Here is a 56931-nt window from a genome sequence, read left to right on the forward strand (position 1 = left end):
ACCCTGCGTGAACTGGTGCCGCAGATGCTCGCCACCCAGCGCCAGAAAGTCCTCGACCGCTTTGCCGACATGAAAGCTGAGCTCGACCCGCAACGTCTGGAACAGGAAATGGTCATCCTCGCGCAAAAAAGCGACGTGGCCGAAGAACTGGATCGCCTGAGCACACACATCATCGAAGTTCGCCGGGTGCTCAAATCCGGTGGTGCCGCCGGGCGGCGTCTGGACTTCCTGATGCAGGAGCTCAACCGCGAGGCCAACACACTGGGCTCCAAAGCCTTCGACCCGCGCAGCACCCAGGCCGCCGTCAACCTCAAGGTGTTGATCGAGCAGATGCGCGAACAAGTGCAGAATATTGAGTAAGGCTACCCCGACATGACCCAACACACCGGCACCCTGTACATCATTTCCGCGCCATCGGGCGCGGGCAAGAGCAGTCTGGTCAAGGCGTTGACCGACGCCGATCCGGAGATCCGCGTTTCGGTCTCGCACACCACCCGCGCCATGCGTCCGGGTGAAGTGGATGGCGTGAACTACCACTTCGTGACCCGCGAAGAGTTCGTGAAGATGGGCGAGCACGGCGACTTCCTTGAACGCGCCGAAGTCTTCGGCAACTTCTACGGCACCTCGCAAAGCCGTTTGCAACAGACGCTGGACGAAGGTCACGACCTGATTCTGGAAATCGACTGGCAAGGCGCCGAGCAAGTGCGCAAGCTGATGCCGCAAGCGCGCTCGATCTTCATCCTGCCGCCATCGCTGCAAGCCCTGCACCAGCGCCTGACCAACCGCGGCCAGGACAGCGACGAGATCATTGACGGCCGCATGCGTGAAGCGGTCAGCGAGATGAGCCACTATGTCGATTACGACTACCTGATCATCAATGACGATTTTGCCCACGCGCTGAACGATCTGAAGGCGATTTTCCGCGCCAATCAGCTGCAACAGAAACGCCAGCAAGTGCGTTTCGGCAAATTGCTGGCCGAACTGCTCGGTTAAAACAGCACTTCCCAAAATGCCTGCAAGCGCTTTACATTGGTGCTTGCAGCGCGTTGAAGGGTCTGGTCAAAAAATCAGCGCTTCCCTAATCGCTGGTGATTTTTTAAACTGCTCAGTCCGCTCGCCCAACCGGGCAGCGCGCATATTGCATTCGCTCCGAGGAATACCATGGCCCGCGTAACCGTTGAAGACTGCCTAGAACACGTGGAAAACCGCTTTGAGCTGGTCATGCTCTCTACCAAGCGTGCCCGTCAACTGGCCACCGGCGGCAAAGAGCCATTGGTGCAGTGGGAAAACGACAAGCCGACCGTTGTCGCGCTGCGTGAAATTGCTGAAGGCCTGATGAGCTACGAGTTCATCGCCGAGCAGGAAATCGTCCAGGATGAACCGCTGTTCGCAGCGTTCGAGGACGAGTCGAACGAGGCCGTCTAAGCCTATGCCTGGTCGACGTAGCACGGCGCGGGGTCACAGCTTTCGGCAGGAATCATCATGCCGAGCATAGACGCCCTCGCCGATCGCTTATCGACCTACCTCGGCAACGACCAGGTCAACCTGGTTCGCCGAGCGTATTTCTACGCCGAACAAGCCCATGACGGTCAACGCCGTCGCAGCGGCGAGGCGTACGTCACGCATCCTCTTGCCGTGGCGAATATTCTTGCCGACATGCACATGGACCATCAGAGCCTGATGGCCGCCATGCTGCATGACGTGATCGAAGACACCGGGATCGCCAAGGAAGCGCTGCAGGCGCAGTTCGGTGAAACCGTGGCGGAACTGGTCGACGGGGTCAGCAAACTGACCCAGATGAACTTCGAGACCAAGGCCGAAGCCCAGGCGGAAAACTTCCAGAAGATGGCCATGGCCATGGCGCGCGACATCCGGGTGATCCTGGTCAAGCTCGCCGACCGCCTGCACAACATGCGCACGCTGGAAGTGCTGTCCGGCGAAAAACGTCGGCGCATCGCCAAGGAAACCCTCGAGATCTATGCACCCATCGCCAACCGGCTGGGCATGCACGCGATCCGCATCGAGTTCGAAGACCTCGGCTTCAAGGCCATGCACCCGATGCGTTCCGCGCGAATCTACCAGGCGGTCAAACGCGCCCGGGGCAACCGCAAGGAAATCGTCAACAAGATCGAAGAGTCCCTTGGCCACTGCCTCGCCATCGACGGCATCCAGGGCGAAGTCAGCGGTCGTCAGAAACACCTCTACGGCATCTACAAGAAAATGCGCGGCAAGCGTCGGGCCTTCAACGAGATCATGGACGTCTACGCGTTCCGGATCATCGTCGACAAGGTCGATACCTGCTACCGCGTGCTGGGTGCTGTGCATAATTTGTACAAGCCGCTGCCGGGGCGCTTCAAGGATTACATCGCGATCCCCAAGGCCAACGGCTATCAGTCGCTGCACACCACGCTGTTCGGCATGCACGGCGTACCGATCGAGATCCAGATCCGTACCCGCGAAATGGAAGAGATGGCCAACAACGGCATCGCCGCCCATTGGCTGTACAAATCCAGCGGTGACGAACAGCCCAAAGGCACCCATGCCCGCGCCCGCCAGTGGGTCAAAGGCGTGCTGGAAATGCAGCAACGCGCTGGCAACTCGCTGGAGTTCATCGAAAGCGTGAAGATCGACCTGTTCCCGGACGAGGTCTACGTGTTCACGCCCAAAGGCCGGATCATGGAGCTGCCGAAAGGCTCGACAGCGGTCGACTTCGCCTACGCAGTGCACACCGACGTCGGCAACAGCTGCATCGCCTGCCGGATCAACCGTCGCCTCGCACCGCTGTCCGAACCGCTGCAAAGCGGTTCCACGGTCGAGATCGTCAGCGCCCCCGGCGCACGGCCGAACCCGGCGTGGCTCAACTTCGTGGTCACCGGCAAGGCGCGTACGCACATCCGCCATGCGCTGAAGCTGCAACGCCGCTCCGAGTCCATCAGCCTCGGCGAGCGCCTGCTGAATAAGGTGCTCAACGGTTTCGACAGCTCCCTGGAAAAAATTCCGGCCGAGCGCGTGAAGGCGATGCTCACCGAGTACCGCCTCGAGCTGATCGAAGACCTGCTCGAAGACATTGGCCTGGGCAACCGCATGGCCTACGTGGTCGCCCGCCGGCTGTTGGGCGAAGGCGAACAGTTGCCAAGTCCGGAAGGTCCGCTGGCGATTCGCGGTACCGAAGGTCTCGTGCTCAGCTACGCCAAGTGCTGCACGCCGATCCCGGGCGACCCGATCGTCGGCCACCTGTCGGCGGGCAAAGGCATGGTCGTGCACCTGGACAACTGCCGCAACATCAGCGAAATACGCCACAACCCGGAAAAATGCATCCAGCTCTCGTGGGCCAAGGATGTCACCGGCGAATTCAACGTCGAGCTGCGCGTCGAACTGGAACACCAGCGCGGCCTGATCGCCCTGCTGGCCAGCAGCGTCAACGCGGCCGACGGCAATATCGAGAAAATCAGCATGGACGAACGCGATGGTCGCATCAGCGTCGTGCAGTTGGTGGTCAGCGTCCACGACCGTGTGCACCTGGCCCGCGTGATCAAGAAACTGCGCGCCTTGACCGGGGTGATCCGCATCACCCGCATGCGCGCATAACCTGCCTATTACAAGGAGTCCTACATGACCAGAACCGTCATCACCAGCGACAAGGCCCCGGCCGCCATCGGTACTTACTCCCAGGCGATCAAGGCAGGCAATACCGTTTACATGTCGGGCCAGATCCCCCTGGACCCGAAAACCATGGAACTGGTCGAAGGCTTCGAGGCCCAGACCGTCCAGGTCTTCGAGAACCTCAAGGCCGTAGCCGAAGCCGCCGGCGGTTCGTTCAAGGACATCGTCAAACTGAACATTTTCCTCACCGACCTGAGCCACTTCGCCAAGGTCAACGAGATCATGGGCAAGTACTTCGACCAGCCCTACCCTGCCCGCGCCGCCATCGGCGTGGCCGCGCTGCCGAAGGGCGCGCAGGTTGAAATGGATGCCATTCTGGTCATCGAGTGATGCGCACGGCGCGGCCTTCAACGCCGCGCCGACTGCCGCAAGAAAAGGTTTTGAAAGGATTCCACCATGCGCAAAGCGCTAGCTCTCTCGCTGCTCGCCCTGTTCCTCGGCGGCTGCGCCAGCGACCCTGCCGACCGCGACATCAGCGGCACCTGGATCAACCAGGTGGCGATCGATGCCGCCGCCAAGGGCGGCCCTCTGCGCGAAGCGCTGCAGGCCTACGGCCCGAATCTGGAATGGGACGTCAACACCAAGGCCGGTCAGGCTCGCTACACCAACGGTTTTGAGAATGTCGAAGGACGGTTGCTGGGCCAAGAGTCCGGCGCCTGGAAAGTCGACTTCTATGGCAGCTCCGCCAGCGAACTGAAACGCGACGGCGGACGCCTGCAGCAAGCCGCCAGCGACAACGAACCCGAACAACTCTTCGATCGCGCACAGATCCCGGTGCCCGAAGGCGCCCCAATCGGTGCGAGCTTCGAACGCGCGCTGTACTCGGCGTACCTGGGCGGCAACTGGACCATCACCAGCGGTCAGGGGGAAGGCGGCACCGTGCAGTTCCAGGCTGACGGTCAGGTGACCGGCCTTCCGGGCGTTGACCGTTATGCCTTGTGCCTGGCCGGCGATTGCGCATCGATGAGCAATGGCAACGACAGCATGTGGCTGCAACTCAATGGCCAGGGCAACAACTGGATCTTTGTGCGCAAGGGCAAGGAACTGGAGATTCTGCAGGCAGTGAATGCTGCGCTGGCGGATGAGCAACCGCAGTTTGCCGCGGGCGAGCGCAAGTGGTTGCTGGAGAAGCAGTAACCCGCTTCTGAATTCACATAGAACCCATGTAGGAGTGAGCCTGCTCGCGATAGCGGTATGTCAGACACATTGATGTCGACTGACACAACGCTATCGCGAGCAGGCTCACTCCTACAGTTGTTTTGTGGAGGCAGAAAGTCAGCACTTACCTTCCAGGATCGCTGCATAGCCTTCGCGGTAACTCGGATACTTCGGTACCCAACCCAACGCTTTCGCCCGCGCATTGCTGCAACGCTTGCTGCCGGTGCGGCGCACGCTGGCGTCTTCCGCCCATTCAGTTACACCCAGATATTCGCGCAACCAGCCCACCACCTCCGCCAATGGCGCTGGCGCGTCATCCACACCGATATAGAGCTCGTCCAGCTTCACGCCCTCGCGGTCTTTTTCCAGCAGAAACGCCAGCAACCCGGCCGCATCATCGGCATGAATCCGATTGCCATACAGCGGCGGCTCGACTGCCACGCGATAGCCGCGACGCACTTGAGTCAGCAGCCATTCGCGGCCCGGGCCGTAAATGCCGGTCAGGCGCAGCACGCTAGCGGGGATGCCGCCATTGAGCGCGACCTGCTCGGCTTCAAGCATCAAGCGCCCTGAGTAACCGGCAGCGACAGTCTCGGACGTCTCATCCACCCAGGCTCCGTCCTGCTGGCCGTACACGCTGCTGCTGGACACGAAGATCAGTCGCTCGGGCACTTGCCCGTAGTCGCCCAGCCAGCTCAACACGTTCTGCAAACCCTGCACATAGGCCTTGCGATAACCCTCTTCATCATGGTCGGTGGCCGCAGCGCAATACACCAGATAATCCACAGCGCCCACTGGCCAGGTCGCCGGGCATTCTTCGTTGAACAGATCGCCGGCGACGCCAATGACCCCCTCCGGTAACTTGGAAACGTCCCGGCGCAAGCCATGAACCTGCCAGCCAGCCGCCAGCAATTGCGTGGCGAGACGACTGCCGACATCACCACAACCGGCAATCAAAACAGAAGGCGCGGACATCAGAAAACTCCCATCGGAAAGGCACAGACTAGCTCTGGCATAGGACGAACGGCTAGCAATGGTGGAAAAAAAGTTACTCTATTACTTTTGTTAACAAGAATTACTTGCAATAATGCACGCCACTTTTGTTCTCGGCCTCACGAGGCCTGGAAGAGCAATAACGTTTTTCTACCTCAGGTCCGGCCAGCATGACACGTAATCAAACTCCCGCTTCGCCAACCACTCGACCTCGCGCCTGGAGCGCTGTCGCGGCTCTGTTGCTCAGCCTGATGCTGGCCCCGACCGCGGCCTTCGCCGACGCTCAAGCGCCAGCCACCCCAGCCGCCACCGAACAGAGCGCGCCCGCTGCCGCTCCGGCTGCACCCGCCGCCACCGATCCGGTGCAGGCTGTCGATGCGGCCGACGCACCTGAAGTCCTCGAAGCCGACAACACCTTGGGCATGGCCCACGACCTGTCGCCGTGGGGCATGTACCAGAACGCCGACATCATCGTGAAAATCGTGATGATCGGTCTGGCTATCGCTTCGATCATCACCTGGACCATCTGGATCGCCAAAGGCTTCGAGCTGATGGGCGCGAAGCGTCGTCTGCGAGGCGAAATCGCCGCACTGAAAAAAGCCACCACCCTCAAAGAAGCCAGCGCCACGGCCGGCAAGGAAGGCACCCTCGCCAACCTGCTGGTCCACGACGCTCTCGAAGAGATGCGCCTGTCGGTCAACAGCCGCGAGAAGGAAGGCATCAAGGAACGCGTCAGCTTCCGCCTCGAGCGCCTCGTCGCTGCCTGTGGCCGCAATATGAGCAGCGGCACCGGCGTTCTCGCCACTATCGGTTCCACCGCGCCGTTCGTCGGCCTGTTCGGTACCGTGTGGGGCATCATGAACTCCTTCATCGGCATCGCCAAAACCCAGACCACCAACCTCGCCGTTGTCGCACCTGGTATCGCTGAAGCGCTGCTGGCCACCGCACTGGGTCTGGTTGCGGCGATTCCTGCAGTGGTGATCTACAACGTCTTCGCCCGTTCCATCGCCGGTTACAAGGCGCAGGTCTCCGATGCCTCGGCAGAAGTCCTGCTGCTGGTCAGCCGCGATCTCGACCACCAGCCTGAGCGCAGCTCGCAGCCGCACATGGTTAAAGTGGGGTAATCGGCCATGGGCCTGCATTTGAAAGAAGGCGCAGACGACGATCTGGCCGAGAACCACGAAATCAACGTCACGCCGTTCATCGACGTGATGCTGGTGCTGTTGATCATCTTCATGGTGGCCGCTCCATTGGCCACTGTGGACATCAAAGTCGATCTGCCCGCCTCGACCGCCAAACCGGCGCCGCGGCCAGAGAAACCGGTGTTTCTCAGTGTGAAAGCGGACCAGCGCCTGTTCCTCGGCGACGACGAAGTGAAGGCCGAAACCCTCGGCGCCACCCTCGACGCCAAGACCCAGGGCAAGAAAGACACCACCATCTTTTTCCAGGCCGATAAAGGCGTGGATTACGGTGACCTGATGAGCGTGATGGACAGCCTGCGCGCCGCCGGCTACCTGAAGGTCGGTCTGGTCGGTCTTGAGACGGCAGCCAAGAAATGATCACGACGCGCCATAAGCTGACGCGTTACAGCGGTAGTCTGGCCGTGGTGCTGGGCGTGCACGCGCTGGCCATCGCGCTGGCGCTGAACTGGACCGCCCGCCCGCCCATCGAATTGCCGCCGCAGGCAATGATGGTCGAGCTGGCTCCGTTGCCCGCCCCGCCACCGCCGGCTCCGCCGAAAGTCGTCACACCGCCGCAGCCACCGGCTCCGGTTGAAGAGTTGCCGATTCCGAAATTGGCCGAAGCACCGAAAGCGGAAATCGCGGTACCGAAACCCAAGCCGAAGCCCAAGCCAAAACCGCCGAAGCCGGTCGAGAAGAAGCTGCCCGAGCCGCCGAAGGAGAAACCTTCCGAGGAGAAGCCGGCCGACACTCAACCGACCCAGGCACCAACGGAGAAATCCGCCCAGCCCGCACCCGGCCCATCGCCTGCTCAATTGGCAGCCAAGGCCAGTTGGCAAGGCACCCTGCTCGCGCATTTGCAGAAGTACAAGAAGTACCCGCAAAGTGCACAGTCGCGTGGCAAGGAAGGTTTGAATCGTCTGCGCTTCGTGGTCGATGGCGAAGGTAATGTGCTGTCGTTCGAACTGGTAGGCCGCTCCGGCAACGCTGATCTGGACCGGGCCACCCTGGACATGATCCGCCGCGCTCAACCGCTGCCCAAGCCGCCAGCCGACATGCTCAACAATGGCTCGATCGAAATCGTTGCGCCGTTTGTTTATTCGCTCGAACGTCGCCGCTAAGGCAACGCAAAACCCTGTAGGAGTGAGCCTGCTCCCGATAGCGGTGTATCAGACGATGAATGATTGACTGACACGACGCCATCGCGAGCAGGCTCACTCCTGCAAAGGTTCTCCGCCAGCCGAGAGAACAATGTCAAAAGGCACCGAAAGGTGCCTTTTGCATATCTGCCAGCGGCAAACCGACCTCGACCGGTGTCGCACTCAGCCCGCAGTCTGATAACGTGCGTCTATCGATTGCAGCCGGTATGCTTGGCGCGCATCTTCATGGACGCTTGCTATGACCCTCACAGAATTACGCTACATCGTTACCCTCGCCCAAGAGCAGCACTTCGGCCATGCCGCCGAGCGTTGCCACGTCAGTCAGCCGACGCTGTCGGTGGGCGTGAAAAAACTTGAAGACGAACTCGGTGTGCTGATTTTCGAGCGCAGCAAAAGCGCCGTGCGCCTGACCCCGGTCGGCGAAGGCATCGTCGCCCAGGCGCAGAAAGTGCTGGAGCAGGCCCAGGGCATCCGTGAACTGGCCCAGGCCGGCAAGAATCAGCTGACCGCACCGCTGAAAGTCGGCGCGATCTACACCGTCGGCCCGTACCTGTTCCCGCATCTGATTCCACAACTGCACCGGGTCGCCCCGCAGATGCCGTTGTACATCGAAGAAAACTTCACCCACGTGCTGCGCGACAAACTGCGCAACGGCGAACTCGACGCGATCATCATCGCCCTGCCGTTCAACGAAGCCGATGTGCTGACCCTGCCGCTGTACGACGAGCCGTTCTATGTGCTCATGCCGGCCCAGCACCCGTGGACCAAGAAAGAATCCATCGATGCCGGCCTGCTCAACGACAAGAGCCTGCTGCTGCTCGGCGAAGGCCATTGCTTCCGCGATCAGGTGCTCGAGGCCTGCCCGACCCTGACCAAGGGCAACGACGGCGCCAAGCACACCACGGTCGAATCAAGCTCGCTGGAAACCATTCGCCACATGGTCGCGTCCGGCCTGGGCATCTCGATCCTGCCGCTGTCGGCAGTGGACAGCCATCACTACGCTCCCGGCGTGATCGAAGTGCGTCCGCTGACCGCGCCGGTGCCGTTCCGCACCGTGGCGATTGCCTGGCGCGCGAGCTTCCCACGGCCGAAAGCCATCGAGATCCTCGCCGACTCCATTCGCTTGTGCTCGGTGGCCAAGCCTGCCGCGCCGGTTACGGCCGGTTAAGCGAGCGTCATGACGGAGCTGTCGCAAGTGTCGGTGACGGCACTCAAGGGTGTCGGCGAGGCCATGGCCGAGAAACTGGCCAAGGTCGGCCTCGAGAATCTGCAGGACGTGCTGTTCCACCTGCCGCTGCGCTATCAGGATCGCACCCGCGTGGTGCCGATCGGCGCTTTGCGGCCGGGTCAGGACGCTGTGGTTGAAGGCACCGTCAGCGGCGCCGATGTGGTCATGGGCCGCCGCCGCAGTCTGGTCGTGCGCTTGCAGGACGGCACCGGCGGCCTGAGTCTGCGCTTCTACCATTTCAGCAACGCGCAGAAAGAAGGCCTCAAACGTGGCACGCGGGTTCGCTGCTACGGCGAAGCCCGGCCCGGCGCCTCGGGCCTGGAAATCTATCACCCGGAATACCGCGCGATCACCGGCGACGAACCGCCGCCAGTGGATGAAACCCTGACCCCGGTCTACCCGCTCACCGAAGGCCTGACCCAGCAGCGCCTGCGCCAGTTGTGCATGCAGACCCTGACGCTGCTCAAGCCAAGCACCCTGCCCGACTGGCTGCCGACCGAGCTCGCCCGCGACTATCAACTGGCGCCGCTGGCCGATGCGATCCGCTACCTGCACAACCCGCCCGCCGATGCCGACGTCGATGAACTCGCCCTCGGTCATCACTGGGCCCAGCATCGCCTGGCCTTTGAAGAATTACTGACGCATCAACTGTCGCAGCAGCGTCTGCGCGAAAGCATGCGTTCATTGCGCGCGCCGGCAATGCCGAAAGCCACGAAACTGCCACCGAAATACCTGAAAAACCTCGGCTTCAACCCGACCGGTGCGCAACAGCGAGTCGGCAACGAAATCGCCTACGACCTCAGCCAGCACGAACCGATGCTGCGGCTGATTCAGGGTGACGTGGGCGCGGGTAAAACCGTGGTCGCCGCCCTCGCTGCGCTGCAGGCGCTGGAGGCCGGTTATCAGGTCGCGCTGATGGCGCCGACCGAGATTCTCGCCGAACAGCACTTCATCACCTTCAAGCGCTGGCTCGAACCGCTGGGCATTGAAGTCGCGTGGCTGGCCGGCAAGCTCAAAGGCAAGAACCGCGTCGCCGCGCTGGAACAGATCGCCAGCGGCACGCCAATGGTGGTCGGCACCCACGCGCTGTTTCAGGACGAAGTACAGTTCAAGAACCTCGCGCTGGTGATCATCGACGAACAGCACCGCTTCGGCGTGCAACAGCGTCTGGCGCTGCGGCAGAAAGGCGTCGGCGGGCGCATGTGCCCGCACCAACTGATCATGACCGCCACGCCGATTCCACGGACGCTGGCGATGAGCGCCTACGCTGACCTCGACACCTCGATCCTCGACGAATTGCCGCCCGGCCGAACCCCGGTCAACACCGTGCTGGTCACTGACACCCGCCGCGTCGAAGTCATCGAACGAGTGCGCAGCGCCTGCGCCGAGGGGCGTCAGGCCTATTGGGTATGCACGCTGATCGAAGAGTCCGAAGAGCTGACCTGCCAAGCCGCCGAAACCACCTTCGAAGATCTCACCGCCGCCCTTGGCGAATTGAAAGTCGGGCTGATCCACGGGCGCATGAAGCCGGTCGAAAAGGCTGCGGTGATGGCCGAGTTCAAGGCCGGCAACCTGCAACTGCTGGTCGCGACCACGGTGATCGAAGTCGGCGTCGACGTGCCCAACGCCAGCCTGATGATCATCGAAAACCCTGAACGCCTCGGCCTCGCGCAGCTGCACCAGTTGCGCGGTCGCGTCGGCCGGGGCAGCGCCGCCAGCCATTGCGTGCTGCTCTACCATCCGCCGCTGTCGCAGATCGGCCGCCAGCGCCTGGGCATCATGCGCGAGACCAACGACGGTTTCGTCATCGCCGAAAAGGACCTCGAACTGCGCGGCCCCGGGGAAATGCTCGGCACCCGCCAGACCGGCCTGCTGCAATTCAAGGTCGCCGACCTGATGCGCGACGCCGATTTGTTGCCCGCCGTGCGCGATGCCGCCCAGGCTTTGCTGGAACGCTGGCCGACCCACGTCAGCCCGTTGCTTGACCGTTGGCTGCGGCATGGGCAGCAATACGGCCAAGTGTGAGCACCGTCGCAGTTTGTGAAGGATCGTTCCTACAGAGCTGGTTATACTCCTGCCATTGTTTCAAAAACGGATACAGACCATGACTGACGCAGCTCTCGCCCCCGAACTCCCGCACGCGCCGTCTGTAATTCGGCTGCTGCTTGGCAAGCTGGGTATCGCCTACGAAGAAGTGCTCGATCACCACGGCCTCAATGCCTCGCGCAAGGTACAAGCTGTGTTGCTGGACGACGCCGTTGGCGCGCTTATGGTGCTGTTTCCACAGAGCCAGTTGCTCGACCTCAATCGCCTCGCCGAACTCACTGGTCGCCGCCTCACCGCCGTGTCCACCGAGCGTCTGGAAAAGATGCTCGGCAAACACAACCTGAGTCTGCTGCCGGGCCTGCCGGCGCTCACCAGTTCGCCGTGCCTCTACGAGGAAAGCCTGCTGCGCGAGCCGAAGCTGCTGATCAACTCCGGCGAGCCGGGCCTGCTGCTGGAAATCACCAGCGAAGCCTTCAAGAGCATGCTGACCAAAGCCAGCGCCGCCAACTTCGGCGAAGCCCTGAGCAGCATCCGCCCCAACCTCGACCGCCCGGACGATGACCGCGAGGAGATCACCCAGGCCGTGCAGGCGTTCACTGCGCGGCGTATCCAGCAGCGTCTGGAAGCGACCATCGAGATTCCACCGCTGGCCGAAACCGCGCAAAAAATCATCAAGCTGCGCGTTGATCCGAATGCCACCATCGACGACATCACCGGCGTAGTTGAAACCGATCCGGCGCTGGCCGCGCAAGTGGTGAGCTGGGCGGCATCGCCGTACTACGCCTCGCCGGGCAAGATTCGTTCGGTGGAAGACGCGATCGTCCGCGTGCTGGGCTTCGATCTGGTGATCAACCTCGCGCTGGGCCTGGCCCTCGGCAAGACCCTGAGCCTGCCGAAAGACCATCCGCAACACACCACGCCGTACTGGCAGCAGTCGATCTACACCGCCGCGGTCATCGAAGGCCTGACCCGCGCCATGCCGCGCGCCCAGCGCCCGGAAGCCGGCCTGACCTACCTCGCCGGTCTGCTGCACAACTTCGGTTACCTGCTGCTGGCCCACGTGTTCCCGCCGCATTTCTCGCTGATCTGCCGCCACCTGGAGGTCAACCCGCACCTGTGCCACAGCTACATCGAGCAACACCTGCTCGGTATCAGCCGCGAACAGATCGGCTCGTGGCTGATGCGCTACTGGGACATGCCGGACGAACTGGCCACCGCCCTGCGTTTCCAGCACGACCCAAGCTACGACGGCGCCTACGCCGAATACCCGAACCTCGTCTGCCTGGCCGTGCGCTTGCTGCGCAGCCGCGGAATTGGCTCTGGCCCGGATGAAGATATTCCGGATGCGCTGCTCGAACGCGTCGGCCTGACCCGCGACAAGGCCAATGATGTCGTCAGCAAAGTCCTCGAAGCCGAAGTGCTGCTGCGCGAACTGGCCTCGCAGTTCAGCCAGGCCTAAAACGAAACAAGCCCGCTCCCCCAAGGATCACCAAAATCCCTGTGGGAGCGAGCCTGCTCGCGAAGAATCCACCCCAATCCAACGAACTCAGCGAAACCCCTGTGGCGAGGGAGCTTGCTCCCGCTCGACTGCGCAGCAGTCGCAAAACCAGCCGGCAGGGTGTGTCAGGCAAAACTCGGCTTTCAGGATTTGGGGCCGCTCCGCAGCCCGGCGGGAGCAAGCTCCCTCGCCACAAAAGCTCTTCTCATCAAGACTCGGCTCAAGCCTTAGGCTTAGCCTTCCTCGGCTTCAAATACTTCATCAACCCTTGAAACCACATCACTAGCGCAGGGTTGCCCTTAAGCTGGATCGACTTGTCCTGAATCCCCTGCATAAACGCCAACTGCTTGTTCTTCGCCTGCATCGTGGCAAAGCCATACGCGGCGTCTTTAAACGCAATCGCAAACGCCGGCTCCGCCACCACCCCAGACTTGCTGGTGATGCGCTGATCCTTGACCACGAAATGCCGCGCCACTTTCCCATCCAGCGTCTGCAACTGAAACACCAAGTCCTTGTCACCCAACTGCTGCTGAAACGCAGGATTTGTCCGGCTGGCCTTACCCATCAACAAACCCATCATCCACAGAAGAAAACGAAATTTCATGCGCACAGCCTCAAAAGGAAAATGAACGGCCGGGGCAGTGTAAGGGATTCGAACGATAACGCCAGTATCTGACGCTGTTGGAAGAGGATGCAGACCATTTCCCGCATGATGACTGCCAAGTCACGATTCAATGCCCACCCTCTGATCGTTCCCATGCTCCGCGTGGGAATGCATCCCTAGACGCTCCGCGTCTCACCATTCACCTTTCCTACACCTGAAGAAACACATCCGTGTAGGAGCCGGCGAAGCCTGCGATCTTTTGATCTTCCGGCCCGCGGATGTATGGGAAATTTCCTGCGAAGTGCGGGGCGGTCCATGAACTAGGCGAGCTTGAAGATCACCGATAGGCTTCCTGCGTCATCGGGGTATTCGGTGACCGGATGTGCAAGTCCGAATTCGGGAGCAATTTCTTCTTACTCCAAGGGATTTACACCGATGACCAATTCAACTACCAGCACCGAGGACACCTCCCCCTACGAATCCTTCGATTCGAGAAAACTACACGAAGCCGCCGAACGCGCCCTCGATCACCACTTCTGCAAATCCGACCTCCCTCAGGCCCCACGCCGTGAAGGCCTGTTCAGCCTGAACCCGGACATCGATGCCGAAGCCCTCCTGGCCAATGCCTCGGAAGATCTGCTGTCCATCAGCATCATCGCTGCGGATCTTGCGGACGACATAGACGGCTCACGCCGCTCGGTTGCACTGGCATTGAGCAGAATGGCGGACGGAGTGAGATTGATGGTGGAAGGGACGCTTGATCACATTGAAGTGCGAAGCGTGGCGGCGAAGCCTTAGCGAGATTAGCGGATGAAAAAAGGGGACGTTGAGTCCCCTTTCTCGATGATCCCTGGCTCACCACCGACAGCCTGTCTCTGGAGATGCATCCATGGTGATGTCTTGATCAAATGAATACTTCTTTCCGGATTTGTAGTTCGTGTAAGTCATCCCGTAAATTCGAGCACCCTGGCTGACCATTTCGTATTCGCCTGTCAGCGAGTCTTCGGACACTTCCACCCAAGTTGTCGTGAACTGAGAAGGCCGCCCCTCTGCCATGACTTCCTCTTCAGCACTTCGATAGACAAGGGGAATGACCTTTCGGGACTTCGTGTACTTAACCCCTGCTCCGCTCCACCGTGAGACGGTGTCGTAATACGATCGAAACTCGAAATTGATGTTCTTGCCTTCCAACGAACGGAAGCAGGAAACCTCGGTGGTAACCTCACCTATGGCAGTCAGCGGTATTAGAAGAAGCGCAGAAATAAACGCAGAGGAAGATTTCAAACCGATCATTTCCTTAGCGGTTCATGGGTAATTGAAAGCGCATCCTCACCGCGCAGTTGCCGACGTCTTCACGCAACAGACGGCCAGCCATCTCACAATGCCCATCTGCGTACTTCTTCCAAAGCGGATCATCGAACTGATCCCCTCCCAGCCGCTCAATCGTGGCCGCTAAATCTCTCTCACGATCCTTCCCTGCCATCGCGGATGCCGCTTTGTAAAAACCGTCCAGCGGTAAGCCCGTCTGTAGAGCAATCAATTCACCCAAACGGGCGTTGGTCGTTTGCACCAGACACCCAAGCCTCTCGATTGGCGCCTCAGCGCCCGGCAACGCGGCTTGATAAAGCTGTTCGCAAAACGACTCTTTGAAGCGCACCCAGTTCTTTTGCACATATCTCAGATGGCTTTGCTCCGCAGGAGCCAGCGTCGACAGCGCTTTTTTGTATTGCTCGTTTAAGACACCATCGACTTTCTCGAAATTCTGCTGACCGCAAATGATCAAGTCCGGATTGGAAAAGCTGTCTGGGTTGCACGTTTCTCCAGCAGATAATGCGGATGAAGCAGCAGAGATCAAGCAAACGAGAAGAAACGAAAATACTTTCACGCCGTTACTCCCTCCCTAGACGGTCATGTCTGTACAGCCAAAACAGCGGCGGCAACAACACCAACAGCGCAAAACCATCAAGCCACACGTGCGACCAGACCTGTTGTTGCGCCGAGAGCCACATGTCCTGCGGCGCCCATAACAGGATGCCGGCGATCAACCATCCCCAGACTGCCGGCACTTTGAGGCGATTGCCCAGATGCACCAATGCGAGCATGTACAGCGAATAACTCTGCAGCGTCGCGCCGAACAGCGCGAGCCACCAGACTTGTTGTTCGTGGCCGGCGGTGGGAACCGCATCGGCACCCCAAAACGACAGTTCGAGGACTTGCAGGTAGCCATCGAGCAAGCCGGAGTCACCGGCCCAGGTCAGGGTGAGACCGGCGAGGATATGCGTGATCGCAGCGGCATATAGCCAAAGCACCAACGCTGGGCGAAGCGAGGAAGAAGGGGCTGGCATTCCGTGTCCTAAGCGCGTTCCTTGGGGGTGGGGAGTTTAAAGGAAAATCGGGGTCGTCAGATGCTCAAGCGTTAAACGTTTTAGCGTAGGGGATTCAGACAAAACTTGTGCAAAACCGCCTCAAACAGCCCCTCGAAATTCAAATGCAGTGGCTGACTTTGATCGGCGCCGTGGCTGACGATCCCAATCGCCCCACGTTGAAGACGCCCAACTGGTCACCTTTGTCAGCCGCCATTTGATAACAGGCTAACGCCCGCGATATATCCTTCGTTCCTAACTCCCCACCCTCAAAGGTAGAGGCCAGGTAATTCATCGCGTCCGTGGAGCCCATGGTAATCGCCCGGATAACCTGCTCTTCTGCCTGCTTGGGATGAAGGCAAGGGCCGTTATAGTCAGTGGAGTTTCCTGAACAAAGAAACGTCGCATAAGCCATCGCACCCTTTGGTATTTTCGAAGCCGCTTTGAACAAAGCCTCAACCTTAGGGGTTTCCAACTGAGATGCCATTTGCGAAAGACTCAGGCTCGCCGCCGACAGGCTCGCCTGTGCATCACCCGACTCTGCGGCACATACATAATTTTCCAGAGACGCCTCAATCAATTCCGCTGTCAGCGGATATTGCTCAAGAAATCCCAGCCCTCCTAAAGCTTCAGCACGTTGTTCACAGAGATTTTCAGCGCGGCTCATTCCGGGGTTACGTGTTGCGACCAAATCCTTCTCACTGATCGACCAGTCCTCTATACCCTCTAGCACCCAGCACGCCTGACGAGAGAAGTTGAAGATTTTCACATTGCTGTTGCCCGCTCGCTTATCCACGACGTTGACGTGACTGTCGTCGACCTCTTGGATTTCAACTCCAGGTGTTTTGCCGGGTGTGATTGCAGCCATCAGCGGATAGGTGAAAGTTGTTCCACTGACACCCGAGGTCGAAGGCTCAAAAGTACTTCGCTCTTTTCCTGCTACCGGTTTCAATACCAGCGACTTAACTGTCATCGCAGTTAGACGGCGTTGTGATTCGCTGTCGGCGGAAAACGCTTTCAGGAAAGGTGCAAACTCCTCCGAGGGGCAAGCGTCATTGATCGGTGCCGTCGAAGCGCTCTTGTCGGATGCAAGCGCAGGGACAATCTTGTCCAGATACGCTGAGCGCTCGCGACTCATTCTGGCGATGCACGAGTTAACGGCGACCACATGCGCCGGCATTCCCGTCTCGATCTCGAACGCCTCCAACGGGCAGTTCGCATCGCGCAATTTCAGCCACGCACGCTGCGACTCCTTGACCTTCGCCACGTACTCCGCGCCCAACGCCGGATCTGCTCGATAGTCAGACTCAAGCCGCGACATCAACTGCTTGTAGCTGACATTCAACTGCGCATCGGCAGCCTTCTTCGCCGCCTCCGAGCAGGGCACCATTTCCAGGCTTGAGGTGACATTGCTGCAGTCGTCCTGCGCATAGGCCGCTGAAACTGGCAGCAGCAGCGCGGCTAGCAAGGTTAAAACAAAACGGTTCACTGTGTTCATCCTTGAGTCATTCAGGCTTTGCGTTTGGTGAATCGGGTGATGCATTGCTCGGGAATGTTCATTTCCCAGTAAGTGCTGAGCAACGCTTTGCGTTTTTTGTCGACGCGCAGGTTAACGAAGTCGTCGCCGCAGTCCGGCTGTAACTCTTCGAAGGTGCCGGTTTTGGCTTGGTAAACGAATACCCGGTAGTAGTCGTACGTGCCCATGCCGTCATCCAGCTGCCAGATCGCGAAATCCTGGTCGCCGTCGAAATTGAAATCGTCGAACTGCATGTGGAGTTCGTTTTCGGCTTCAAAATCGATGGTTCGCAACTCGCTGTGCGTTTCGCTTTTAACCGCGATGTTCAGTTTGGAGCCTTCGAGAACCCGCGTCGCGTCGACGCCTTTGGTTGGACTGAACGTGGTGGTTTGGGCTAACGCAGGGATCGTCCACATCAGGCCGAGCAGTGATACGGCTAGCGTTTTGAATTGCATGTATTCGCTCTACTCCCACTTGCATCCGGACTCCAGGGAGGAGTCGATGCTGGTATTGATTCCGGAGCTGTACACCTTGCCGCTGGACTGCTTTGTGTAAGACATCGAGACGATCTGCGAGCCTTGAGTGATCAACTCATAGCTACCCGTGACCTTGCCGTTGACGATTTCGGACCAAGTTCTGGTGTGCTGCCAAGGCGCGTCCGGATCGAGGATTTCGTTCTGGGAATCCGTCAACACAATGGAAATGGGTTCGCTGGATTTGGCGTACTTCACGAAACCACCGGACAATTTGCTGGCTTCGTCGTATAGGTACGGAGTTCGAACTTAACCGGGCTCGATGGGGATAATTCGAAGGGAAAAAAAGGGGACAGACCACGTTTTTCGGAAAATCGTGGTCTCCGTGGTCTGTCCCCATTTCCGCCATTTCCGCGATCCACCACCTCGATCACGCAGAGTTATAAATAGCGTTAAAGAATCATTTAACAACCTCAGAACAACTAAGTTCTTTTATAAGCGCACCGACCACTGGCACAACACAGTGCCTACGCTGCTCTCCGGTAGGCTGAAGAGGCGTAACGCTAAGTATCATATGAATGCCATCTTCCTGCACAGTAATATCTTCGAAACCAGCATCGGCGAAGTCCGAGCCAAATTTTTTACCTTCAAACTTACAGAAATTTGCGAAAGATAATACTTCCCAGTTTTTATCTGGGCTGATCACCTGAACCTCGAGACATGAATCATTAAATGTTTTTATATACCTCGCAACATTATCACCAATACGTCCCACTCCGACTTCAGAGACTGGCCCAATATCGGGAACTGCTGCTGCGGCACCACCTAGAAAAAATACACAAAATACGGGAGCCAACTTGAACAAATTCATATAAATATTACCTCAAATAATCAACGCGCTTATTAAACCGATCATCGGGCACATTACCCCACTTGGAACGATCACCAATCACCGCAGAAAATGCAGACAGATCATTATTTGTCATATGCCTCTGAATGAGTGCTCTAGCATCTCCAGTATAGTCACCTCGGTAGATTAAATCGATTGCCATATCTTGAATTTTTGGATTCGTCGAATCCCAATTCAAATGACCATAAAGATGAACCACATCAGCCTTATCCGAGATCCTTATAACTTCACTTTTCATGAATTCATAAACCGGAACAAACAACTGATATTGCTGCTTCCTAGTTATAAAGCTTTTTCGAATTTCTGGGCTTGCACTATTCAAATAATTTCTCGCAGCGACGCCGCTTAAACCTTTTGAACCTAACAGCCAACTCAACAACGGCTCCTTGATTCCCACAGCAGCAAGATCAGTCTCCGGAGTAGGCCTTTGGCCTAGGTCATAACCTCTACCAATAGTTATCCCAGACACACCCCCAGGCCAATGCACTTTTCGGCTGAAATACATATGCAATGGATTTGCCGGGTCTTCTAGGTCATTCCCTTCTACATCAAAAGTAAGTTGCCCCCTCTCAACCTTTAGCCACTTCAGGTCATTATCATCCTCCATCGCGAGGAAGTTTGAAACGAAACCTATAGGGTGAAAATGATAACTCAACCCCGTTCCTGCCGGGGTCTTATCAGCCAACTTATCCCAAAAAACGTATGAATCTATTCTTTCTTTTTCATGTTTTAGTAATTTTTCAGAACCATCTAGAAGAGTGTCTAATCTCTTCCATTTCTCTGTTTTTGTATCATCCTTCCACTCCGTAGGATGGTGTGCCACTAATTTTGACCAGTGCTGCCTTGTCTCCGTACTTTTCAATGCGTCAGCGAGTTCAGATGGTTCAACCTTTCCGTCATGGTTTTTGTCTATTTTCTTCAAGAGGTCTTTAAAAAACTGGGGCATATCATCAGGATCGAGGAAACCGTCGGAGGCTGAGTTGCTTTCCTCTACAAGCTGAAAACCCATTTTCGTCCAATCGTGTGGAGTGATAACTTTTGCATCAGATTTTTTTACCAATCCAGAGACCGGCTGATCTTCATCATTTACGGATATCTCATACCAATCCTCATTGCCTTCCTTGACAACCGGCACCTTACCTAGGTCAATAGCGTGTTCTTCTTTTAAAGGTTCACTTGTTCCAGTAGCAGGCATTTTTTTCTTAAGTTGAGCACCTTTCGGCAGATGCAAATACTGACGCCCGACTTTTAATGCAGCTACATTATCTAGAAAATCTTTCACCTCAGCCTGAGTTGTAAATATCTCGATATGAACTTGAAATTTACTATCGGTAAGGCCCTCTTCATTTACTAGATTTTCAGTTTTACCCAAATAGCCAATAGGGTCACCAGCCTTGATTCCGACACTGGTCGTCACAACATCAAAATTTGTAGGAGTGAGTGATTCCCATTGCGTGTACTGACTATCTTTCTCACTTTCGATAATCGCCCAAAAATTACTTGGGGCAGCTCCATTATCGTTCCAGATGCTGGCAACTACTGGAACGCAGGGCGCCATACGCCGCAGCTTGTTACCAACCACCAAATTCAGTACATCTTTGCTATCGAACTCAATGACACTACCTACTGTAATCTCTCGATTATTTTCGATTCGTGCACCTGCAGGTTGTCCGTTAGCAAGGTTCGTTGGCGCGCCGTACATAGCTAAACGCTGGGTAGTTTTAGCCTTTACCTTGCCTTGCCAGTATTTTGGCCTAGCACGCTCGGGTATCGCATCTGCAACCCAAATAGCCTTGTGGCTGGAGTTTTGATATGGCTCATCATTCTTTAAATATGCAAACCAAACTTCTTGCCCTACGTCGCGGACTTTAGTTGACCCATGTTTTACGCTACCGAAAAGGATTTTCCCCTTAGCATAAGTAACATCCTCAACTGATCTTTTTTCCAGAATTTCAAGCTTGGTGTGCTTCGCCAATTTTCCTGGATATGGAAAGTTATTCGACGCAGGAAAATCATCATACGCCTTGAAATCTTTTACAGTCATCGTCACTATCGGGTTCGGCTTTTCATTCTCCGCTAACGGATAGCGCTTATAAGGCAAAAGATGCATATATAGGCTATAAAAAATCAGACCGTTCTGCTTTCCTTTATTAGGTCCATCTTCTGGGTTTGGCGCCGATTTGTATTCATGTCGCACCAAACAGAAGGAACTAGAATAATCCAGGTTTTTCGCCGTTTCTCCTGTGCCAAACGTCGACTTTAGATAATCCTCGTTGAGGCGGTAGGCCACCACCTCGCCATCGGCCATGCAGCGAATCGGTTCATTCAAAATGCATTGGGGAGCACTAGCATTGCTGATGTGTATACCACCGTGCCAGAACTTGTTTCTGCCGAGCAGGTAATGGCCAGCAGTTTCGGCCTCAAGCGCATTGTAAACCTCCTCCGCATCAGCGAACTGTTTGCCGTCAGCTTTTCGGAAAGGATATTGAAAGTTCATCAATGGGGCGGGGCCTGCCGGTACAGGAGCAGGTGCCGGAGCCGGAGCCGGAGCTGGATTAGCGCCTGTCCGATACTCCTCCTTAGCCCTTAGAAACTTTGTTGGAACAGGCCAGTAGTATGCAGGCGGGTTCCGGCCAAAGAACGCTTCCGAAGGTCCGTTAGTGGTCTGAGCACCAAAAATTTTTCCCTGGCCCGTCGCTGCGTTGAATTCCATGACAATGCCGGTATGAAACAGGCGACGATTGCCTCCCGTTAGAGGGAGGATGTCAATCCAAAGAGCAATGTCCCCTTTCTTGACCTCTGTTGGTGGCACCACGGTGTAAAAGCGAGAGGAGGCATTCATCGCTCTCGTCTCCTCATACTCAATCTGGTAGCCCGCGCCAGTGAGCAGAAGATTCACCATATGGGAGCAATCGATCAGCTTTTTCCCCGCAGCATTGGTTTGGGTGCCATTGCCTCCCATCAGGTAGACGTAATCACCGCCGGTGTACTGATTTCTTAAATCGAGTGGTTCGGTCATTTGTGCATCCTGCAAATTAATAGCAATAGCTGGTCTTGATAGAAGCAGCGTTTTGCGCGTTTAAACGTTTCAAATTTCCGGCAGCGGTGTGGTTACCCTTGTCAGCGGCGAGGCGATAGCAGGCAAGCGCTCTGGACATGTCTTTAGTAACGAGCTGCCCTTCTTCAAACGAGTAACCCAAGTAATTCATCGCATCGACCGAACCCATTGAGGCGGCGCGAATAAGCTCCTTTTCGGCTTGTTCTGGATGTTGGCAACGTCCGTCAGGTACAGGGTTGTTCCCATAGCAATAGAAAGTCGAAAGCGAGGCTGCACCGTCGGCAAGCGTTGTTGCTGCAGCCTTGAAAAGCGCCTCGACTTTTTCCGTTTCCAACTGTGGTGCCATGCCGGAAAGACTCAGGCCCGCAGCACTCAAACTTGCTTGTGGGTCGCCAGAAGCAGCAGCACACACATAGTTTTCCAGCGCAGCCACAAACAGCTCGCCGGTCAGCCGATACTGCTCCAGCCCACCTAGCCCAGCGAAGGCTTGCGCCCGCTGATAACAAAAATTCTCGGCCGTATTCATGGTCGGGGTACTTACCACAACGAGGTTTTTCTCGCTAATCGACCAGTCCTCAACTCCCTCTAGAACCCAACACGCCTGGCGAGAAAAGTTGAAGATTTTGATATTGCTGTTACCTGCACGCTTATCAACAACGTTGAAATGGCTGTCGTCAACAGCTTCGACTTCAACACCTTCGGTCTTTCCTGTGGCTACGGGTGCCATCAGTGGGAATGCCAAAGTCGAGCTCTCAACCCCCGTCGTTTGCGGATCAAAATTTCCGCTCTCCCCGGTAGGTTTCAAAACCAGCGACTTCACCGTCATCGCAGTCCACCGCTGCTGAGTTTCGGCATTCGCAGAAAACGCCGGCAGAAACTGGGAAAAGTCCTCGGACGGACACTCCTCCGCATAAGCGCTGCCATGAAACAGGCTCAACAGCGACGCGGTGAAAACCGCTATCGCGATGCCATTGCTGTTCTTCAAAACACCATTCATGTCGATCACTCGGAAAACACAAAAAAAGCCTTCGGTTTAACTTTCTCAGGCGGTGCATTCCCCAACGCCTGATCCATCAAACTCCCCGCCTTATCCTTATCTGCCGCCCCCGGCAGCACCGGCGGTTTAATCCCGATCCCGGTACCCGACCCAGCCGAGCCCCCCGCATTGATCTTGATCACCGGCCCAACCACCGTCACACCACCGCCATCGAGCTTGATAAAGCTCCCACCCCCAAGAATGGTCAGCTCTGTCCCCGCCTCAATAACGATCTTGTCCCCAGCCTTGAGGTGTATCTCTTTCCCCACACTGGTCAGTTGCGCAGTCCCGAGCTTCACATGCTGGTTCTGCCCAACCGTCAAATGATCATCCAGCTTCGCTTCAATCTTGCGATCGGAAATCGTGGTGCGGTGTTCTTCTGCTTTCAGTTCGGTGTAGGTGTTCTTCACCACCGTGTCGTGACGTTCATTGCCGACCCGAATCTTCTGATCGTGCTCAACATTTTCATCCCAATCGCGCTGGGCGTGGATGTAGATCTGCTCCGCACCTTTCTTGTCTTCAATGCGCAGTTCGTTATACCCACCGCCACCCGGAGAGCTAAGCGTTTTGAACACACTGCGCGTCTTGTTCGCCGGCAGTGCGTACGGCACCGGGTTTTCTTTGTGGTACAGGCAACCGGTCACCAGCGGCTGATCGGGGTCGCCTTCGAGGAAGGTGACGAGGACTTCCATGCCGATGCGCGGGATGGAGATGGCGCCGTAGCGGTCGCCGGCCCAGGAGCTGGAGACGCGCAGCCAGCAGCTGGTTTTGTCGTCGGCCTGGCCTTCGCGGTCCCAGTGGAATTGCACCTTGATGCGGCCGTATTGGTCGCAGTGGATTTCTTCGCCTTTGGGGCCGGTGACCATGGCGGTCTGGCTGCCGAGGACGCGCGGTTTCGGGTGTTCGAGGGCCGGGCGGTAGAACACGTCCCACGGGGTGGCGAGGAAGGTGTTGCGGTAGCCTTGGTGGAAATCGTCTTTTTCGTCGGTGGTGTCGCTGGTCACGCCTTCTTCGAGGACTTGCGGCTGTTTGCCTTCGTGGACGATTTCGGTGAGCAGCCACAGGTCGTTCCACTCGCTGCGCGGGTGGTCGGACATTTCCATGAAGTGGCCGCTGACCAGTCTGGTCTGGTCGCCGCGACCTTCGGCCTGGCGGTAGTCGGCGCGGTGGCGTTCGAGGGCGCGCTGGCTGAGGAACTTGCCACGCGCGCGGTCGATGAAGCGGCCGGGGTAGTCGTAGTCTTCGAGATCCGGTTCAGTGCTGTCGCTGTCTGGTCTGCTCTCTGGTTTAAACGCAGCCTCCATTCGCAGGCGCGGTTTTTCGAAGTCGTAGTCACGGCGAGTGGTGCGCGTGGTGCGGGTTTCCAGGCGCAGTTTGAAGGCTTTGATTACCGGCTCGTCCGCGACCATGCCGCTGCCCTGCACGTAGGCGGTTGGCTGCCCAAGGTTCTGGAACACGGTCTGGTCGTCACCGAACACCAGCAGGTGAGCTTTTTCGCTGTGCTGGAAGTGGTAGTGGATGCCTTCCTCTTCGCACAGGCGCTGGACAAAGTGCAGGTCGGTTTCGTCGTACTGCACGCAGTAGTCGCGATCCGGGCACGGCTGGCTGAGCTGGAAGCTGTAGGCGTTGCTCTTGATGCCGTGTTCTTCGAGGATCAGCGCGATGATTTTCGGTGCCGACATCTGCTGGTAGATGCGCTGGTTGGTGCGGTGATGCAGGTATTGCAGTTGCGGCACGATCGAGACTTTGTAGCGGGTCAGGCGCTTGCCGGCATCGCCCTGGGCGACGCGGTAGATCTGCCCGTGAATCCCCGAGCCCTGTGGATCGAATGCGAGAAACGCCTGCTTGTGCAGCAATTGCTCGAGATCCAGATCGGGGTTTTCGCTGACCAGTTCGAGGTCGAAGCGATACGCCTGGCTGATGCCTTCGGTGCCGGTGAACGACAGCACTTGCAGGTCGCCGACGTAGTCTTCGACCTTGAGGCTGAAGTGGGTTTCGTTAGCTGAGTTGAACATCGTGTGCTCCCTGTTCGAATGTCATCCGTTACGCCCGAAGTCGCAGACGTTGCAGCCAGGACGAAGTGGCGCCCAAGGCGTCACGCAATTGTGCGGCAGTGATGTTGCGCTCTGCCGGGTTGAAGCTCAGCGCGGTCTGCAGCGCTGTCCAGCCGTGTTTCGCTAGGTTTTTCGGTGCGTGCAGTTCGCGCTCCAGGTGCTCGTCGCGAGCCTGGGTCGAGGGCAAGCGGCGGAACGGGTGTTTGCCGCTCGCCAGTTCGTAGATCACGCAGGCCACGCCGTACACGTCCGCGCTGGCCGACAACGGTTGGCCCTCAAGCAGTTCGGGGGCGGCGTAGCCTGGGGTCCAGGCGTTGAAACGCTCGCGGCTCAGGTGCGGCAGACCGGGCAAGGTGCCCTCCTCTGCCTGTCCCAGACCGAAGTCGAACAGGCGCAGGCCGTCTTCGCTGAGCATCACGTTGCTCGGTTTCAGGTCACCGTGCAGCACGCCGCGACGGTGTGCGTAGGCCAACGTGTCGAGCAGCGGCAGGACGATGTCGCGCAGTTCCTTCCACGGCAGGCCCATCGGCCGCTCGCATAGCAATTTGTCCAGGGTCAGGCCACGCATGTATTCCATGGTGATGAAGGCCCGCTGGCAGTCGGTGTCGACTTCAAAGGTGTGCGCACGCACGACGTTGTCGTGGCGCAGGCGCCGGGTCAGGGCGAACTCGCTGTAGAGCAAGACACTGGCGTCCGGCGATTCGGCAAATTCTTCGCTGAGGATTTTCAGCGCAATGTAAGGGTCGGGATCGCCGAACTGTTCATGCAGCAGATCCCGCGCCCGGTAAACGGCGCCCATGCCACCGGCCCCGAGCAGACGCTCGAGGTGGTAGCGACCGGCGAGTACATCCGGCAGCGCACCGATGCTGGCCTTGGTCGGCGCCAGCAACGGTTCGGCCTTGTTGCCCTTGGCGAAAGCGAAGTAGGTCAGGTTGTTGGCCTGCTCTTCGCTGATCAGCAAGTCATCGATGGGCGATTCGAGTTCACTCATTGGCGGATCACCACGGCAGTCAGGTTGTCCCGCGCAGCGCCTCGCAGGGCGCCGTCGAACAAGCGTTCCAGCGCCACGTGCGGCGCGCTGAGGCTGAGGGCGTTGCCGAGGGCATCGCTGCTCAGGCCCTGATACAAACCATCGCTGCAGAGCAAAAACACATCGCCCGGATAGACCTCGAGTTCGAGCACATCCAGGGTCAGCGTTTCAGCGGCACCGACGGCTCGGGTCAAAGCCTGAGCCGCCGGGTGCGCTGCCGCCTGTTCGACGCTCATTTGCTGCTCGTCGATCAACTGCTGTTGCAGCGAATGGTCCTTGGACAGCTGATACAAACGCTGCCCACGCCACATATAGCAACGGCTATCACCGGCCCAGATGCAGGCCGCGCGGTTGCCTTCCACCAGCAGCGCGACGACGGTGCTGCCCATGATGCTGTCGTGACGCCCGGCAGTGACGGTCAACTCTTGCCCCAGTCGCCGGTTCAGCCAGTGCAGGCACTGGCGGATGGCTTTGAGGCGTTCGTCGAAGTCTTCGTGTTGCGGCAATTCAGCCAGGCTGGCGACGATCAACTGGCTGGCGATGTCGCCACCCTGATGACCGCCCATGCCGTCCGCGACCACCCACAGCCCATGCTGCGGGGAATCGAGGAAGGCATCTTCGTTGCGCGCCCGCACCTTGCCCGGGTCGGTACGCGCCGCGCTGCGCCAGGGACTGGCCACCAGCATCAGAGCTGCACCGGCATACGGAAGGTGCGCAGCACGCCCATGTCGAACGGGTTCGGCGTGCGCTGGCTGGTCAGCAGGTAGTTGGCGCGCAGGCCGCCCACGTCCGCTTTCAGCACCAGCACGTCGCGCCCGTTCAGGTACTCGGTCTGCATCAGGTCGAACAGACGGAACAGCGACCATGGGCCGGAGTTCTTCTCGATACCGATCGGACGCCCGGCCATCTTGTCCATGACCAGGCTGGTGCGACCGTCTTCAGCATCGGTCGGCCACTTGAAGGTCATTGGCAGGATCGGGCCGTGACGGTATTCCATGGTCTTGTCGCCGAACTTGAATTCGGAACGGCTGACCGCCGGATCAAGGGTGTACGGCTCGAGCTTGAACTGCACGGTCGGCTCAGCCGGGTTGATCGAGAAGAAGCTCTGGCGAATGGTCTGCGCCGCCGCCATCTGATCAAGGTAAACCTTCGATACCGGCAGGCTGTGACCGTCGACACTGCGCATGCGGTAGTTGCCCGGATCGCCGCTGACGAACGGACGCATGTAGCTGTCGAAGAAGCGGTCGACGGTGCCTTGAGCGCGGAAGAACTCGCGGAAGTCGCTGATCGCCACATCGCTGGTGCTGCTGGCGCTGAACGGATAGCGCTTGCTGATGGTTTTGCCATACACGCTGTACAGCTCGTTCTGATAACGGCCGTTCAGGTATTGATAGGCATCGTTGAGCACCAGGCGCCACGAGTCTTCGGCCAGCACGTTGAACCACACGCTCAGCGGACGCGGCAGACGACCGGAGGCATTGCGCAGGTTGGTCAGCGCATCACGCTGGCCGCTCATGCGCGTCTTGGCCATCTCGAACGCCGCTTGCTCCGGCGTGCTGGAACGGGCCAGACCGGCCAATTGCAGTTGCAGGTCGTTGAGCGCGCTGAACGCTGGCGTCAGGTCAGCGCCCGGGCCGTTGTTGTCGTCGAGCAAACGATGCAGCGGCTCGAAGCGGCGTTGCAGGGATTTCTTCGCAGTGTCCGGGAGGTTTTTCGCCACGTTCAGCGCCGAAGCCTTGTCGGCGGCAGCCGCGGCGAGTTTGCCGACCTTGCCCAGTTTGCCTTTCTGCCCGGCCAGCGCATCGGCAGCTTCGCCGGCTTCATCGACCGGATCAGCAGCGGCTTCGAAGCGAGTGTTTTCGCGCACTTCGGTGAGCAACGCGAGTACCGGCGAGTTGGCCGAAGTCAGGCCCGCCAGTTGCTCGGCGCCTTCGCCGGCGTCGCTGATCGGTGGCAGCGCGACCTGGCCAACGGCTTCGCTCCAGTAGTTGGCGTAGTCGCGGAAGTACAGCTGCTCGAGCTCGACCATCAGGCGACGCAAGTCCATGTCGCTGATGCCCGCGCCTTCGCCCAGCACCCAGTTGTCACGCAGGATATCGGTGACCAGCGCCGCGCCCTGCACCGAGAAATACTGCTGATAACCCTGTTGGGTGTAGAAACCCGGGATCACGTATTCGGTGCCGATGAACAGCGAGCCCTGCGGGCCGAGGTGCTGGCTGAAGCGGTAGTCCGGCAGATTGCGCGCCTGCTCGCGGAGCATGCGGTAAACCACGTTGGCCAACGACTCACTGCGCAGGACCTGACGCGCCTGCGTCACCAACTGATCGTTCAGCGGGTAGATGAACGGCTGCTTGAGCAAACGCTCAAGGTGGGTATTCAGACCGTTCTGCACAGCGGTGTTGCCGGTGTAGCGCTGCGACCAGTCAGTGGCGACCCAGTCCTTGAGCCACGCCGCGTCGCGACGATCCTTCATGTTCAACATCAGGTACGCGCGCAGGCTGTTGAGCAGGCGATCGCGGTCCTTCATATTGGCGCGGATCTGCCCTTCCAGCATGCTCGCCACCCGGGGCAGCAACTGCGCTTCAAGTTCACGCTCGTAGGCGGTTTTCACCACCGGGTTGATCTCTTCGCCCTGATACAGGCCGCCACGTTCGTGGTACGACACGTCGCCCTTGCTCGGGAACACCTGGGTCGCGGCGTAGCTGGTGTCGAGGACTTTCAGCACGCCCATGGCGTCATCGCGCGGCGTTACGGCCGAGCGTTGCTGGGTCCAGTTCTGCGCCAGCGTGCGCAGGTTTTCCAGACGCTCGTAGTTGGCCGAAAAACCACCGGCCCAGAGCATGCCGAATAGTGCCAGCGCCGCCAGTGCGCCGACGTACAGCGCACGCTGGCCCCAATGAATGCGGCTGCGCTCGCGCTTGTCCAGACCGGCCAGATCGGCTTCGGGGAAAATCACCTGGCTGAGCAAGTGGTGGATGAAACGCGAACGGCCACTGCGCAGGGTCGGCAGCACACCGGCGTTCATGCCCAGGCTGGCGCCGATGCCGGCGGTGGTCGAATCCATTTCCTGGGTCAGGTGCGGCGCGCTGGTCAGGTAGAAACCGCGCAGTTGCGTGGCACGCTGATAACGGTTGCCGGTGAATGCCATGTCGACGAACAGGCACAGGCGCTCGCCGATCTGCCCCAACTGATGCGGGAAATCGAGGATGCGCCCACGGCGCTGAGTATCGCGCTCGGAGTGCATGCGCATGATCACTTGGCTGTTCAAGCGGCGCAGCAACTCTTCGAACTCGTTGCGCAGAACCGCGACGTCGGTGCCGACCTGATCCTTGCGGAAACTGGTGCCGAGCACTTGATCGCTTTCTTCGCGGGTCAGTTGATCGAAGAATTCGTCAAAGCCGAGCAGCTTGTCAGCCTTGCTCAGGACCAGATACACCGGCACGTCGACGTGCAGTTTCTGATGCACATCCTGCAAACGACTGCGCACCTGGCGCGCGAGGGTGTCGATGTCCTGCTCGCTGCCGCCGGTGAGGGTTTCCACCGGAATGGTCACCAGCACGCCGTTCAACGGACGGCCACGACGACGCTTGCGCAGCAGCTCCAGCAGCGTGGTCCAGGCGTTGCCGTCAACTTCCACGTCCGGCTGAGTCGTGTAGCGCCCGGCGGTGTCGATCAGCACACCGTGGTCGGCAAAATACCAGTCGCAATGACGGGTGCCGAGGGTGTCGCGAGTGAGCTTGCGGTCAATCTTGTTGATCGGGAATTCCAGACCGGAAAAGTCCAGCAGGCTGGTCTTGCCCGAGGCCTGCGGACCGATCAGCAGGTACCACGGCAAGTCACTGCGCCAGCGCTCGCTGCGACCGCGATACAGGCTCGACGTCTTCAGGGTTTTCAGCGCGTCCTTGAACCGCGCCTTCAACTCTTTCTGTTCTTCGTCGATCAGCTCTTCGCGGCGAATGCGGTCCTGACCGTCCTCGCTTTCTTCCTCGGCTTTCTTGCGGATACCCGCGCGCCAGCTGACGAAGACCATGGTCAGGCCCCAGATCAGGAACAGCACGCTGATGGTCAGCAGGCGCGAGGTCGCGCTTTCCCAGAACTTGTAATCATCGACCGCCAACAACGGGCCGACGAACCACACCAGCAGCGCCACGAACAGCACCAGCAGCAGAGTCCAGACCCAGGTCTGGCGCAGGAAGGCGCCGACTTTCTTGAAAAACTTTTTCATCACACGTCCCTGTTTTACGGCTGCGCCTGCGGTTGCACCGCGGCTGGATCAAGCGGCTGATAAGGATGCAGAACGGTGTCGCGTTGTTCGCTCAGGACCCAGGCGAAGCCTGAATACATCACCACCAGGCAGACCAGAGTAAAGAGCACCACCATCCACGCCGGCACGATGCGCACCAGGTTGCGGCGCTGATCGTTGAGACCTTCCCAGTGCGGCGACAACTCGCGCGGCACGTCGCCGCGCAACTGACGGATCTGCCGGTACAAGGCGTCGCGGATGCCTTCAAGCTCAAGCATGCCGCGTGCCTGTACGCGGTACTTGCCCTCGAAACCTAGGGACAGGCACAGGTACATCAGTTCGAGCATCGGCAGGTGCTTGACCGGGTTTTTCGACAGCCGATCGAGCAGCTGGAAAAACTTCTCGCCGCCGAAGGTTTCGTTGTGGAAGCTGCTCAGCAGGCTCATCTGCGACCACTCGCTTTCGTTGCCCCACGGCGTGGTCACGACAGCCTCGTCAACCACGGTGCAGAGCACGTAACGCGCGGCCATCACCTGGCTGCTTTCAGCGCCGTTGTGCAGGGCGCGTACTTCGAACAACTTGAGCCCGGCGGTCAGCCGCTCATTGAGCGCGTACAGATCTTCGCGGGTCTCGCTGTGCTTGAGGCGCACCACTTCCGAAAGCAGGTCGGAGGAGGCCGCGACCAGCGAGTTGAGGCTGATGTTGAACGCCTCCGCCGGACGCAGGCGCGCGGCGTAGATCATGCGTTCTTCCAGTTGCTCGAAACGCGGCGGCGCAGCGAAGTCGGTCAGCGGACTCGATGCCGGTCCGTGGCCCTGACGGTCGAGCAGGACGGTTTTGTCGTCCTGGTTGTAATCCGTTTCCTTGATCATTTCGGTCAGTTCCTGATGGCCCAGAATTTCAGTTCAAGCTCGGCGAATTCGCCGGACACGTGGAACGCGAAACCGCCGGAGCGCTCGAGTTGTGCCAGGTCTTCGGAACTGAGTTCGAGGATGAAATAGGTTTTGTTCGAGTGGAACGCGATCTGCCGTGGGGCCACCGGCAACGGTTTGACCTTGATCCCCGGCAAGTGCAGGTTGACCAGTTGGCGGATGCGCTCCACCGGGCCGACCTTGAGGTGCTGCGGCAAACGCTGACGCAGTTCTTCGGAGTCGCAGTTGGCACTGGCTGCGAGCACGAACGAGGCCGAGCCGAGCAGTTTGTGGTCGTGCAACGGCGAGACGATGATGCCGTACTGACGCGCCTGCAGGATCAGTTCGATGGCGTGCTGTTCGAGCACCATCGACAGCACCTGACGGATCGCTTCCATCAGTTTGCGGAAGCTTGCGCCCTGATCGGCGTGGGAATAGCGGCTGTCCAGACGCGGGCGTTTGCTCTCGCCGGAGAAGGTCGCCAGATCGCCGAGCATGGTCAGCAGCGTGCGGTACAACTCTTCCGGGTGCACCTGCTCAAGACCGAGGTAATGGCGCAGCAGCAGTTCGGTACGGTTGATCAGTTGCAGCATCATGAAGTCGCCGACTTCGGCGCCGCCGACCTTGCCGTTGGAGCGAATCCGCTCGGCAATGGTGTCGCCGCGGTGGCTGAGCATGCTGATGACTTCTTTCAGGCACGACAGCAGGTAGCTGGAGGCGTGCGCCTGAATGTAGGTCGGGACGAAATCCGGGTCGAGGCTGATGACGCCGTCGGGCGTGGTGTCGAGCACGTCGCAGATCTTCAGCTTCACGTAGGCCTGATCGCTCTGCTGCTCGCCGAGCAGCAGTTTGAAGTCCGGACGCCCGCAGCTGACCTGGCTGGCGGAGTCATCACCGGCGTTGGAGTCGGCGACTTCGGCGTCATACGCGGTGTAGCGCGCGAGCACGTCGGATTGCTCCGGGCGACGGGCCTCGATGTGGTTGCCGGTGACCAGCGGCAGCGCCAGATAGATCGGCGTGTTGCCGGTGTTCGGCGGCACGTCCAGCGCCAGCGGCTCGGTGTTGCCACCGAGTTCGAACAGGCTGCCGTCCGGCAGAATCCCCGAGGCTTCACTGATCACCAGTTTGCCCATGTTGAGGAACTGCAAGTCGATTTCCAGATTGAGAAAACCCCAGGTGTAGCCACCGAGCAATTGCGTGCGGGTTTTCATCTGGTGATCGTAGTAACGATCGTTGTGCTGGAAGTGCTGCGGGCGCAGCAGCATGCCTTCCTGCCAAATGACTTTATGGGTGTTCATGATCAGTCATCCGCCTTGGCGAGCACTTGTTGGGTGTTGCGGATACCGGCCTGATCGAGGGTCAGATCCGCCTCGGTGAGTTCCAGCGGAGTGATCTGCACGGTGTGGCGCCATTGCGTATCCGGTAGGTCGCGATAGGCCGCGAGGATGCCCACGTAACGGCTGCCCTCCTCCACGCTGAGTTTCAGCTCCACGGTTTCACCCGGGCGCAGTTCGAGTTCTTCGCTGGCCACCAGATCCGGGTTGAGGGATTCCTTGGCGCGCTCGTAGAGGCTGAAGAAATCAGCGTTCTCGAAGGTCACCGGGTGCTTGAGTTCGAACAGGCGCACGACGATCGGCGACGGCCGCCCGTTGAGGTCCGGGTTGAGCTGGTCGCTGCCGGTCAGCTTGAGGTTGATCTTGGTCACTTTCGAGTACGGCGACAGCGACGAGCAACCGGCGAGCAGCACCAGCACGGTGAGCGCAGTCAGCGTCTTGAAAAAAGCGGTCGAGCGGCGAGACATGCGCATCATCCTTGGTGGTCGGTGTGGAGGGTGGAGATCAGGCGGATCTGTTCTTCGTAAGCCTGAGCGAAGTCGCGGGCCAGCAGACGCTCGCTCCAGTCATCGTCCTGACGCAGTGCCTGGTGATAGCGGCCGAACGCTCTCCAGCGCCCGCCCGAAGTGGCGATCAATGGCTTGTTGTCACGCTCGAAACGCAAGGTCAGTTGCTCTGGCGAGAAGTGCTCCAGCGTGCCACGCACGGCGGCGCGGCTGGCCGTCAGCAGCGCCACTTGATGCGCCTGCAAATCGCGGAATGCGCGGGAGATCGCTTGCTCGGCCGGCAGATGTCCGGGCTTGCTTGGCTGCAACAGAATCTGCAGCGCCTCGCTCGGATCGACGGCGAATTTCAGCGGGTTCTTGTTGGTGCCTTGCACGGTGGTCTGGGCCAGACGCAGCTCGTTTTTCAGCTCCGAGCGGGTACGCAGGCTCTGCTGCAAACCGCCGATGCTCTGGCGCAGCAGGCGCGCTGCGTTCAGCGCCAGCGCTTCACGTTCGTCGTGGCTGAGGGCTTTGACGTCGACGCCCAGCGCCGCGCCGAAGTGCTCCCAGAAACCTTCGCTCTGACGCTCGACGGCTTTCGGCGCAGGCGCCGGCTCAGGCTCGACCGGGGCGGCAATCAGCTCCGGGACCATCAGGCTTTCCATGTCGATGCGCGCGTAGTCGGCACGCTGACGGGAATCTTCCGGCTTGGCGGTGGGCGACAGCAGCTCGTCGATTTCCGAGTAGACGCGCTCTTGCTGTTCGAGGGCATTGAGCGGGTCGAGATCAAGGAACGCGTCGTCCGGAATGATGCTGCCAGCGGCGCGCGGACGGCCGACTTCGCCATCGAACGTCGCCGGGTCACGGACCAGCCGCGCACGGATTTCGAAGTCGCCGAGAATGTAGGTGCTGCCGTGCTCGATGCGCACCGGCTCGCCCTTGTGCAGGCGTGCGCCGCTGCTGCCGTCCTGGACACCGTTGCTGCTGGTGTCGGTGAGGAAGAACGAGCCCTCGCGGTAACTGACAATCACGTGGTGATTGGACAGGTGACGCTTGCGGTCAGGGATGATCCAGTCACAGTCCTCGCCGCGCCCGATCACGCCACCGGCCTGTTTGAAGGTCCGCTGGCACAACTCGGTGGGCACGAACTGCTTGGTGTTCAGCATTTCGAAAACCAATTCCATGTTTGATGCTCCTTGCGGTCACTTGCCGCGATTGACCGCTTGCGGATCACCCAACGGGCGATAGTCGTTGTCGTTGAATTTGTAATTGCCGCTACAGCCGCCAAGGCCGCATAGAACGACGAGGGTCAGCAGGACAGCGTGCCAGTGACGAACAGACATCAGAGGGTCTCCAGGTGTAGACAAAGCACAAAGCGCCGGCCCTTTCGGGCGGCGCCGTTATTAGCGAATTCATTGTTTTGCGAGGCTCTGAACCGGGGCCTGAAGCCATGCCAGGGAGGAGCGACAACCTCCTGTGGCGAGGGAGCTTGCTCCCGCTGGGCTGCGAAGCGGCCCCAAAACCAGCCATCGCGGTGCTTCAGGACAATCGAGTTCACCGAGCTACGACTGCTGTGCAGCCGCGCGGGAGCCAGCTCCCTCGCCACAGGGAAGTTGTTCAGCTCAGGACACTTCTTCAGATCAACCATCGAAGTCTCCCAGATTGATGTTCAAGCGCCCCAGCCGATACAACAGCGTGCGTCGCGGCAGGCCCAGTTCGCGGGCGGCAAGGGTCTGGTTGCCATCGTTCTTGCGCAGGCAATCGAGGAGCAACGTGCGCTCGACCTGCTCCAGGCGTTCGCGCAGATTCAGGCCGCTGTTGTCCTCGGGCATCGGTTCCAGGCGCAGGGAAAAATGTTCGGCGAGCAACTCGCCACCCTCGCAAAGCAACACCGCGCGCTCGACCAGTGCCTTGAGTTCGCGAACGTTGCCAGGGAAGGTGTAACCGCTCAGATGCTCCAGCGCCGAGTCCGACCAGCGCACCGGATCACGCTGCAAAAACGTGCAGGTCTTCTCGGCGAAATGCCGGGCCAGATCGAGGATGTCGCCTTCGCGCTGACGCAGTGCCGGCAACTCGATCGGGAATTGCGCGAGGCGGTAGTACAAGTCCTCACGGAACTTGCCTTCGCTGACCAGCACCGCCAGATCACGGTGCGTCGCGGCGATGATGCGCACGTCGATCTTGTGCGTGTCGTTGGAACCCAGCGGACGGATCTCGCCTTCCTGCAACACGCGCAGAATCTTCGCTTGCAGCGACAACGGCATGTCACCGATTTCATCGAGCAGCAACGTGCCGCCATTGGCCGCGTCGAACAGCCCTGCGCGATCGCGATCGGCGCCGGTGAAGGCGCCTTTGCGGTAGCCGAACAGTTCGCTTTCCAGCAGGTTTTCCGGGAACGCCGCGCAGTTCTGCACGATGAACGCCTGGGAACGACGCGGGCCGCAATCGTGAATCGCCCGTGCCACCACTTCCTTGCCGGTCCCGGTCTCGCCCCGCAACAGCACGGTGTAAGGGCTGTGCAGAACCTTGCTGATCAGCGAGTAGGTCTGGCGCATCGCCGCACTTTTACCGATCAGGCCATAGCCGCTGATGCTCGGCACGCTGCGTGTGGCGGTGGCCGATTCGGCGGCTGGCTGACGCAGGCGTTGCAGCAGATGCAGTTGGCCGAGCACGAACGAACCGAGCTGGCCGAGGGAGTCGGCGAAACCCTGCAAGTCAGTGCGACGGCGACTGGCGCAGAGCAGCAAGCCCTCCACCGCCTTGTGCTGATTGACCAGCGGCACGCACAACAGCGACTGCCACGGCGTGCTTGCCGCCGGCAGAAAACTGGTTTCGTGCAGGCTGCCGGCGAGGTCGTCGAGGCAGACCACGCGGTTCTGACACAGGGCGAACTGCAGCAGTTGCTCGCCGTTGTAATCGGCCGGCAGGCTCGCCGCCTGACGGGGTTGCAGCGCGCCGTCGAGGCACTCGGCGTTCATGCCCAGGCAAGTGTGGGTGGCGTCGAGCAGATACAGCTGGGTCAATTCGCAACCGCTCAGCTCGCCCAGGCCACGGACGAATTCACCCAGCAGCACAGCACTGTCCGCCGCCCGCGACAGACTGGCGAACTGCGCCAGCAACGCTTCGGCGTAGGCCAGTGGCTGCGGCACCTGAGTGAACATCACGCCCACCTCAGACGAACTCGCAGGTCACGCTGGAGTTGCCGTCGAGCGTGGCATGCACACGCTTGAGGCTTTCGCCGGTCGCCATCGCGTCGAGCAGACGATCAGCCACCAGCGGCAGCACGTGCTGATCGAGCAGATGATCGATCAGGCGCGCGCCGCTTTCGCTTTGCGTGCAGCGCTCGGACAGGTGATCGACGAGGTTCTGGCACCAGCTGAATTCCAGCTGACGACGGCTCAGACGCTCGCCGAGACGGCCGAGTTTGATCTCGATCAGCTCGCGCAGCACCGGGCCGCCCACCGGGTAGTACGGCACCACTTTCATCCGCGCCAGCAGCGCCGGTTTGAAGTGCTTGCTGAGCACCGGGCGAATGGTTTCTTCGAGGACTTCGGCGGTCGGCCGTGCGCCGTTTTCGCAGAGGTCGCTGATCTTGTCGCTACCCAGGTTCGAGGTCATCAGGATCAACGTATTGCGGAAGTCGATCTCGCGACCTTCGCCATCGTTGGCCACGCCTTTATCGAAGATCTGATAGAACAGGTTGAGCACGTCCGGATCGGCCTTCTCGACTTCATCGAGCAACACCACCGAATACGGCTTCTGGCGCACGGCCTCGGTGAGCATGCCGCCCTCGCCGTAACCGACGTAGCCCGGCGGTGCACCGATCAGGCGCGAGACGGTGTGTTTCTCCTGGAACTCGGACATGTTGATGGTGGTGATGAAACGGTCGCCACCGTACAGCAGATCAGCCAGGGCTAGCGCGGTTTCGGTCTTGCCGACGCCGCTCGGGCCGACCAGCAGGAACACCCCGACCGGTGCATCCGGTTTGTTCAGACCTGCAGCGGTGGCGCGCATCGAGCGATCCAGCGCGTGCACGGCTTGTTCCTGACCGCGAATGCGGGTGCGCAGATCGGTGGCGAAACTGGCGACCTTGGCGTTGTGCTCGCGGGCCAGTTGCGCCAGTGGCACACCGGTCCAGGCGCTGATCACTTCGGCAACCAGACGCGGACACACTTCGAAGCTGACCAGACGTTCTTTGACTTGCGCGGCAGTCAACGCGGCGTGGGTTTCATGCAGCTGGGCTTCCAGCGCTTCGACGCTCTGGCCTTCTTCAACCTCGGCGACCACGGTTTCAATCACCGTGCCTTCGGCATCTTCTTCCACGCTGACGGTCGGCTCGACGGCTGCGGCTTCGCGGGCCTTGGCCAGTTGCTGACGCAGTTCCAGCAGACGCTCGGCCAGTTCTTTCTGTTCGGTCCAGAGAGTTTCCAGCGCGACCATTTCCTCTTCGGCTTCGTCCAGACGCGCTTCCAGTGCCTCCAGCGCTTCGTGGTCGATCAGCAGACCTGCCTCGGCATCGCGGCGCAGGGCCTGACGCTGACGGCCACCTTCAGCCAGTTCGCCACGCAGGCGCTCTAGGCTTTCCGGGGCGGCGGCGAGGCTGATGCGCACGCGGGCGCACGCGGTGTCGAGGACGTCGACAGCCTTGTCCGGCAATTGCCGACCGGCCAGGTAACGCGCGGACAATTCAGCGGCGGACACCACCGCGTCATCGCGCAGGTAGATACCGTGGCTCTTCTCGTAGACCTGAGCCAGACCACGCAGAATGGTCACTGCTTCGCTGACGGTCGGTTCGTGCAATTGCACGGGCTGGAAACGGCGGGCCAGCGCCGGGTCTTTCTCGAAGTATTTCTTGTACTCGGCCCAGGTGGTCGCGGCGATGGTGCGCAGTTCGCCACGGGCCAGCGCCGGTTTCAGCAGGTTGGCCGCGTCTGAGCCGCCAGCATTGCCGCCCGCGCCGATCAGCGTGTGGGCTTCGTCGATGAACAGAATGATCGGTTTCGGCGAGGCTTTGACTTCATCGATCACGCCTTTGAGACGACGCTCGAATTCACCTTTGACGCTGGCGCCGGCCTGCAACAGGCCCATGTCCAGCGACAGCAATTCAACGCCTTTGAGCACCTGCGGCACTTCACCAGCAGCGATGCGCGAGGCGAGGCCTTCGACGATGGCGGTCTTGCCGACACCGGCCTCACCAACGACGATCGGGTTGTTCTTGCGGCGCCGGGCGAGGATGTCGACCATCTGCCGAATCGCGCCGTCACGGCACAGCACCGGGTCGAGTTTGCCGTCGCGGGCCTGCTGAGTCAGGTTGTGGGTGAAGCGCTGCAACAGCGATTCGCCCTGCGCCGCCGGTTTGCCATTGGCCGCCGGTTGCTCCTGTTGCGACAGGGCAAATTCTTTCAGGCGATCAATGTTCAGTTTGGCGAGCAGCGGTTGATAGCGGCTGCCGGCATAGCGCATCGGGTTGCGCAGCAACGCCAGGATCAGCGCGGCGTCTTCGACCTGGGTCTGGCCCAGTTCGAGATTGGCCACCAGCAGTGCGTCTTGCAGCCACTGCACCAGCTCCGGGGCGAACACCGGGTTGCGCGAAGCGCTGTGTTCGACTCGCGATTGCAATGCAGCGGTCAGTTCACCGGCGTCGACGTCAGCATCTTGCAACGCGCGCGACAGCAAGCCGTTCGGGCGCTCGAGCAAGCCCAGCAGCAAGTCTTCGACGAGGATCTTGCTGCCGCCCCGGGCGACGCAACGCTCGGCCGAACGCTCCAGATCACGACGGGTTTCGGCGTCCAGCGCCTGGATGAGTTGTTGCAGGTCTACGTTGATCATGGCTCACGTCCTTAATGAATTTTGCTGCCCAGGGTCACCACGCCGTCCGCTTTTTCGCGGCCCAGCCAACTGGTCCAACCGAGGCGACAGGCGTTCTGCTCACCGATGCGCAGTTCGCGGATTTCTTCCTGGCGCAGGACCAGGCGAATGTCGTAATCGAGCGGGTCACGCAAGGTGAACCGCACCAGCGCGCAGAGCGGCTGGTAGCCGAAACCGATCGGCAGGAATTCATGGAATCGCTGCCAGTCGAGTTCGGTGATGTGAATGCGGAATTTGCCGCTGCGATCGCGCACGTGCTCGCCCAGCACCAGGTCTTCGCCGAGTACGCTGTTGGCGCGGCCCAAACGATTGCGCTGCTCGTCGAGAATTTCCACGCGGCGCTCGATGCACTGCTCGATGACCAGGTCTTCGTGCTTGAAGTAGTAACGCAGCACGGCTTCGATCAGCGCCGCCGAGTGTGCCCGCAGACTGAGCAGGCCGAGGTACGGCAGCAGGCGTTTCCAGTTGAGTTCCTTGGCCTTGCGGATCTCGTCACCGCCCAGGCCGATCAGCGCAAAAAGTTGCGCCGAGAAGGGATCGATCGCGCCGCTCTGGAAGCTCGCGCGGTAGCGGTACTTGCGCCAGATCGGCAGCATCAGTCGTTGCAGGCGATGGTGGAACAGGTCGAGGAAATTGCGCGTCGGGTTACCGTCTTCGCTGTCGCCCAGCGCCTGCTCGCCGTAGAACGCCGGCAGCGGCGAACCGGAGCCCACCAGGCCGATCAGGTTGAAGCGCATGCGCGCGCGCATCTTGCCGTGCTCTTCGAAAAACTCCACGCGATCAACGTCGCTGCGCGGAAAACCCAGACTCGGGTTGGCCTGGAACTCGACCTGGTCGTACAGATCGTCTTCGCTCAGATGCGGGTGTGCCTCGCGCAGCCGGTCGATCACCAGCAGCACGGCCTGAAACAGCGAGTACTCGCGTATTACCTTGGTCAGCCCGCTTAAAGCAGGGGCTGCAGGCCCATACGTGGTGTCCATTGGTACACCTCTCCCTGTGTGCTTTTTACCCGCAGCTCATGGAATGAATTGAGGCTGGCGTAAAGCGCGAAAAACTCGTTGAGAACCGAAGCGAAGACGAACAGATCGCCCTCGCCGATATAGCCTTCCGGATCGATGGTCAGTTCGGTGCGCAGACCGCGTACCGGCAGGCCACGATGCAGTCGGTCGACGTGGTGATGCTTGATGTGCTTGAGGCCGCCGAGCAGACGCTTGCTGACCTTTTCCGCGTGCTGGTCGTAGTAGCGCGGCAGGTCGTAGGTTTCCAGAATCACCTTCAACGCATTGACGTCCGCCAGCGACAGATAGTTGAGCGACATGTTGCTGATCAGCTTCCACAGGAAGTCGCGGTTCAGCGGCGGCGCGAAGCTCGACGTGGGCGGGGTGATGTTGCGGAAACTGAGGAATTCCGGGGTCTGCTCGCTGGCCATGCAGATGTCGCCGAGCTTGAGCTTTTTCGGCAGGTTCTGGTTGGTGCACATCAGCTCGATCGACAGCGTTTCGTGGGCTTCGGTGTGGCGGATGCCGAAGCTCAGGTAAGTGTCGAGGCCGTCATGCAACAAGGACGAGCGCTGGCGAATGCTGTAATGCGGACGGCTGTTGGGCACGTCGAAACTCGGGTCGTGCTCGAAGGATTCGAACGGCACGTATTCCTGATAACCGAGGCCGCCGGGCTTCCAACCGGTCACGGTTTCTACCGAAAACACACCGCAGTTTTCCAGGTCGTACTCCGCCGGCAGCAGCAGGTATTCGTCCTGCTTGCCATCGAGACGGATCGGCAATGCGTCGTGCTCGAACAGATTAACGATCGGCGTGCAGAACAGCTTGACGTTATCCAGGGTCGGACGCATGCGCATGATGCCGCTCTTGCGAATGTCGAAACGCAATTCGAGGCCGCGCATCTGCTTGAGGGTGTCTTCCGGCAGTGCCTTGAGGATGTCCAGACCGTTGACGTCGACGAACAGGAATTTGTCCTGGAAGGCGAAGTATTCCTGCAGGTAGCGATAGCCACGGAAGGTGTTCAGCGGATACGGGATCAACGCTTCTTCTTCGGCAAAGCCCACCGGTTTCACCCGGTCACCGGGAATCTTGAACGCCATCGGCTTGCCGCTGACGCCATCAATCGCCTTGCCGGCCCCGTCGAGCGGGATCAGCTCGATGCCGTCGAGGTTGCGCAGCAGGCTCAGATAAAGCATCTGGCTGATGTAGCGCTCGCCGGCGAAGTGCAGGCGCAATTTGCTCAGCTCCAGTTCACCGAGATGGCCGTCGGCGCTCATTTCCAGACGCAGGCTGAGCAGCGAGCCGTCGCCTTTCACCGAATAATTCAGCGCAGCCAGATCCAGTGGCAGCACTTCGGTCGGGTAGCAGGTGCGGAAGCGGCAGCGCACGTCATCGATCGGCTTGCTCTCGATCGGCGTATCGCGCTCAACCAGCAGCGCCGGGCCGGAACGCTTGAGCGGATCAAACTGCAGAATGCTGAACGCCGGCAGCGGGCGCATGTAGTTCGGCCACAGCAGCTGCATCAGCGAATGGCTGAGCTCCGGCAGCTCGTCATCGAGCTTCTGCCGCAGGCGCCCGGTGAGAAACGCAAAGCCTTCGAGCAACCGCTCCACATCCGGATCCCGCCCGGCCTGCCCCAGATACGGCGCCAACGCCGGACTACGCTCGGCGAAACGGCGACCGAGCTGGCGCAGTGCGGTGAGTTCGCTTTGGTAGTAGTGGTTAAAGGACACGGGGTACCTGCCTGGTAATGGAGCTCATGGAATTACCGACCTGTGAATTACGTTCAACGCCCGACTTGGTCATTGGATTGCACCTGCAGGCCGACTTGGCTGAATGCGACCTGTGATGTTTCGCAAAGCCCAGCGCAACTCGATGACTTGAGTGGTGAGGATCGCCAGCAACGTGACGCAACCTTGGGCCACGCCGTAGAACAGGGCTCTTAACGGGTTGTCGGGTAGCATCCAGAGCAGGATGAAGCCCACCATCAGAAAAAGGATGACCAGCTTGGCAACCAGATTTGGAGTCAGCGCAACGATCAGATTGACGCCCAGAAAAATGTAAAACAGTGAGTAAGTCGCAATTCCGATGGCGACGCCATGGGAGGTAAATCCGCCGTTAAAAAGCTTGTAAGCATGCACAACCGCGTAATTCAAAAATGCATAAGCCACGCATCCGAGGGCGTGGGTTAATAAACATAGGTCGAGACGGACGTAGCTGTTCATACTGCTATCAGTTTTCCAGAATCTCGTAGGGTGTATTACTGATGAAAATATTCAGCCAGCTTTCTTCCCATTGCGGCATGGAAATTACAAAAGCCTTATCTTTCTTTTCGAAGGAGATCCAAGTAATTCCAACCTCAGCATCATCTTCAAATGTACGCATATCCAATGACTGAGTATCATACAGCGGGGTTCGATATACCTTTTCTGGCTCTTTTGAATCGATAACTCTTAAATACGCCATACCACCAAGCATGAAGATCCTGCCGACACGTACATTCTCAATTGTGTAGCGGCCCGAGGGACTAGCTGTAGTTGTACTTGCAGGATAATCCAGCATTGCGTTCAAGCAATAAACGAGCAATGCAATAAACACCAAGAGCAAACTGATAGGCACTAGCCATTTCTTTTTAAGCGTAGTCATTTTTTCGCCACACCCAGTTCGACAGCGGATTGTACACGAGTAAAAATGCGCATCATTTATTCCAAACATTAATAACTGTCACGGGAACGTTTTGATATTGAACATCAGACAAAACCTGGAAATCACCGCCTTTTTTAAACTCCATCCGATATTTTACAAAGTGAGAATTTGTAATATAGAAATAACGCGAGCTTTCTATTTCCCTAAACATCGCCTGAGAATCTTCCGCACTGATATAGGGGTTTGAAGCGATGTCTGACTTCATCTGCGCTGCACCGGTATTTGCGGTGGCCGCATAGGCAGGGTTGGCTATACCATCAAAGTTCCAGAACCCCAATGGCTGACTGAAATTGTCATCCGGTGAGTCATTGAAGTCATACGCGTCCTCAGCATAAAACCCAATTCGCTCCACAAACAGCTGAATGCTATCTACGGAAATCACCAGTTTTCCTTCTGGAAATACGCGGACATTAAAGTTTGCCAGCGCAGCTCGCAACTCATCAGTCTTGTCTATCAGGCCAAATTTAACTGCTCGACTATTACTGTATCCAAACTCTTCAACCTTCCTGGCGCTCGCAAACTTAAAAGGATAGACACCCGGCGCCGAGCCAAGATACTTATCTTTAATCTTCTTGCTTATATTATTACGACCTGCAGTATTATCCCAAGCAGACTTAAGCTCTTCAATGACAGCTTTCGCAGGTTCAAACTGCATCAACCAGTCCATTTTTACGATAGTGTCATTCACGTAGGCGATGTCAGCAAGAGCAATATGGTCTTTGACCTCTTTACTCATCGCACCATCGGCGGTTGGCCATGGCGCGCCATCAAACCAGTGGCGCATAAGCTTCGCAGCAACTGGCCATTTCATCTTATCCATCGCATCAGGTATATCTGTGATTTTGAATTGACGGACAGCTGCAGACTTACCAGTTTGGTTACTGGCCGGCGTCAGACTTGATGCTATTTTCGTATCCGCCATAACAAAATCCTTTTATCCAATTACGACTTCAGATTGCTGTTCAATAGTCAACTCATAGGACTCCGCTATAGAGGACGAGATTTTTTGCGTCTTCCCGTCGGCTCCCGTGACCCCACTGATAACTTTCCCCGAGGCTGTTTTGAAGCTGTATGCCACTCCCGCCAGTGGCTTCCCAGAGTCCTGACAATTGATGACGTAGTGCTCGTTAAACGGCCATTTGATCTCCACCGGCAACGGCGGAACAAACGGCGCTGGCGAATGCGAATTGCCAATAATCACCGTCCCGGACCCAGCCGTAACCTTGTTGCCATGGGTCCCCACCGAATCAACCGTGGCGGCCGGTTTGCCGTTGATCAAAACGGTAGTGGCAAGGTCGCCGACCAGCGCACCACCACACGCCGAGGCATCGCCTTGGCGGGCGGCCGCGAGGCCGTCGAAGAATACGTCGCCGGAACCGGCGGCGATCGGGTTGGTGCCGTGGCCGGGAAGCGGGCAAGCGGTGGGGTCGGATACGCGTGCTGCAGGTTTGCCAGACATCGGGGTTCTCCTTAGGTGACCTTCACTTGTCCGCTGCCATCCAGGCGCGCGGAAAAACTGACCTGACGCTTGAACCCCTCGACTTCCAGCAGGCCTTCGATACTGAAGGCCAGGCGAAGTTGATCGTGGTCACGCGGCAGGGAAATGACACGCACATTGCTCAGGCGTGGCTCGTAGGCTTCGATGAAGTTTTCGATAGCCAGACGGGCCTGACTCAGGGAGTCGTGCAGGCTCAGGCGCATGTCATTGAGATCGGGCAACCCGTAGTCGGACAGCGTTTGCACGCTGCCGGCCCGGGTGCTGAGCATTTTGGCCAGATGGGCAGCCACTGACGCCATGGCACAAGCCTCAAGGCTGTTGCCCTTGCGTAGTTGTGCGTCGCCGTTGAGGCGTTCGAACAGGCTGCCGTATCCGTCCATGAGTCGCTCTTACTCTTTGTCCAGCTTGCCAACCAGCGACAGGGTGAAATCGGCACCCATGTACTTGAAGTGCGGACGCACGTTCAAGCTCACGCGGTACCAGCCCGGCTCGCCTTCAACGTCGCTGACGATCACTTGCGCAGCGCGCAGCGGACGACGGCCACGCACTTCGGCGCTCGGGTTTTCCTGGTCGGCAACGTACTGACGGATCCACTTGTTCAGTTCCAGCTCGAGGTCGGTACGCTCTTTCCACGAACCGAGTTGCTCGCGCTGCAGCACTTTCAAGTAGTGAGCCAGACGGTTGACGATCATCATGTACGGCAGTTGGGTGCCGAGCTTGTAGTTCAGCTCTGCCGCCTTGCCTTCTGCGCTGATGCCGAAGAACTTCGGCTTCTGCACCGAGCTTGCGGAGAAGAACGCCGCGTTGTCGGAGCCTTTGCGCATGGTCAGGGAGATGAAGCCTTCCTCGGCCAGTTCGTATTCACGACGGTCGGAAACCAATACTTCGGTAGGGATCTTGGTTTCGATTTCGCCCATGCTTTCGAAGTGGTGCAACGGCAGGTCTTCAACCGCGCCACCGCTCTGCGGGCCGATGATGTTCGGGCACCAGCGGAATTTGGCGAAGCTGTCGGTCAGCTTGGTGCCGAACGCGTAAGCGGTGTTGCCCCACAGGTAGTGCTCGTGGCTGTTGGCAACGGTTTCCTTGTACACGAACGATTTGACCGGGTTTTCTTCCGGATCGTACGGGTTGCGCAGCAGGAAACGCGGCACGGTCAGGCCAACGTAGCGGGAGTCTTCGGAGGTACGGAAGCTCTGCCATTTGGCGAATTGCGGGCCTTCGAAGTGGTCTTTCAGATCCTTCAGATCCGGCAGGCCGGTGAAGCTTTCCAGACCGAAGAATTTCGGCCCGGCGGCAGCGATGAACGGCGCGTGGGACATGCACGAAACGCTGGCCACGTACTGCATCAGCTTGACGTCTGGCGAGCTTGGCGACATGTAGTAGTTGGCAATGATCGCGCCCACCGGCTGACCACCGAACTGGCCGTATTCAGCGGTGTAGATGTGCTTGTACAGGCCCGACTGCATGACTTCCGGCGAATCTTCGAAATCGTCCAGCAGGTCTTCCTTGGAGACGTTGAGGATTTCGATCTTGATGTTTTCGCGGAAGTTGGTGCGGTCGACCAGCAACTGCAGACCCCGCCACGACGATTCCAGTGCCTGGAAATCCGGGTGGTGGAGGATCTCGTCCATCTGACGGCTGAGCTTGGCATCGATCTCGGCGATCATGCGGTCAACCATGGCTTTCTTGACCGGCTCACCGTTGTTCTGCGGCTTGAGCAGTTCTTCGATGAACGCCGACACACCGCGCTTGGCGATGTCGTAGGCTTCGTCGTCCGGAGTCAGACGGGTTTCGGCGATGATGCTGTCGAGAATGCTGTACTCGCCGTTGCCGGCGCTCTTCTCTTGTGCTGCGCTAGTGCTCATTGTGTTGGCTTCCTTGGCTGGAGTCTCAGGCGTCCGGGGCTGCGGCGTTCAGGCCCAGCTCACCGAGTACGCGACCGCGGGATTCGTCGTCGGCGAGCACGCCTTCGATCGCTTTACGGAACGCAGGTGCGTTACCCAGCGGGCCTTTGAGGGCCACCAGCGCATCGCGCAGTTCCATCAGTTTTTTCAGCTCAGGCACTTGCTCGACCAGGCTGGCCGGGTTGAAGTCCTTCATCGAATTGACGCGCAATTGCACGGCCAGCTCTTCAGCCTCGCCATCTTCCTGCAGACGGTTCGGCACGCTCAGCGTCAGACCCAGCTCTTGCTTGGCCAGCACTTCGTCGAAGGTCACCTTGTCGATGCTGATCGGCTTGCGATCTTCGATTTTGCGATCGTCCTTGCGGTGGGTGTAGTCACCGATTGCCAGCAGCTTCAGCGGCAGTTCAATCTCTTCCTGAGCACCGCCGGTGGCGGGTTTGAAGGTGACGTTGATGCGTTCCTTGGGGGCTACCGAGCCTTCTTTGGCCATGGCTTTTCTCCTTGCGGTTGTGGCCCTGGGGCCTATTCGAGTACCACTTCGAGGTCGAGGTGGCACAGCCTGCGATAAATCTCTTCCTTGCGTTCACGTACGGCATGGTTCTGCGGCAACAACTCGCAGCAACTGTGCAGCAGGTGCAGCACTTGCAATGCAAGCTCCGGCTCCCAGGCGTGCAGGCCTGAGTCCAGTAATGTCTGATCGAGGGTTTCGAGCTGGTTCTTGGCCAGTTCGTATTTCTTGGCCAGGAAGCACAGCCGCGCGAGGGCGAACTGCCAGAAAAAGCGTTCGCGCCCGCCGAAGGCTGATTGCAAACCCTGCTTGAGAATCTGCACGGCGGGTTTCAAACCTTCCTTGCGCAGGATCGGCTGGACGTCCTCGAGGGCTTTTTCCCAGGCCGGCTGGGTTTCGACGTTTTCGCTTTCGACCTTGCGCGGTGCGCTGGCGCTTTGCAGGTGCGGCATGACGTTGGCGGCGATCCACGCCCGGGTGGACGGATCGGCAAACGGCGCGCCGTCATGGAAGCGCAACTCGATGATGCCCGGCAGGCGCTGAATCAAAAGCGCGAAGTGGATTTCCACTTCGCGCATGGCCAGCTCGGCGTTGAGGTTCTGCAGACATTCCCAGACCATCCTCTGGCCATCGAACCAGAACGGCGCCTTCGCCAGGCTCGCCTCCAGTTCCACCAGCAGGTCGGCGTATTTGCCCTGATCGAAGCGGTCCTGATAGAGCTTGAGCTTTTCCAGCGGCAGGCCACGCAGCACGGTGATCTGCTCGGCGTTGCGCTCGGGCACCGCATCAACGGTCATCCACAGCAGCGTACGGTTCAGGCGCAGGGCGCGCAGGTCGGTGGCCTTCTGCTTGAGCCACCAGGCGCACAACGGACGGGCGCTTTCCTGCTGCGCGCGCAGGGCTTTGTGCGCATCGCGTTCGTTGTCGATCGGCGCACCGGGGGCGAGCAATTGACTCGCGGCCTGCTTGACCTGCGCCACCGCCGCACCCACCACGCCGGGGGCCGGCTGGTTGTCGGCTGCGCGCTGGATCATGGTTTTCAGGCGACGGGAGATCGGCAGCAGCAGCGGCGCGTCATCGCCCAGATGTTCGGTGCAGGCAGCCTCGAGGCCGGCCAGGTGCTCAGAGAGCTGCCGGAACATCGGCAACTGCTCTTTGATCGCAATGTTTTCGGTGATGACCTGCTCGAGACGCGGCACCAGCCAGCCGATCGCGGCGGCACGGGTGCGGGGTTTGAGCGGGTGGACGTCGGCCCAGTGATTTTCCGACAGATGGTGCAGCAGACCGAGGCCGGCGAGCAGCCCCGGAAAGGATTCGCGCTGATACAGCGACCACGTCAGCCAGGCGCCGACACGCAGATCCTTGGATTGGGTACGCAGCAGGTTTTCGCTGTTTTCGCGGATTTTCAGCCAGTCGATCTGCCCGCTTTCGTGCATCGACGAAGCCTTGGCCAGCTCACTTTCCAGCGCCTCGAATTCGCTCGAGAAACGAACGTCTTCGCCCGCGAAATTCTCTTTGGAAACAGAGACTTTTGCGAGTTCGAGGTAATGGGCGGAAAGTTTGCTTGAGTAGGACATCCATGGCCTTTAGTAAGGATTACAGTCAGACGCGCGAATGGAGTTCAGCAACGCGGGACAGTATCGAAGAGCAGTGACGCGACTCATCCAATTGAGATGTGCTCTTTCAAGTGGGCGCATCGTAATCACTATGATGGCCACTAGCAAGCATCTGATTAAACAACAAGACGAAGTGTTCAGTGGGCTCTGTAGGAGATCGCCCTATATGTCACAGGGGTTTCCCTGAGGCCGCTTATTAGTCAGCGCATTTTCCCTGCTCCCGCCAAACCATTGACCCAGAGCCTCCCGACGCAGCCGGGCGAGTTTACCGGACGCTCGCATCCTCGAGCGGCGTGCAGCATGCCAAATTCAAAAAAAAATAGAAGTAGGACACTTCCGAATGACTAACGGCATATTTCAACCAATCGTTCGCGACAACGAGCAGTTCAAAAAGTGCCATCACAATGATGGCATCCCGCTTATTGAAACTTCATTCTGCAACAAATACGCCCTCGCATTGCAACGTCGATAGTTATCGGTGCGGCTTTTTTATAAGCTATCGCACTTAATGGCGGAAAATACTCTGATAAAAGACAGGGATAATTCTTACAAAGATTCATATCTTGCAGGGGATTGGCTCCGGAGCCGAACACAAGCAAATTCCCCCCTCATGAAACGCAGGTCAGGAGCTTTAACTCATGGAATTGAAACCTCTGTTTTTCGCAGCGCTCATGTGGCTGCCCATCACCCAGGCGTCAGCGGAAACCCCACCATTGGACGGCCATTATTATTTGACCGGCGCAATGGAAATGGGCGCTGAGTTGCTATTGCGCAAGGACGGGACGTTTGACGCGGGTGTGGCGTATGGCAGTGCCGATGGTTTTGCCAAAGGCACCTGGAAAGTAGAGAACCAGACAGTGCGGCTGAAAAGCCAGACCAAACCCGCTTCCGACAGTGATCTGGGCGGGCTGTTCCAGGACCTGCAATTGGCAATCGAACCAAACTGTCTGGCCGTGGATTTCGGCAACGGCAAGGCTTGCTTCCGCCGCCAGTAAGTCATCAGGCAACCAAAAAAATGGGCACCCGACCGCAATCGGTGTGCCCATTTTTTTGCGGTTCTCCCCGTTATTCAGGGAAGTACGCCGCCATCAAGGATTGACGCTGTCTTTCAACGATTTGCCTGGCTTGAACGCAACGGTGTTGCTGGCCTTGATCTTGACCGGTTCGCCGGTTTGCGGATTTTTGCCGGTGCGGGCGCCGCGGTGGCGTTGCAGGAAGGTGCCGAAGCCGACCAGCGTCACGCTGTCCTTGCGGTGCAGGGCGCCGGTGATTTCTTCGAGGACGGCGTTGAGGACGCGGTTGGCCTGTTCTTTGGTCAGGTCTGCCTTTTCGGCGATTGCAGCGGCGAGTTCTGGTTTACGCATTAGTGAAGCCCCTTTGACGGTTTTTTGTTGTTATGTCCGTGCTGTTCTCGTTGGAACAGCGCCCAAGGCGCCGCAGGCTCTACTCTGCGGCAGACGGGAGTGAGAATGGCACGCCGCCAACGGCGGCGCCAGTCTCCCCAAGAGCTTTGTCGGGGCAAAAGAGCGGTGATTGCGACAGAACGACCGGCATTTACGCCAGCAGCGGCGGCAGCTGTTTGTTCAAGGCCAGTTTTTCCATGACGGCCGCCCCAGTCAGGGCGTATCCGAGCAACCGACCGTCGGCACTGTGGCATAGCGCTTTGATGTCGGCGCCCTGCCCTTCGACGCTCCATACACCTTCGCTGCCCCGTGGCGGCGGCGACACCACCAGCGGGCATACCGGGGTTTTCACGGTGATCGGCATCGGCCCGTAACTGACCGCGGTCGGGTTTCCGGCGAGGGTTTGCGCCAGCGCCCGAGCGCAACTCATCAGCGGCATCACGTAGAGCAGATTGAGCCCATCGACTTCGGCGCAGTCGCCCAAGGCGAAGATGTTGGCGTGGGAAGTCTTCAGGTAACGATCGACCATCACACCGCGATTGATCTGCACGCCGGCAGCCGCCGCCAGATCGATGCGTGGGCGCAGGCCGATCGCCGAGACGACCACATCGCACGGGATGATCTGGCCGTCGGACAGGTGTGCTTCCAGCCCATCGGTGACTTTCTCCAGCCGGGTCAGCACCGGGCCGAGATGAAACTTCGCTCCGATACTTTCCAGCCCGACCTGCACGGCGGCCGCAGCGGCGGGATGCAAGAGCATCGGCATGACCTGCTCGCACGGCGCGACCAATTGCACCTCGTAGCCGCCAAGGATCAGGTCATTGGCAAATTCGCAGCCAATCAGCCCCGCCCCCAGCAACAACACCCGACGCTTGCCCGCCGCGGCGGCACGAAAGCGCGCGTAGTCTTCGAGATCGTTGATCGGAAACACCAGATCGCTGCCGTCGCCTTCGATCGGTACGCGCACGGTTTCCGCGCCCCAGGCAAGGATCAGGTCGCGATAGGGCACGGCTTCTTCGCCGATCCACAAGCGTTTGTGGCCGGCGTCGATGCCGCTGATGCGCGTGTGGGTGCGCACTTCGGCCTTCAACTGCTCGGCCATGGCGCCGGGTTCAGCCATGCTCAGGCCGTCGGCGTCCTTGTTCTTGCCGAAACCGGTGGAGAGCATCGGCTTGGAGTAAGAGCGGCCGTCATCGGCGGTGATCAGCAACAGCGGGGTTTCGCTGTCGAGCTTGCGAAACTCCCGGGCCAGGTTATAGCCCGCAAGCCCGGTGCCGATGATGACGACTGGTGCGCTCATGCCTTACTCCTTGTGTGTTTTCAGTTGATTTCGATCATTTCGAAGTCCATTTTGCCGACGCCGCAGTCGGGGCACAGCCAGTCTGCCGGTACGTCTTCCCAGCGGGTGCCCGCCGCGATGCCGTCATCCGGCCAGCCATCGGCTTCGTTATAGATCAGGCCACAGACGATACATTGCCACTTCTTCATTCAGGTACTTCCTCAGGGTTCAGGCGTAGTGCCGGCGCGGATGGTCGATGGGTGCTGCGCTGCCATCCGGCTCAGGGCGTTTTGTACTGAGGGTGCCGGGCAGATGCAAGCCTGTTCGGCGCAACGGCGGCCGGCGCCACTCGATCTTGTCGCCCGCCATGGTAAGCTCGCCGCCTCATTTGCGGCCAATAATGACTCATTGTGCAACATTCAAATGCCTGCCTCACCCCGCTCTGGCTGAGCCAGAACCGCCTGACGCCCCGCCCCGATCCGCTGACCCTCGACTGGCTGTTCGACGAAGGTTCGCTGACCCGCCGTCTGACCCGTTTGTCCGAGGATGGCTTCAGCGTGTCGCCGTTGTTCGAAGGCTGGGACACCCTGCGCGCTGACGAATGCACAGCGCTGGATCTGGCCGAGGGCAGCGAAGGCTGGGTGCGTGAGGTGTATCTGCGCGGTCATGGCGAAGCCTGGGTGTTTGCCCGCAGCGTCGCCGCGCGCGCGGCCCTGCAAGGCGATGGGCTGCACATGGATGAACTGGGCAGCCGCTCGTTGGGCGAATTGCTGTTTTGCGATCAGGCGTTCCAGCGTCGCGCGATTGAAGTCTGCCACTACCCTGAACAATGGCTGCCGTCAGCGGTGAGAGCCCCTGAGCTGTGGGGCCGGCGTTCGCGTTTCGATCGTGGCGCGCTGAGCGTGCTGGTCGCGGAAATCTTCCTGCCGAGCCTGTGGGACGCCGCCCGCGCCCACCCGGAGAACTGCTGATGTATCAGAGCCTGCTCAAGTCCCTCAACCGTCTGAACCCGCGCGCCTGGGATTTCGTTCAGTTGACGCGCATGGACAAGCCGATCGGTATTTACCTGCTGCTGTGGCCGACGCTGTGGGCACTGTGGATCGCCGGCAAGGGTTCACCGTCGCTGGCCAATATCGTCATCTTCGTCCTCGGCGTGGTGCTGACCCGCGCCGGCGGCTGCGTGATCAATGACTGGGCCGACCGCAAGGTCGACGGCCACGTCAAACGCACCGCACAACGGCCGCTGGCCAGCGGCCGGATCAGTTCGAAAGAAGCGCTGGTGTTCTTTGCCGTGCTGATGGGCATCAGTTTTCTGCTGGTGCTGTGCACCAACGCGCCGACCATCTGGCTGTCGCTCGGCGGTCTGGCGCTGGCGTTCACTTATCCGTTCATGAAGCGCTACACCTACTACCCGCAAGTGGTGCTGGGCGCGGCGTTTTCCTGGGGCATGCCCATGGCCTTCACCGCCGAGACCGGCGAGCTGCCAGCGGCGGCGTGGCTGCTGTGGATCGCCAATCTGCTGTGGACGGTGGGTTACGACACTTATTACGCGATGACCGACCGCGATGACGACCTGAAGATCGGCGTGAAATCGACGGCGATTCTGTTTGGCGAGGCCGATCGAGTGATCATCCTCAGCTTGCAGGCGCTGTCGCTGGGCTGCCTGGTCCTGGCCGGGTCAAAGTTCGAACTGGGCGTCTGGTTCCACCTTGGCTTGCTGGTGGCGGCCGGGTGTTACGGGTGGGAATTCTGGTACACCCGCAGCAAGGACCGCATGCGTTGCTTCAAGGCGTTTTTGCACAATCACTGGGCCGGGTTGGCGATCTTTGTCGGGATCGTCCTGGATTACGCACTGCGCTAAATACAACCCCTGTAGGAGTGAGCCTGCTCGCGATAGCGGTGTGTCAGTTGACGAAAGCATCGACTGACACACCGCTATCGCGAGCAGGCTCACTCCTACAAGGGCACCGTGGTTATTTGGCTTTGGCGACTTTCCAGGCGCCGTCCATTTTGCCGTCGCCGGTCATGTCACCGGCCTTCTTGTCCATCACGAAGGTGTACAGCGGCATGCCCTGGTAGGCCCACTGCATCGAACCGTCATCACGTTTGATCACTGTCCAGTCGCCCATGGATTTATCGCCGGCCTCAGCCTTCAGCGGCGGCCAATTCGCCGCGCATTTGTCGTTGCAGGCAGATTTGCCAGCGGAATCCTTGGCAAAGGTGTACAGGGTCATGCCCTTGTGATCGGTGTACATGCCGTCCTTCTCCATCGCCGGATCGGCAGCCATGGCCAGTCCCGGCAATGTCAGGGCGGCGGCCATCAGCAGGGCTTTGAAAGAAGCAGTCATCTGAGTCATGGAAACCTTCTTTTGTGGTTGTCAGGATTCGGGCTTAGAGCTTAGTCGAGGATGCGGACAAATGTTGCCGGCCTGAAATACTGTCACACGACTGCAATAATTCCGTTATCTAATGCGGCGCAAGACAGTTAAATGACAAGAGGATTAAGGCATGGTTGGCAGGAGCATTCTGATCGTCGACGACGAAGCGCCCATTCGCGAAATGATCGCCGTGGCGTTGGAAATGGCCGGCTATGACTGCCTCGAGGCAGAGAACTCGCAGCAGGCCCACGCCATCATCGTCGACCGCAAGCCGGACCTGATCCTGCTCGACTGGATGCTGCCCGGCACTTCCGGCATCGAACTGGCCCGACGCCTCAAGCGTGACGAGCTGACCGGAGACATCCCGATCATCATGCTCACTGCCAAGGGCGAAGAAGACAACAAGATCCAGGGCCTGGAAGTCGGCGCCGACGACTACATCACCAAACCGTTTTCCCCCCGTGAACTGGTCGCCCGCCTCAAAGCCGTGCTGCGCCGCGCCGGCCCGACCGATGGCGAAGCGCCGATCGAAGTCGGCGGCCTGCTGCTCGACCCGATTAGCCACCGCGTGACCATCGACGGCAAACCCGCCGAGATGGGCCCGACCGAATACCGTCTGCTGCAATTCTTCATGACCCATCAGGAACGCGCCTACACCCGTGGCCAGTTGCTCGATCAGGTTTGGGGCGGCAACGTCTATGTCGAGGAGCGCACCGTCGACGTGCATATCCGCCGCCTGCGCAAGGCCCTCGGCGACGCCTACGAAAATCTGGTACAAACCGTGCGCGGCACCGGCTACCGCTTCTCCACAAAAGCGTAAAAAAGCAGCTGCAAGCTTCCAGCTACAAGCGGCAAGTGAAAGCCGATCCGTTTTAGCTTGGAGCTTGCGGCTTGAAACTTGAAGCTGCGGCTAAGGACGCCCTCGTGAATCAAAACTGGCATGGCACCCTGATTCGCCACATGCTGTTGCTGGTCACCGCCTGCCTGGTGATCGGCCTGATCACCGGCTATTACGGCTGGAGCCTCGCGGCCGGCCTGGGTCTCTATCTGGCCTGGACGCTCAAGCAATTGCTGCGTCTGCACGAATGGCTGCGCCAGCACCAGCCCGACGAAGCGCCGCCCGATGGCTATGGTCTGTGGGGCGAGGTCTTCGACAGCATCTACCACCTGCAACGTCGCGACCAACGGGTGCGCGGGCGCCTGCAAGCGGTGATCGACCGGGTGCAGGAATCCACCGCTGCGCTGAAAGACGCGGTGATCATGCTCGACAGCGACGGCAATCTGGAATGGTGGAACCGCGCCGCCGAAACCCTGCTCGGCCTGAAGACTCCGCAGGACAGCGGCCAACCGGTGACCAACCTGGTGCGGCACCCGCGCTTCAAGGAGTATTTCGAGCAGGACAGCTTCGCCGAGCCGCTGGAAATTCCCTCGCCGACCAATGATCGGGTGCGCATTCAGCTGTACCTGACCCGCTACGGCAACAATGAACACCTGATGCTGGTCCGCGATGTCACGCGCATCCATCAGCTGGAACAGATGCGCAAGGATTTCATCGCCAACGTCTCCCATGAGTTGCGCACCCCGCTGACAGTGATCTGCGGCTACCTGGAAACCCTGCTCGACAATGTCGAAGAAGTGAACCCGCGCTGGAGCCGTGCCCTGCAACAGATGCAGCAACAGGGCGGGCGCATGCAGACGCTGCTCAACGATTTGTTGCTGTTGGCCAAGCTGGAAGCCACCGATTACCCGTCGGACAACCAGCCGGTGCAGATCGACACGCTGCTGCAATCGATCACCAGCGATGCGCAGCAGTTGTCCGGCGCGAAAAACCAGCGCATCACCCTGGAAGCCGACGCCCGCCTGGTGCTCAAGGGCAGCGAGGCCGAACTGCGCAGTGCGTTTTCCAATCTGGTGTTCAACGCGGTCAAGTACACCCCGGCCGAGGGCAACATCCGCATCCGCTGGTGGGGCGACGAGCAAGGCGCGCACCTCAGCGTGCAGGATTCCGGCATCGGCATCGACAGCAAACATCTGCCGCGCCTGACCGAACGCTTCTACCGTGTGGACTCCAGTCGCAACTCCAACACCGGCGGCACCGGCCTCGGCCTGGCCATCGTCAAGCACGTGTTGTTGCGCCACCGCGCGCGCATGGAGATCAGCAGCGTGCCCGGCCACGGCAGCACGTTCACCTGCCATTTCGCCCCGGCCCAGGTGGCCAGCGCACGGGCCATCAGCGCCACCGAGTGACGCCGCCCGGCACGCGCCACTAGGCAATCGCCCGGTCAGCCGCTACATTGGCTGACTTGTGCCTGCCTTTCAGGCGCTGTCTGTCCCTACTTTCGAATCACACGGAACCCGCAAAACTCCATCATGGACCCTTCCCCTGGCTTGTCCCTCGCTACCATTTTTGCCGACTTCGGCATGATCCTTTTTGCTCTGATCCTGGTTTTGCTCAACGGCTTTTTCGTTGCGGCGGAATTCGCCATGGTCAAACTGCGCTCGACTCGGGTCGAGGCCATCGCTGAACAGAACGGCTGGCGCGGACACATCCTGCGCACCGTGCACAGTCAGCTCGATGCCTACCTGTCGGCGTGCCAGCTCGGCATCACCCTCGCCTCCCTCGGCCTGGGCTGGGTCGGTGAGCCGGCGTTCGCGCACATTCTCGAGCCGCTGCTGAGCGCCATCGGTGTCGACTCGCCCGAGGTCGTCAAAGGCGTGTCGTTCTTCACCGCGTTCTTTATCATTTCGTACCTGCACATCGTCGTCGGTGAGCTGGCGCCAAAGTCGTGGGCGATCCGCAAGCCCGAGCTTTTGTCGCTGTGGACGGCGGTGCCGCTGTACCTGTTCTACTGGGCCATGTACCCGGCAATCTACCTGCTCAACGCCAGCGCCAACGCGATTCTGCGTATCGCAGGGCAAGGCGAACCCGGCCCGCACCATGAACACCATTACAGCCGCGAAGAACTGAAACTGATCCTGCACTCCAGCCGTGGTCAGGATCCGAGCGATCAGGGCATGCGCGTACTGGCCTCGGCGGTGGAAATGGGCGAGCTGGAAGTGGTCGACTGGGCCAACTCCCGCGAAGACCTGATCACCCTCGAATTCAACGCGCCGCTGAAGGAAATCCTGGCGATGTTCCGTCGCCACAAGTTCAGCCGGTACCCGGTGTACGACAGCGAGCGCCAGGAGTTCGTCGGTCTGCTGCACATCAAGGATCTGCTGCTGGAACTGGCGGCGCTGGACCACATTCCCGAGTCGTTCAACCTCGCCGAGCTGACCCGCCCACTGGAGCGCGTGTCGCGACACATGCCGCTGTCGCAGTTGCTGGAGCAGTTCCGCAAGGGCGGCTCGCACTTTGCCGTGGTCGAGGAGGCTGACGGCAACATCATCGGCTACCTGACCATGGAAGACGTGCTGGAAGTGCTGGTCGGCGACATTCAGGACGAACACCGCAAGGCTGAACGCGGCATTCTCGCCTATCAACCGGGCAAGCTGCTGGTACGGGGTGATACGCCGTTGTTCAAGGTCGAGCGCCTGCTCGGCATCGATCTGGATCACATCGAAGCGGAAACCCTCGCCGGGCTGGTCTACGAAACCCTGAAACGGGTGCCGGAAGAGGAAGAAGTGCTGGAAGTCGAAGGCCTGCGGATCATCATCAAGAAGATGAAAGGACCGAAGATTGTTTTGGCCAAGGTGTTGATGCTGGATTGAGTGCAATGCGGGAAACCGCGTTGCCTGCCAAAAGATCGCAGCCTTCGGCAGCTCCTACAGGGATCGCATTCCCATGTAAGAGCTGCCGCAGGCTGCGATCTTTTGCTCTATTGCTTGC

At 59.3% G+C, this 56931-nt stretch carries 56 protein-coding genes (2 of these 56 cut by a window edge); 19 read left to right on the plus strand and 37 right to left on the minus strand.

Annotated elements, in window-relative coordinates:
* The 6 genes from LIS66_RS26330 to LIS66_RS26355 form a co-directional block, all read left to right on the plus strand.
* Positions 1–360, plus strand: the 3' end of a protein-coding gene (locus LIS66_RS26330; protein ID WP_016770639.1) for a YicC/YloC family endoribonuclease. Its footprint begins 504 nt before the window's first position; only the last 360 of its 864 coding nucleotides appear in the window; its start codon lies off the left edge, out of view; it ends in the stop codon at positions 358–360.
* A 12-nt stretch (positions 361–372) separates the two neighbouring features.
* Positions 373–993 (plus strand): guanylate kinase, encoded by a 621-nt coding sequence (gmk, locus tag LIS66_RS26335; protein ID WP_065616366.1) that lies wholly within the window; start codon positions 373–375, stop codon positions 991–993.
* A gap of 168 nt (positions 994–1161) precedes the next feature.
* Positions 1162–1425: a DNA-directed RNA polymerase subunit omega gene (rpoZ, locus tag LIS66_RS26340; protein WP_008030604.1), complete on the plus strand. Its 264-nt coding sequence runs from the start codon at positions 1162–1164 to the stop codon at positions 1423–1425.
* A 57-nt stretch (positions 1426–1482) separates the two neighbouring features.
* Positions 1483–3588 (plus strand): bifunctional GTP diphosphokinase/guanosine-3',5'-bis pyrophosphate 3'-pyrophosphohydrolase, encoded by a 2106-nt coding sequence (gene spoT, locus LIS66_RS26345; RefSeq protein WP_007920338.1) that lies wholly within the window; start codon positions 1483–1485, stop codon positions 3586–3588.
* Between the two features lie 24 nt (positions 3589–3612).
* A complete protein-coding gene (locus tag LIS66_RS26350; protein ID WP_064365115.1) occupies positions 3613–3993 on the plus strand; it encodes a RidA family protein in 381 nt (126 codons plus the stop codon).
* Positions 3994–4059: 66 nt separating this feature from the next.
* Complete coding sequence (locus LIS66_RS26355) at positions 4060–4800, plus strand: hypothetical protein (RefSeq protein ID WP_042608111.1); 741 nt, start codon at positions 4060–4062, stop codon at positions 4798–4800.
* A gap of 138 nt (positions 4801–4938) precedes the next feature.
* Here the strand turns inward: LIS66_RS26355 and LIS66_RS26360 are convergent, their stop codons facing one another.
* The gene (locus LIS66_RS26360; RefSeq protein ID WP_227973303.1) at positions 4939–5796 is read right to left on the minus strand and encodes an SDR family oxidoreductase; all 858 of its coding nucleotides are present in this window, start codon (positions 5794–5796) and stop codon (positions 4939–4941) included.
* A 188-nt stretch (positions 5797–5984) separates the two neighbouring features.
* On the opposite strand from LIS66_RS26360, the gene exbB reads away from it, so the two are divergent.
* From exbB to LIS66_RS26390, 6 genes are all read left to right on the plus strand, one after another.
* Positions 5985–6938 carry a tonB-system energizer ExbB gene (gene exbB / locus LIS66_RS26365; protein WP_024014803.1) on the plus strand — a complete coding sequence of 318 codons (954 nt, stop codon included), beginning with the start codon at positions 5985–5987 and terminating at the stop codon, positions 6936–6938.
* A gap of 6 nt (positions 6939–6944) precedes the next feature.
* Positions 6945–7373 (plus strand): TonB system transport protein ExbD, encoded by a 429-nt coding sequence (gene exbD, locus LIS66_RS26370; protein ID WP_016772535.1) that lies wholly within the window; start codon positions 6945–6947, stop codon positions 7371–7373.
* Positions 7370–8116, plus strand: coding sequence for a TonB family protein (locus LIS66_RS26375; protein WP_042608108.1), 747 nt, complete (start codon positions 7370–7372; stop codon positions 8114–8116). Before exbD ends, LIS66_RS26375 begins: the two co-directional genes overlap by 4 nt.
* Before the next feature lie 277 nt (positions 8117–8393).
* On the plus strand, positions 8394–9323 hold the full coding sequence (locus LIS66_RS26380) for a hydrogen peroxide-inducible genes activator (protein ID WP_024014805.1): 930 nt from the start codon (positions 8394–8396) through the stop codon (positions 9321–9323).
* A 9-nt stretch (positions 9324–9332) separates the two neighbouring features.
* On the plus strand, positions 9333–11408 hold the full coding sequence (gene recG / locus LIS66_RS26385) for an ATP-dependent DNA helicase RecG (protein ID WP_041476627.1): 2076 nt from the start codon (positions 9333–9335) through the stop codon (positions 11406–11408).
* A 79-nt stretch (positions 11409–11487) separates the two neighbouring features.
* Positions 11488–12888: an aminoacyl-tRNA deacylase and HDOD domain-containing protein gene (locus tag LIS66_RS26390; protein ID WP_042608106.1), complete on the plus strand. Its 1401-nt coding sequence runs from the start codon at positions 11488–11490 to the stop codon at positions 12886–12888.
* A 259-nt stretch (positions 12889–13147) separates the two neighbouring features.
* Here LIS66_RS26390 and LIS66_RS26395 read toward each other — a convergent pair whose 3' ends face one another.
* The gene (locus tag LIS66_RS26395) at positions 13148–13531 is read right to left on the minus strand and encodes an SCP2 sterol-binding domain-containing protein (RefSeq protein WP_227973304.1); all 384 of its coding nucleotides are present in this window, start codon (positions 13529–13531) and stop codon (positions 13148–13150) included.
* Positions 13532–13966: 435 nt separating this feature from the next.
* Between LIS66_RS26395 and LIS66_RS26400 the strand changes: the two genes are divergently transcribed.
* Positions 13967–14329, plus strand: a complete 363-nt coding sequence (locus tag LIS66_RS26400; protein WP_227973305.1) for a DUF6124 family protein — start codon at positions 13967–13969, stop codon at positions 14327–14329.
* A 57-nt stretch (positions 14330–14386) separates the two neighbouring features.
* Here the strand turns inward: LIS66_RS26400 and LIS66_RS26405 are convergent, their stop codons facing one another.
* From LIS66_RS26405 to tssA, 30 genes are all read right to left on the minus strand, one after another.
* Positions 14387–14824, minus strand: coding sequence for a hypothetical protein (locus LIS66_RS26405; RefSeq protein ID WP_064365121.1), 438 nt, complete (start codon positions 14822–14824; stop codon positions 14387–14389).
* Positions 14825–14828: 4 nt separating this feature from the next.
* A complete protein-coding gene (locus LIS66_RS26410) occupies positions 14829–15416 on the minus strand; it encodes a lysozyme inhibitor LprI family protein (protein WP_227973306.1) in 588 nt (195 codons plus the stop codon).
* 4 nt (positions 15417–15420) lie between these two features.
* Positions 15421–15876: a cell division protein gene (locus LIS66_RS26415; protein ID WP_065616371.1), complete on the minus strand. Its 456-nt coding sequence runs from the start codon at positions 15874–15876 to the stop codon at positions 15421–15423.
* A gap of 139 nt (positions 15877–16015) precedes the next feature.
* On the minus strand, positions 16016–17383 hold the full coding sequence (locus LIS66_RS26420; RefSeq protein WP_227973307.1) for a lysozyme inhibitor LprI family protein: 1368 nt from the start codon (positions 17381–17383) through the stop codon (positions 16016–16018).
* Positions 17384–17403: 20 nt separating this feature from the next.
* Entirely contained in the window at positions 17404–17865 is a 462-nt protein-coding gene (locus LIS66_RS26425; RefSeq protein WP_227973308.1) for an XAC2610-related protein, read from the minus strand.
* Positions 17866–17874: 9 nt separating this feature from the next.
* The gene (locus LIS66_RS26430) at positions 17875–18141 is read right to left on the minus strand and encodes a hypothetical protein (protein ID WP_223259124.1); all 267 of its coding nucleotides are present in this window, start codon (positions 18139–18141) and stop codon (positions 17875–17877) included.
* 202 nt (positions 18142–18343) lie between these two features.
* A complete protein-coding gene (locus LIS66_RS26435) occupies positions 18344–18754 on the minus strand; it encodes a hypothetical protein (protein ID WP_141681048.1) in 411 nt (136 codons plus the stop codon).
* A gap of 7 nt (positions 18755–18761) precedes the next feature.
* Positions 18762–21812, minus strand: a complete 3051-nt coding sequence (locus tag LIS66_RS26440) for a calcium-binding protein (RefSeq protein WP_227973309.1) — start codon at positions 21810–21812, stop codon at positions 18762–18764.
* Between the two features lie 16 nt (positions 21813–21828).
* Positions 21829–22848: a tetratricopeptide repeat protein gene (locus tag LIS66_RS26445; RefSeq protein ID WP_065616376.1), complete on the minus strand. Its 1020-nt coding sequence runs from the start codon at positions 22846–22848 to the stop codon at positions 21829–21831.
* 5 nt (positions 22849–22853) lie between these two features.
* Positions 22854–24902 (minus strand): type VI secretion system tip protein VgrG, encoded by a 2049-nt coding sequence (locus LIS66_RS26450; RefSeq protein WP_227973310.1) that lies wholly within the window; start codon positions 24900–24902, stop codon positions 22854–22856.
* A 28-nt stretch (positions 24903–24930) separates the two neighbouring features.
* Positions 24931–25932: a serine/threonine-protein kinase gene (locus tag LIS66_RS26455; protein WP_227973311.1), complete on the minus strand. Its 1002-nt coding sequence runs from the start codon at positions 25930–25932 to the stop codon at positions 24931–24933.
* Entirely contained in the window at positions 25929–26657 is a 729-nt protein-coding gene (locus LIS66_RS26460) for a PP2C family protein-serine/threonine phosphatase (RefSeq protein WP_042608097.1), read from the minus strand. Before LIS66_RS26460 ends, LIS66_RS26455 begins: the two co-directional genes overlap by 4 nt.
* Positions 26657–30196, minus strand: a complete 3540-nt coding sequence (gene tssM, locus LIS66_RS26465; protein WP_227973312.1) for a type VI secretion system membrane subunit TssM — start codon at positions 30194–30196, stop codon at positions 26657–26659. The genes LIS66_RS26460 and tssM overlap by 1 nt, the downstream gene beginning before the upstream one ends.
* Before the next feature lie 14 nt (positions 30197–30210).
* Positions 30211–31086, minus strand: coding sequence for a type IVB secretion system protein IcmH/DotU (gene icmH / locus LIS66_RS26470; RefSeq protein ID WP_016772511.1), 876 nt, complete (start codon positions 31084–31086; stop codon positions 30211–30213).
* Between the two features lie 5 nt (positions 31087–31091).
* Positions 31092–32423, minus strand: coding sequence for a type VI secretion system baseplate subunit TssK (tssK, locus tag LIS66_RS26475; protein WP_016772510.1), 1332 nt, complete (start codon positions 32421–32423; stop codon positions 31092–31094).
* Positions 32424–32425: 2 nt separating this feature from the next.
* Positions 32426–32926, minus strand: coding sequence for a type VI secretion system lipoprotein TssJ (tssJ, locus tag LIS66_RS26480; RefSeq protein WP_016772509.1), 501 nt, complete (start codon positions 32924–32926; stop codon positions 32426–32428).
* Positions 32927–32931: 5 nt separating this feature from the next.
* Positions 32932–34128 carry a type VI secretion system-associated FHA domain protein TagH gene (gene tagH / locus LIS66_RS26485; RefSeq protein ID WP_227973313.1) on the minus strand — a complete coding sequence of 399 codons (1197 nt, stop codon included), beginning with the start codon at positions 34126–34128 and terminating at the stop codon, positions 32932–32934.
* A gap of 18 nt (positions 34129–34146) precedes the next feature.
* Positions 34147–34287, minus strand: coding sequence for a hypothetical protein (locus LIS66_RS26490; protein ID WP_003229566.1), 141 nt, complete (start codon positions 34285–34287; stop codon positions 34147–34149).
* A gap of 297 nt (positions 34288–34584) precedes the next feature.
* On the minus strand, positions 34585–36105 hold the full coding sequence (locus LIS66_RS26495) for a sigma-54 interaction domain-containing protein (RefSeq protein ID WP_227973314.1): 1521 nt from the start codon (positions 36103–36105) through the stop codon (positions 34585–34587).
* Between the two features lie 10 nt (positions 36106–36115).
* Entirely contained in the window at positions 36116–38773 is a 2658-nt protein-coding gene (gene tssH / locus LIS66_RS26500) for a type VI secretion system ATPase TssH (protein WP_083353837.1), read from the minus strand.
* Between the two features lie 11 nt (positions 38774–38784).
* Complete coding sequence (gene tssG / locus LIS66_RS26505) at positions 38785–39792, minus strand: type VI secretion system baseplate subunit TssG (RefSeq protein ID WP_056790879.1); 1008 nt, start codon at positions 39790–39792, stop codon at positions 38785–38787.
* Positions 39756–41543, minus strand: a complete 1788-nt coding sequence (gene tssF, locus LIS66_RS26510; protein ID WP_227973315.1) for a type VI secretion system baseplate subunit TssF — start codon at positions 41541–41543, stop codon at positions 39756–39758. Before tssF ends, tssG begins: the two co-directional genes overlap by 37 nt.
* 69 nt (positions 41544–41612) lie before the next feature.
* Positions 41613–42035, minus strand: coding sequence for a hypothetical protein (locus LIS66_RS26515; RefSeq protein WP_042608089.1), 423 nt, complete (start codon positions 42033–42035; stop codon positions 41613–41615).
* 7 nt (positions 42036–42042) lie between these two features.
* The gene (locus LIS66_RS26520) at positions 42043–42456 is read right to left on the minus strand and encodes a hypothetical protein (RefSeq protein ID WP_064365134.1); all 414 of its coding nucleotides are present in this window, start codon (positions 42454–42456) and stop codon (positions 42043–42045) included.
* Positions 42457–42508: 52 nt separating this feature from the next.
* Complete coding sequence (locus LIS66_RS26525; protein ID WP_064365135.1) at positions 42509–43438, minus strand: DUF6402 family protein; 930 nt, start codon at positions 43436–43438, stop codon at positions 42509–42511.
* A 12-nt stretch (positions 43439–43450) separates the two neighbouring features.
* Positions 43451–43975, minus strand: coding sequence for a PAAR domain-containing protein (locus tag LIS66_RS26530; RefSeq protein WP_042608086.1), 525 nt, complete (start codon positions 43973–43975; stop codon positions 43451–43453).
* Between the two features lie 11 nt (positions 43976–43986).
* Complete coding sequence (tssE, locus tag LIS66_RS26535) at positions 43987–44394, minus strand: type VI secretion system baseplate subunit TssE (RefSeq protein ID WP_123454704.1); 408 nt, start codon at positions 44392–44394, stop codon at positions 43987–43989.
* A gap of 9 nt (positions 44395–44403) precedes the next feature.
* Positions 44404–45879, minus strand: coding sequence for a type VI secretion system contractile sheath large subunit (gene tssC / locus LIS66_RS26540; protein ID WP_007920272.1), 1476 nt, complete (start codon positions 45877–45879; stop codon positions 44404–44406).
* Between the two features lie 25 nt (positions 45880–45904).
* The gene (tssB, locus tag LIS66_RS26545; RefSeq protein ID WP_042608085.1) at positions 45905–46408 is read right to left on the minus strand and encodes a type VI secretion system contractile sheath small subunit; all 504 of its coding nucleotides are present in this window, start codon (positions 46406–46408) and stop codon (positions 45905–45907) included.
* Between the two features lie 32 nt (positions 46409–46440).
* On the minus strand, positions 46441–48003 hold the full coding sequence (tssA, locus tag LIS66_RS26550; protein ID WP_042608084.1) for a type VI secretion system protein TssA: 1563 nt from the start codon (positions 48001–48003) through the stop codon (positions 46441–46443).
* 677 nt (positions 48004–48680) lie between these two features.
* Between tssA and LIS66_RS26555 the strand changes: the two genes are divergently transcribed.
* The gene (locus LIS66_RS26555) at positions 48681–49037 is read left to right on the plus strand and encodes a hypothetical protein (RefSeq protein WP_227973316.1); all 357 of its coding nucleotides are present in this window, start codon (positions 48681–48683) and stop codon (positions 49035–49037) included.
* A 93-nt stretch (positions 49038–49130) separates the two neighbouring features.
* On the opposite strand, the gene LIS66_RS26560 is transcribed toward LIS66_RS26555, so the two are convergent.
* The 3 genes from LIS66_RS26560 to LIS66_RS26570 all read right to left on the minus strand — a co-directional run bounded on the left by LIS66_RS26560 (position 49131) and on the right by LIS66_RS26570 (position 50933).
* Positions 49131–49406, minus strand: coding sequence for an HU family DNA-binding protein (locus tag LIS66_RS26560; protein WP_003213368.1), 276 nt, complete (start codon positions 49404–49406; stop codon positions 49131–49133).
* Between the two features lie 190 nt (positions 49407–49596).
* Positions 49597–50745 carry an NAD(P)/FAD-dependent oxidoreductase gene (locus LIS66_RS26565; RefSeq protein WP_227973317.1) on the minus strand — a complete coding sequence of 383 codons (1149 nt, stop codon included), beginning with the start codon at positions 50743–50745 and terminating at the stop codon, positions 49597–49599.
* Positions 50746–50765: 20 nt separating this feature from the next.
* Positions 50766–50933, minus strand: coding sequence for a rubredoxin (locus LIS66_RS26570; RefSeq protein WP_016772491.1), 168 nt, complete (start codon positions 50931–50933; stop codon positions 50766–50768).
* Positions 50934–51134: 201 nt separating this feature from the next.
* Between LIS66_RS26570 and LIS66_RS26575 the strand changes: the two genes are divergently transcribed.
* Positions 51135–51695 (plus strand): chorismate--pyruvate lyase family protein, encoded by a 561-nt coding sequence (locus LIS66_RS26575; protein WP_227973318.1) that lies wholly within the window; start codon positions 51135–51137, stop codon positions 51693–51695.
* A complete protein-coding gene (ubiA, locus tag LIS66_RS26580; protein ID WP_064365141.1) occupies positions 51695–52585 on the plus strand; it encodes a 4-hydroxybenzoate octaprenyltransferase in 891 nt (296 codons plus the stop codon). Before LIS66_RS26575 ends, ubiA begins: the two co-directional genes overlap by 1 nt.
* A gap of 112 nt (positions 52586–52697) precedes the next feature.
* On the opposite strand, the gene LIS66_RS26585 is transcribed toward ubiA, so the two are convergent.
* A complete protein-coding gene (locus LIS66_RS26585; protein ID WP_064365142.1) occupies positions 52698–53081 on the minus strand; it encodes a hypothetical protein in 384 nt (127 codons plus the stop codon).
* A 151-nt stretch (positions 53082–53232) separates the two neighbouring features.
* Here LIS66_RS26585 and phoB point away from each other — a divergent pair, with 151 nt between their 5' ends.
* The 3 genes from phoB (at position 53233) to LIS66_RS26600 (ending at position 56813) form a co-directional block, all read left to right on the plus strand.
* Entirely contained in the window at positions 53233–53922 is a 690-nt protein-coding gene (gene phoB, locus LIS66_RS26590; RefSeq protein ID WP_007896474.1) for a phosphate regulon transcriptional regulator PhoB, read from the plus strand.
* Between the two features lie 140 nt (positions 53923–54062).
* Positions 54063–55349 (plus strand): phosphate regulon sensor histidine kinase PhoR, encoded by a 1287-nt coding sequence (gene phoR / locus LIS66_RS26595; RefSeq protein WP_252876266.1) that lies wholly within the window; start codon positions 54063–54065, stop codon positions 55347–55349.
* Between the two features lie 123 nt (positions 55350–55472).
* Positions 55473–56813 carry a hemolysin family protein gene (locus tag LIS66_RS26600; protein ID WP_042608078.1) on the plus strand — a complete coding sequence of 447 codons (1341 nt, stop codon included), beginning with the start codon at positions 55473–55475 and terminating at the stop codon, positions 56811–56813.
* 107 nt (positions 56814–56920) lie between these two features.
* On the opposite strand, the gene LIS66_RS26605 is transcribed toward LIS66_RS26600, so the two are convergent.
* On the minus strand, positions 56921–56931 hold the end of the coding sequence (locus LIS66_RS26605; RefSeq protein WP_064365143.1) for a peptidoglycan DD-metalloendopeptidase family protein. 886 nt of this gene lie beyond the right edge of the window; the window shows 11 of its 897 coding nt (coding positions 887–897); the start codon falls outside the window, past its right edge; it ends in the stop codon at positions 56921–56923.

Source organism: Pseudomonas sp. HN2 (assembly GCF_020736465.1).
GTDB classification, from domain to species: domain Bacteria; phylum Pseudomonadota; class Gammaproteobacteria; order Pseudomonadales; family Pseudomonadaceae; genus Aquipseudomonas; species Aquipseudomonas moraviensis_A.

Excerpts from the sequence above, each read along its gene's own strand:
- gmk (WP_065616366.1), top strand. The coding sequence starts at position 373 with ATGACCCAACACACCGGCACCCTGTACATCATTTCCGCGCCATCGGGC.
- rpoZ (WP_008030604.1), top strand. The coding sequence starts at position 1,162 with ATGGCCCGCGTAACCGTTGAAGACTGCCTAGAACACGTGGAAAACCGC.
- spoT (WP_007920338.1), top strand. The coding sequence starts at position 1,483 with ATGCCGAGCATAGACGCCCTCGCCGATCGCTTATCGACCTACCTCGGC.
- LIS66_RS26350 (WP_064365115.1), top strand. The coding sequence starts at position 3,613 with ATGACCAGAACCGTCATCACCAGCGACAAGGCCCCGGCCGCCATCGGT.
- LIS66_RS26355 (WP_042608111.1), top strand. The coding sequence starts at position 4,060 with ATGCGCAAAGCGCTAGCTCTCTCGCTGCTCGCCCTGTTCCTCGGCGGC.
- LIS66_RS26360 (WP_227973303.1), bottom strand. The coding sequence starts at position 5,796 with ATGTCCGCGCCTTCTGTTTTGATTGCCGGTTGTGGTGATGTCGGCAGT.
- exbB (WP_024014803.1), top strand. The coding sequence starts at position 5,985 with ATGACACGTAATCAAACTCCCGCTTCGCCAACCACTCGACCTCGCGCC.
- exbD (WP_016772535.1), top strand. The coding sequence starts at position 6,945 with ATGGGCCTGCATTTGAAAGAAGGCGCAGACGACGATCTGGCCGAGAAC.
- LIS66_RS26375 (WP_042608108.1), top strand. The coding sequence starts at position 7,370 with ATGATCACGACGCGCCATAAGCTGACGCGTTACAGCGGTAGTCTGGCC.
- LIS66_RS26380 (WP_024014805.1), top strand. The coding sequence starts at position 8,394 with ATGACCCTCACAGAATTACGCTACATCGTTACCCTCGCCCAAGAGCAG.
- recG (WP_041476627.1), top strand. The coding sequence starts at position 9,333 with ATGACGGAGCTGTCGCAAGTGTCGGTGACGGCACTCAAGGGTGTCGGC.
- LIS66_RS26390 (WP_042608106.1), top strand. The coding sequence starts at position 11,488 with ATGACTGACGCAGCTCTCGCCCCCGAACTCCCGCACGCGCCGTCTGTA.
- LIS66_RS26395 (WP_227973304.1), bottom strand. The coding sequence starts at position 13,531 with ATGAAATTTCGTTTTCTTCTGTGGATGATGGGTTTGTTGATGGGTAAG.
- LIS66_RS26400 (WP_227973305.1), top strand. The coding sequence starts at position 13,967 with ATGACCAATTCAACTACCAGCACCGAGGACACCTCCCCCTACGAATCC.
- LIS66_RS26405 (WP_064365121.1), bottom strand. The coding sequence starts at position 14,824 with ATGATCGGTTTGAAATCTTCCTCTGCGTTTATTTCTGCGCTTCTTCTA.
- LIS66_RS26415 (WP_065616371.1), bottom strand. The coding sequence starts at position 15,876 with ATGCCAGCCCCTTCTTCCTCGCTTCGCCCAGCGTTGGTGCTTTGGCTA.
- LIS66_RS26425 (WP_227973308.1), bottom strand. The coding sequence starts at position 17,865 with ATGCAATTCAAAACGCTAGCCGTATCACTGCTCGGCCTGATGTGGACG.
- LIS66_RS26435 (WP_141681048.1), bottom strand. The coding sequence starts at position 18,754 with ATGAATTTGTTCAAGTTGGCTCCCGTATTTTGTGTATTTTTTCTAGGT.
- LIS66_RS26440 (WP_227973309.1), bottom strand. The coding sequence starts at position 21,812 with ATGACCGAACCACTCGATTTAAGAAATCAGTACACCGGCGGTGATTAC.
- LIS66_RS26445 (WP_065616376.1), bottom strand. The coding sequence starts at position 22,848 with ATGAATGGTGTTTTGAAGAACAGCAATGGCATCGCGATAGCGGTTTTC.
- LIS66_RS26450 (WP_227973310.1), bottom strand. The coding sequence starts at position 24,902 with ATGTTCAACTCAGCTAACGAAACCCACTTCAGCCTCAAGGTCGAAGAC.
- LIS66_RS26455 (WP_227973311.1), bottom strand. The coding sequence starts at position 25,932 with ATGAGTGAACTCGAATCGCCCATCGATGACTTGCTGATCAGCGAAGAG.
- LIS66_RS26460 (WP_042608097.1), bottom strand. The coding sequence starts at position 26,657 with ATGCTGGTGGCCAGTCCCTGGCGCAGCGCGGCGCGTACCGACCCGGGC.
- tssM (WP_227973312.1), bottom strand. The coding sequence starts at position 30,196 with ATGAAAAAGTTTTTCAAGAAAGTCGGCGCCTTCCTGCGCCAGACCTGG.
- icmH (WP_016772511.1), bottom strand. The coding sequence starts at position 31,086 with ATGATCAAGGAAACGGATTACAACCAGGACGACAAAACCGTCCTGCTC.
- tssK (WP_016772510.1), bottom strand. The coding sequence starts at position 32,423 with ATGAACACCCATAAAGTCATTTGGCAGGAAGGCATGCTGCTGCGCCCG.
- tssJ (WP_016772509.1), bottom strand. The coding sequence starts at position 32,926 with ATGTCTCGCCGCTCGACCGCTTTTTTCAAGACGCTGACTGCGCTCACC.
- tagH (WP_227973313.1), bottom strand. The coding sequence starts at position 34,128 with ATGGAATTGGTTTTCGAAATGCTGAACACCAAGCAGTTCGTGCCCACC.
- LIS66_RS26490 (WP_003229566.1), bottom strand. The coding sequence starts at position 34,287 with ATGTCTGTTCGTCACTGGCACGCTGTCCTGCTGACCCTCGTCGTTCTA.
- LIS66_RS26495 (WP_227973314.1), bottom strand. The coding sequence starts at position 36,105 with ATGTTCACTCAGGTGCCGCAGCCACTGGCCTACGCCGAAGCGTTGCTG.
- tssH (WP_083353837.1), bottom strand. The coding sequence starts at position 38,773 with ATGATCAACGTAGACCTGCAACAACTCATCCAGGCGCTGGACGCCGAA.
- tssG (WP_056790879.1), bottom strand. The coding sequence starts at position 39,792 with ATGGACACCACGTATGGGCCTGCAGCCCCTGCTTTAAGCGGGCTGACC.
- LIS66_RS26515 (WP_042608089.1), bottom strand. The coding sequence starts at position 42,035 with ATGAACAGCTACGTCCGTCTCGACCTATGTTTATTAACCCACGCCCTC.
- LIS66_RS26520 (WP_064365134.1), bottom strand. The coding sequence starts at position 42,456 with ATGACTACGCTTAAAAAGAAATGGCTAGTGCCTATCAGTTTGCTCTTG.
- LIS66_RS26525 (WP_064365135.1), bottom strand. The coding sequence starts at position 43,438 with ATGGCGGATACGAAAATAGCATCAAGTCTGACGCCGGCCAGTAACCAA.
- LIS66_RS26530 (WP_042608086.1), bottom strand. The coding sequence starts at position 43,975 with ATGTCTGGCAAACCTGCAGCACGCGTATCCGACCCCACCGCTTGCCCG.
- tssE (WP_123454704.1), bottom strand. The coding sequence starts at position 44,394 with ATGGACGGATACGGCAGCCTGTTCGAACGCCTCAACGGCGACGCACAA.
- tssC (WP_007920272.1), bottom strand. The coding sequence starts at position 45,879 with ATGAGCACTAGCGCAGCACAAGAGAAGAGCGCCGGCAACGGCGAGTAC.
- tssB (WP_042608085.1), bottom strand. The coding sequence starts at position 46,408 with ATGGCCAAAGAAGGCTCGGTAGCCCCCAAGGAACGCATCAACGTCACC.
- tssA (WP_042608084.1), bottom strand. The coding sequence starts at position 48,003 with ATGTCCTACTCAAGCAAACTTTCCGCCCATTACCTCGAACTCGCAAAA.
- LIS66_RS26555 (WP_227973316.1), top strand. The coding sequence starts at position 48,681 with ATGGAATTGAAACCTCTGTTTTTCGCAGCGCTCATGTGGCTGCCCATC.
- LIS66_RS26560 (WP_003213368.1), bottom strand. The coding sequence starts at position 49,406 with ATGCGTAAACCAGAACTCGCCGCTGCAATCGCCGAAAAGGCAGACCTG.
- LIS66_RS26565 (WP_227973317.1), bottom strand. The coding sequence starts at position 50,745 with ATGAGCGCACCAGTCGTCATCATCGGCACCGGGCTTGCGGGCTATAAC.
- LIS66_RS26570 (WP_016772491.1), bottom strand. The coding sequence starts at position 50,933 with ATGAAGAAGTGGCAATGTATCGTCTGTGGCCTGATCTATAACGAAGCC.
- ubiA (WP_064365141.1), top strand. The coding sequence starts at position 51,695 with ATGTATCAGAGCCTGCTCAAGTCCCTCAACCGTCTGAACCCGCGCGCC.
- LIS66_RS26585 (WP_064365142.1), bottom strand. The coding sequence starts at position 53,081 with ATGACTCAGATGACTGCTTCTTTCAAAGCCCTGCTGATGGCCGCCGCC.
- phoB (WP_007896474.1), top strand. The coding sequence starts at position 53,233 with ATGGTTGGCAGGAGCATTCTGATCGTCGACGACGAAGCGCCCATTCGC.
- phoR (WP_252876266.1), top strand. The coding sequence starts at position 54,063 with ATGCTGTTGCTGGTCACCGCCTGCCTGGTGATCGGCCTGATCACCGGC.
- LIS66_RS26600 (WP_042608078.1), top strand. The coding sequence starts at position 55,473 with ATGGACCCTTCCCCTGGCTTGTCCCTCGCTACCATTTTTGCCGACTTC.